Raw genomic sequence first — 57671 nt, forward strand, 5'->3', positions numbered from 1 at the left:
CGTCCAACCCTGCACCTTGGACAGCCCTCCCGGATCAGACTCGGGGGGGCCGCCGATCAGGATCAGAGCCATGCCCCGTATCGAGATACGTAAGGAGATTCCATGCTCATTCGCCATAAACTCTACAGTTTGTCCGCATTGTCGGTCGGCGCGTTGCTGATTCTGATGCTCGGCGTCTGGTGGTCTTGGACGGAGCTGAATAGGCTCGACGCAGCCAAGGAAATCGCGTACGAGCTGCACCAGCACCTGCTGCATACGCGTCTCGATCAGCAGGCGTTCCTGATCCAGCTCGACGAAACGCATCCCAAGCAGTTACGCCAGGAGGCCGCCCAGTTCGACGAACATCTCGCCGAGCTGCGCGACAGAATCGCAGGTACAGGTAAAGGTCTGGACGCCAGCGATCTCGATGCCTTAAAGGACGCCTTCGATGGGTATCTGAAGACATTCGAGCAACTGGTCGGAGAATATCGAACGATCGGCTTCGATCCGGAATCCGGCCTCTACGGCAGCCTTCGCGAGGCCGTGCACCAGGCGGAGAAGAGCGTCGACGCCCGCCAGCGCGACGACCTCCTAGCCGGGATCCTACAGCTGAGACGGCACGAGAAGGACTTCATGCTGAGATCCAACACCAAGTACGTCGACAAGTTCGAAAAGGACTACCGCAATCTGATCGATCTAGCCGGAAACGACCAGGAGCTGATCTCCACGCTGACGGGCTATCGTCAGGATTTCCTTGCGCTGGTCGAGGCGAAGGAGCGCGTCGGCCTGGCCCCCGATCAGGGCATCCGAGCCGAGCTCGCCGCCAGGATGCAGAAGACTTCCTCCCTGCTCGGCGGGCTCGCGGACCATCTCGAAAAGACGCTGAAGAAGGAAGGGAGCGCCATCGTTTGGAGACTGCTGGCACTCTCGCTCCTGGTCACGCTAGGCGTCGCCTCGCTCACATGGTGGATCGTGCGCAGCCTCGATCGCGGGCTGGGGCGGGCGATCGGTGTCATCAACGACATCGCGGAACACCACGACCTGACGCTGAAACTCGGCCTCGAAGGCAAGGACGAGCTGGCCCAGATGGGGCGCGGATTCGACTCCATGCTCGCCAGCATGCGTCAGGTCATCCAGCAATGCCGGGACGCGGTCGATCACCTCACTCAAATCACCGCCGAACTCTCGGCCAACGCCGACGAGACCTCTGAGGGAGGACGTCAACAGCTCGCGGAAGCAGACCAGCTGGCGACCGCCATCACCGAGATGGGCGCAACCATTGAGGAGATCGCGCGCAATACCGAGATGGCCGCCGAACGCACCCGCCGCACCAGCGAGAACACCCAACAGAGCCATCATCAGGTGGAGGAGACCATCCGGCGCATCCAATTGCTGTCGCAACGGCTGGAGGAATCCAACGCGGCAGCCTCGAAACTGGCGCAGAGCGCAACGACCATCGGCTCTGTACTCGACGTCATCCGGGGCATCGCCGAGCAGACCAACCTGCTGGCGCTCAACGCCGCCATCGAGGCCGCCCGCGCCGGCGAGCAGGGACGCGGCTTCGCCGTCGTCGCCGGCGAGGTCCGGACGCTGGCGATGCGCACCCAGACCGCCACCGAGGAGATCGCGGGCATCATTGCCAACCTGAACCAGACCACGGACAACATCGTCCAGCTCATCGACCACTGCCATACGGAAGGACAGGAAAGCGCGACTCAGGCCACCCAGGCTGGAACCTTTTTGGCCGAGATCGCCGCAGACGTGTCCTCGGTGCTCGACATGAGCACCCAGATCGCCGCTGCGATCGAGGAGCAGAGCCATGTCGCCTCGGAGGTGAACCGCAACGTGGTCGCCATTCGGGACGTCGCCGAGCGCTCGGCGGAGGCCGCCCACACCAACGCCGAGAGCACCAACATGGTCGCAAGCCAGTCCGAAGGTCTGTCCCAGGTCATCAGCCGGTTCCGGGTATGATGCGCCGTCCCGGGGCCGTCGGATGATCGGCGGCCCCGGGAGGCCTCTCATTCATTCCCGACGAACCATTCCATGCTGCAAGAAACCCACATCATCACGGCCGCGCACGTCATACAGCTCGCGGTCGCACCGGTCTTCCTCATCACCGGCATCAGCGGCATGCTGTCCGTCATGACGAGCCGGCTCGGACGCATCGTCGACCGAGGGCGCGTCGTCGAAGCCTCCGCCGCCGACGGGTCCATGGACGCCAAATGCGCCGAGGACGAACTCAGGCACCTCTCGCGCCGAGGGCGTTTCATCACCGTATCGATCGGCCTCTGCACCCTCACCGCACTGCTGGTTTCGGCCATCATCGCCATGCTGTTCATCGGATCCTTTCTCTCTTTCGACGTCTCCCTGTTCGTCGCCCTCTTCTTCGTGGTGGCCATGCTCGCCTTCATCGTGGCGCTGCTGTTCTTCCTGCGCGAGGTCTTCATCGCCATCGGTGGACTCGAATTCCGCCAACGCGGCTGACGGAACGCACCCAGAACGTCCCCCCCTATCACACGCGGAGCGGATCCACATGTTGAGCTATCTGCACGGCTTTCACGCCGGCAATCACGCGGACGTCCTCAAGCACGGCGTCCTCGCACTTCTGATCGAGACACTCACCGCCAAACCGAAACCCTTGGTCTATCTGGACTCTCACGCCGGGGCCGGTCTCTACGACCTGGACGGCGAGCAGGCCGCCAAGACCGGCGAATTCGCGAACGGCATCGGCCATCTCTGGCCCATGCGCCACGACCTTCCCGAACTCGCGGGCTATTTCGACAGTATCGCCGCGCTCAATCCGGACGGCGGTTACGTCCGCTACCCGGGCTCGCCCGAGCTGGTCCGTCGACTGCTGCGCCCGGACGACCGGCTGATCCTGATGGAATTGCATAAGGCCGAGGTGCACGGACTGCGCGCCGCGCTGGATGGGGATTCACGGGTCCACATCCATCATCGCGATGGATTCGAAGGGCTGCCGGCACTGCTACCGCCAAAGCCGGCGCGGGGACTGGCTCTGATCGATCCACCCTACGAGGTCAAGACAGACTACGCGGAGGTCGCCCGCTGTCTCGCTGCCGCCCATGCGCGTTGGCCGACGGGCGTCTACGCCATCTGGTACCCCAGACTGGGGCTCGACCGCGATCAATCGGAGACATTGCTGCGTGGACTCCTCGACAGCATCCCCCGTGTGCTGATCGCAGAACTCTCGGTTAGCCCCCAGACGCGGGACTTCGGCATGCATGGGTCGGGAATGGCCCTGGTGAATCCACCCTGGCGGTTCGAAGAGCGCCTCAAGACGCTGCTGCCGCGACTCGCGGCGGCACTGACGCTCGAAGGAACAGGTGGGGACAACTGGCGCGTCGCCTGGAGAGAGGCGACGGCCTGAGGAAGGGAGCGACGAGCACGCGACCGAGACGTCTCGGTTTTTCGTAGGCGCGAATGTATTCGCACCTACTTAAGCTTAGTCTTCGTCCTCCGAGACATGCTCGGAGTCGGGCGCATCCAGGCGCTCGATGCTCAGAAGATGCACGCGACGGCTGTCGGCGCGCATCACCGTGAAACAGAATCGACCGAGCTCGACCGATTCGCCACGTTTCGGCAGGTGCCCCAAGGCGTTGACCACCAGACCACCGATGGTATCGAAGCCCTCGTCCGAGAAATCGCTGCCGAAATACTCGTTGAAGTCCTCGATGGCGGTGCGGGCCTTGGCGCTATATTCGTTCTCGCCGCGCTGGAAGATACCCGACCCCTCATCGTAGTCGTGCTCGTCGTCGATCTCGCCGACGATCTGCTCCAACACGTCCTCAATGGTCACGAGTCCGGCTGCGCTGCCGTATTCGTCGACGACGATCGCCATGTGGTTGCGGCTGGCACGGAATTCCTTGAGCAGGACGTTGAGACGCTTGCTCTCGGGGACGAAGACGGCGGAGCGGAGCAGATCGCGAATGTTGAAGGCACGACGCCCCGAGTTGAGACAGAATGAGAGCAGGTCCTTGGCCAGAAGGATCCCGACCACCTCGCCCTTGTCGTCGCCAGTGACCGGAAAGCGTGAATGGGCGGATTTGACCGCGATCTGGAGAATCCGCTCCAGAGAGTCGTCCCTCTTCAGAGACACCATTTCAGCGCGCGGAATCATGATGTCACGGACGCGCAGATCGGATACCTGCAAGACGCCCTCGATCATGCTCAAGGCATCCGTGTCCAGAAGCTCCCGTTCCCGGGCGTCCTTCAGCAACTCCACGAGTTGCTCCTTGTCCTGTGGTTCGCCTCCAAGCAAATGGCCAAGTCGTTCGAGCCAATTGCGTGAACGCGAACCCTCGCTAGATCGATCGCTCGCCATGAGGTGTCAATGATCCTCCAGGTCAACCTGGTTTTCGTAGGGAGGCGCGAATCCTAACCCGCGCATGATGTCTGTTTCCAGCGTCTCCATCTCGTCCGCCTGCTCGTCGGTAATATGATCGTAATCAAGAAGATGCAAGACCCCATGCACCACCATGTGCGCCCAATGGGCGAGCGGTTCCTTGCCCTGTTCCAGGGCCTCGCGCCGCACCACATCGGCGCAGATCACCAGATCGCCGATGAGGTCGGCGATGGAAGCCTCGGAGGCCACGCCGGGAGGTAGCTCGAACGGAAAGGACAGCACGTTGGTCGCATAGTCGCGCCCCCGGTACTGCAGATTCAGCGCGGCGGCCTCGTCCGGATCCACCACCCGAATCGTCATGGCCGCACGCTCCCGACGCCCGACCAATGCGGCCTTGGCCCAGCGTTCGAACTGGGGCGGCAAGGGCAGATCCGGGCAGTCGGTCGCCACCTGCAGATCCAGATCCAACGACACGTCCACGAAGACGCTCATGCCTGCTCCTCCTGCCCGGCACCGCGTGGCGGCGGATTTTCGAAGGCGTCATAGGCATTGACGATGCGCTGAACCAGTGCATGACGCACCACGTCGCGCGCACTGAAGAAGGTGAAGCTGATGCCATTCACGTTCTGAAGGATATCGATCGCCTGACGCAGCCCCGATAGTTGGCCACGCGGCAGATCGACCTGGGTGATATCGCCGGTGATCACGGCGGTCGAACCGAAGCCGATGCGGGTCAGGAACATCTTCATCTGCTCGGGCGTGGTGTTCTGGGCCTCGTCGAGGATGATGAAGGAGTCGTTGAGTGTGCGTCCGCGCATATAGGCCAGCGGGGCGACCTCGATGACGTTGCGCTCGATCAGCTTGGTGACCTTCTCGAAGCCCAGCATCTCGAACAGTGCATCGTAGAGCGGACGCAGATAGGGATCGATCTTCTGCGCCAGATCGCCGGGCAGGAAACCGAGCCGCTCGCCGGCCTCGACCGCCGGACGCACCAGCAGCAGACGCCGCACCCGGTCCGACTCCAGAGCCTCGACCGCGCAGGCGACCGCGAGATAGGTCTTGCCGGTACCGGCTGGCCCCACCCCGAAGTTGATGTCATTGCGCACAATGGCGTGGAGATATTCCTGCTGATTCGCTCCGCGCGCGCGAATGAGCCCGCGCTTGGTCTTGATGACGACCTCGGGAAGACGCCCCTCGACCTCCTCCGCCAGCCCATCGGCTCCGGATTCCTGGAGCGCGAGATGGATCTTCTCCGGCGTCAGCACCTCGTTCGCCGTATCGGCGTAGAGGTCGCGCAGCAGGCGCTCGCCGAGCATGACCGAGGGGTGCTCGCCGACGAGACGGAAGGAGAGACCGCGATTGTTGATTTCGATGCCCAGCCGGCGTTCGAGCTGGCGCAGGTGTTGATCGAGTTGGCCGCAGAGGTTGGCGAGACGCGCGTTGTCCTCGGGCGCGAGCTGTAGGTCCAGCGTTTCAGGTTGAGTAGACAATGGGACTCAGGACGTCAGATGTCCGCGAAGTGAATTGGGAAGGGCCTCGCTGATACTGAGGTCCACGAAGGTGCCGATCAGATCCGAAGGGCCATCGAAGTTGACCACCCGGTTGTTCTCCGTTCGGCCGGAAAGCTGGGCGGGATCCTTGCGCGAAGGTCCCTCGACCAGCACGCGCTGCACCGTACCGACCATCTGCCGGCTGATGCGCTGCGCGTTGGTGCTGATCCGCTGCTGCAGACGCTCGAGACGCTCCTTCTTGACCGCCAGCGAAACGTCGTCCGAATAGTCGGCCGCCGGGGTGCCCGGACGTCGGCTATAGACGAAGCTGAAGCTGTGGTCGAAACCGATCTCGTCGACCAGAGCGAGCGTATCGGCAAAGTCTTCCTCGGTTTCGCCCGGAAAGCCGACGATGAAATCCGAGGAGATGCTGATGTCCGGACGGACCAGACGCAGACGGCGGATCTTGTCGGCATACTCAGCGGCCGTGTGACCACGCTTCATGGCAGCCAGAATGCGGTCCGAGCCGGACTGCACCGGCAGATGCAGGAAGCTTACCAACTCGGGCACCTCGGCGAAGACCTCGATCAGGTCGTCCGAGAACTCGACCGGATGACTGGTGGTGAAGCGGATGCGTTCGATGCCCTCGATCGCCGCGACATAGCGGATCAGCAGGGAGAGAGCGCCCGTTTCGCCTTCAGCATCCGCCATCTCACCACGATAGGCATTGACATTTTGTCCGAGGAGATTGACTTCGCGCACTCCCTGCTCGGCCAAACCGGCCACCTCGGCGATCACATCGTCGAGCGGACGGCTGATCTCCTCGCCACGCGTGAAGGGCACGATGCAGTAGGTACAGTATTTGGAGCAGCCCTCCATCACCGAAACGAACGCGGTCGGACCCTCGGCCTTGTGTGCCGGGAGACAGTCGAACTTCTCGATCTCGGGGAAAGAGACGTCGACCTGAGCGCGCCGCTCTGCCCGCAGGTCCTTGAGCATCTGTGGCAGACGGTGCAGGGTCTGGGGACCGAACACCAGATCCACGTAGGGCGCCCGATCGCGGATGGCCTCGCCCTCCTGGCTCGCCACGCAGCCGCCGACGCCGATGACCAGATCGGGGCGAGCGGCCTTCCAGGGACGCCAGCGTCCGAGCTGCGAGAAGACCTTCTCCTGCGCCTTTTCGCGCACCGAGCAGGTGTTGAGCAGCAGCACGTCGGCCTCTTCGGGCGTCTCGGTCAGCTCCAGTCCCATCGACTCGTGCAAGGCGTCCGCGATGCGGGCCGAGTCGTATTCGTTCATCTGGCAGCCAAAGGTTTGAATATAGAGCTTAGAGGGCATGAAAATCCGCCATCGGAGGCAGTGGGTCGAGGGCCTTCATACAGGCTTGGATGGGGGTAAGCAACGGGTCGTCAATCCCAAATCAGGATCGAGATTGGGGTAGCAAGGGCGCGTATCCTGCTAAAACAGCGGTTTAGTGTCAACCCTCCGCACCGGGGCGACGTACTGCCCATCTGCGTCCTCAATAGCGGGTGAAGGAGAAATCGCCAACCTCGTTTCGATATTCCTTGTACCAGTCGCCGTCGATGAAAATCCAGGTTTCCTCGCTTCGGGTCAGAGTCGGTGGCTTGGAATAGGTTCCCCCCCGGGGAAGCTTCAACGCCGGAATCTCATAGCTAAACTCCACGGCGACACGCGCCACCTTCCCTTCCATCTGGGCATCCAAGATCTTGAAATCCCACTGCTTGACCCGCCCCGACTGCCCGACATAATCGGTCACAGGCATCCGACGGCGGAAGTAGGGATCGAACAAGGCATAGGCCGTCTCGTAGTCGCCTTTGACCAAAGCGCCCCAGAAATCCGCAACACGCGCTTCGAGGCGCGCCTTGTCGGCTGCGGGTTTCTGGTCTGACGACTCCCGAATGGTCGAGTCGGCAGGCAGGTCATAGAGATAGAGGTCCGGTATGGCCAGGTCGTCGGTGCGGTAGCGCGAGCCAATCAGCCATAAATCAGGACCCGAGGCACGCAGATTGTCGACGAAGGGAAAGAGCACGTCCTCGAATCGGCCCGGGGCGTCCACTGGGACATCCTGCTCCAGCCAGGTCGAACCCGCATCGGCCGAGCGGTTGTAGTAGAGATCCCCGCGAAGATTGCGGTAATCGTTCCAGGCCACGACGACCTGACCATCCTGCCCCAACGCCATTTGGGGAAAGTTGTCCTGAGTGATGTCGAATGGATAGTGGCGCAAAGGCCGGATCGGCTCCCAGCTCACACCGCCATCCGATGAGCGGGTGAAATAGACGTGGTTCTTGCGCGGCTGGCTCGTCTGCTGGGCGCTGCGGGCGCTGAACGCCAGATAGACATGCGCGTCGCGCGCGATCAGGTAGAGATGCCAGACCCGTGTTGGTGGTGCTGAACTGAACGCCTCCATAGGGAGCCAGCATCTGCGGATCATTGAACAGGGGTCCGCTACCCTCGCTGGACAGGAAGACACCGGAGGCATCAAACGTCAACATATCGTTTGCACGACCGGATGCGGACACTTGCTTGATACCCTCGTCAATACAGGGCGAGGCGAGGTCTGCCGACTTGGTGAAATAATTGAGATTCACCACCCCCTGGGGATCCTTGTTGACCACCGACACGATAGTCGCCACCGTCGGGCTGCGTGTCATCACGGGAAACAGCATTGCATCCGCATGGCTCGGTCCGGGAACGACGGCGGCCAAGGCAACAAGACCTGTCGCGCCGATCGTTGTGACAGCCTCAAACCCTACCCTTAAGCTTGGTTTTTTCATAATTATGACCCTAAGGTGCGTCGCTCGGTAATGATGGGATCAGCGTGAAAAACGGCGCGCCATGGAGGACGCCATCGGAAGGAAGCTCTTTCAAGGCTAGTCGCAAATAACGGATCCGCAAGACGTTGACGGACTCGAACCCATATCCGCCAACCGAATGACGGCAACCGCACCGAGCCACCAGCAGAACATGCCACCGAAGACCAGGCCCGCCCGAGCGCAAGATGCGGATGCGTCCGGGTTGATCTCGATCAATGAATGCAATACCCAGTCGACACACCATCTAGTTGACGTTAAACTTTGCGCCAACAAGATATAGCGTCACCTTTTTTAGAGAGTCTCCATGGGCACCGGTCAACCAATCTTTCCAACATTGCCGACACGCGTCAGTAAACGCGACGGCTCCGAGGTCCGTTTCGACGCCTCCAAGATCGAATCCGCGATCCTGCGCGCCGGACAGGCAACGGGAGAATTTGGACAGATGGAGACCGGTCTGCTGACCGCTCAGATCGTCAAGGTGCTGGCGCATCGTTTCGGCGACGGACGCCTTCCCGAAATCGAGGACATCCAGGACGTCGTCGAGCAGACCCTGATCTCGGCCAACCATTTCGAGACTGCGCGCGCCTATATTGTCTATCGCGAGCAACGCAAGAAGCTGCGCACCGACACCCGCGTCCTGGTCGATGTCACCGCCTCCATCAGCGAATATCTGGACCGCTCGGACTGGCGCGTCGCCGCCAACGCCAACCAGGGCTACTCGCTCGGCGGGCTCATCCTCAACACCTCGGGCAAGATGATCGCCAACTATTGGTTGAGCCATGTCTACCCGCCCGAGATCGGTCAGACCCATCGCGAAGGCGATCTCCACATACACGACTTGGATATGCTTTCCGGCTATTGCGCCGGCTGGTCGCTGCGCAACCTACTCAACGAGGGGCTGAACGGCGTACCCGGGAAGGTCGAGGCCAGCGCGCCCAAGCACATGTCCTCGGCGATCGGCCAGATCGTCAATTTCCTCGGCACCTTGCAGAACGAATGGGCCGGCGCCCAGGCGTTCTCCAGCTTCGACACCTACATGGCGCCCTTCGTGCGCGTCGATGAACTGCCCTACAAGCAGGTCAAGCAGTACATCCAGGAACTGATCTACAACCTCAACGTGCCGTCACGCTGGGGAACCCAGACGCCCTTCACCAACCTGACCTTCGACTGGGTCTGCCCGGACGACCTCAAGGAGCAGGTGCCCGTGATCGGCGGCGAGGAGCAGCCCTTCACCTACGGCGACCTCCAGGCCGAGATGGACATGATCAATCGAGCCTATATCGAGGTCATGACCGAGGGCGACGCCAAGGGCCGGATCTTCACCTTTCCGATCCCGACCTACAACATCACCCCGGACTTCCCCTGGGAGAGCGAGAACGCCGAACTGCTGTTCGAGATGACCGCGAAGTACGGCCTGCCCTACTTCCAAAACTTCATCAACTCCGAGCTCACCCCCAACATGGTGCGCTCCATGTGCTGCCGTCTGCAGCTCGATCTGCGCGAGCTGCTCAAGCGCGGCAACGGACTCTTCGGCTCGGCCGAACAGACCGGATCGCTCGGCGTGGTCACCATCAACTGCGCTCGTCTCGGCTATACCCACAAGGGTGACGAGGCCGGACTGATGGCGCGGCTCGACGAGCTGCTCGACATCGCTCGCAACAGCCTGGAAATGAAGCGCAAGGTCATCAAGCGCCACATGGACGCGGGGCTCTTCCCCTATACCAAGCGTTATCTGGGCACACTGCGCAATCATTTCTCGACCATCGGCATCAACGGGGTCAACGAGATGGTCCGCAACTTCAGCGGCGACGCGGACGACATCACCACCCCGAACGGCCACGCGCTGGCCTGCCGACTGCTCGATCACGTCCGCGAACGCATGCTCGAATTCCAGGAAGCGACCGGCAACATGTACAACCTGGAGGCCACCCCGGCCGAGGGAACGACCTACCGCTTCGCCCGCGAGGACCAGAAGCGCTATCCGGACATCATCCAGGCCGGCACCCGGGAGACCCCCTACTACACCAACAGCTCGCAGCTACCAGTCGGCTACACCGACGACCCCTTCGAAGCGCTGGCCATGCAGGAGGATCTGCAGACCAAGTACACCGGCGGCACCGTGCTGCACCTCTACATGAGCGAGCAGATCTCATCCACGGATGCCTGCCGTCGTCTGGTGCGCCGCGCGCTGGAGAACTTCCGCCAGCCCTACATCACCATCACGCCGGTGTTCTCCATCTGCCCCAAACACGGCTACATCGCCGGCGAGCACCATTTCTGCCCGATCTGCGACAAGGAGCTGATCGCGCGCAAGCAGGCCGACACCACGACCACGGCCAACGAAGCACACGCCTGACCGACCATCGAGTCGCCAACCAAAACGCACCAACTAAGGAAATCACTGACATGAACGACGCACGCACCCAACTCAGCAACGAAGAGCGCACCCCCTGCGAGGTCTGGACCCGCGTCATGGGCTATCACCGCCCGGTCTCCGCCTTCAACAACGGCAAGCGCGCCGAGCATGCCGAACGCTGCTACTTCAACGAACAGCCCAAGGGTTCGGTGCAGCGCCGCGAGCAGTTGGCCGCCTAAGTCCCCTTTTCCCCCGCGATGCGTCGCCGTTTTCAACGGCTGTAGGCGACAGGAAATCATAGGAACATCGTCACGTTCCGATCCCGAATCGTCACTACCCAGGGATGGGCTATCGCGATGCGCTCAGGGGGCGAACCAGAAGATAGGGAAGCAGGCCGAACTCTAAAGACGGCCTACCCCCGAGCAAAGACAGACCCCGCGCTCATTCATAACCAGCCTCCACGAGGCAGGCAGTACCCGATCACATGAGCCACCCCGTCAGCCCCTCAACGCAGCAGACGCCCACACCCGACCTCGAAGCGCTATCGACAGCCGCGCACATCTCCAGCGCCGACCGTTTGCGCATCGGCGGATTCACCCGACTCACCACCATCGACTACCCCGGCGAACTGGCCGCCGTCGTCTTCTGCCAAGGCTGCGCCTGGCGCTGCCGCTACTGCCACAACACCGATCTGCTCGACGCCCGCGCCCCCGGACTCATCCACTGGACCGACATCCGCAGATTTCTCGAACAGCGCATCGGTCTGCTCGACGGCGTCGTCTTCAGCGGCGGCGAGCCCACCGCACAGAGCGCCCTCGGCGCGGCCATGCAAGAGACCCGCGCGCTCGGATTCAAGGTCGGACTCCATACCGGCGGCGCCTACCCAGATCGTCTCCGCGACCTGCTTCCGCTCATCGACTGGGTCGGCCTCGACATCAAGGCCCTGCCCCACGACTACCCAGCCATCACCGGCGTCGCCAACTCCGGCCAGCGCGCCTGGGAGAGCCTGGACCTCCTGCTCACCGCCCGCGTGCCGATGGAGGTCCGCACCACCCTGATGCCGAACTGGACACCCGAGCAGATCGCCGAACTTGCGCATGCGATCGCCGATGCGGGTGTGACGCAGTACTGCATTCAGGGGTGCGATACGGATCGAGCGTTGGATGAAACGCTGCAGGGGTCTTTGGTGGGGATGGACGAGCGGATCGGATTGATTGATAAAAACCGGTTCGCAAACTTCGCGATTCGCGGAGATTGAGAAAGCCCGCGTAGGGCGCAATAGCGATCGGCGTATTGCGCCGCATGCGGGGAGACCAGCGTCCTTTGGGGCACAGCCAAACTCACATGCTGCTCCGGCTCGGCTCGGTGACAGCACGGGATTCGTGGCCAAACAGTGACCTCGGCACCCACTTCCTTTCGGCGCAATACGCTGCGCTATTGCGCCCTACGCCGCTCGATCACAGACAGGTCTGGCAGGGCTATCGGATTGCGGATGGACGGATCGGCTTCCGCCCATGCGCAATCGGATCAGAAGAGATCGATCATGATCTGCTGTGCGGCCGCGACCGTGAGGGCGGAGCGGGAGGGAGTCTTGGCTGTGTCGTCATTGAGGATTTTCAGCTCGACCGGAGCGACGCCACGCCCCAGCATGCCAAGCTTTCGCGCGGCGGCCTTGGACAGGTCGATGGTTCGACCGCGAACGTAGGGACCACGATCGTTGACGGTCACCTCGACGGAGCGCCCATTGGTCTTATTGGTAACTATGAGACGGGTTCCGAATTTGAGGGTCTTGTGGGCCGCCGTCAGCGCATTCATGTTGAATCGCTCGCCACTGGCGGTTTGACGCCCGTTGAATCGTTCCCCGTAGTAGGAGGCAACGCCTTGAGCCACCATCGCGTTGGCCGGGGCGAACGGCAGCAGCGAGCAGAACAGCAAAAAGGGTGTGATCCAGATGCGTCGTTTGACCAAAACGCTTTCTCCACGTGTCATTTGGTGTTCAGGCGCCTAGCAAGGCCCCCTCGGATGTTGGCAAGGGCGGCATTCTAACCGGCAATGTGGACCTGAACCAGCCAAAACTCGCCGTCGCGGAGATGAAGATTCGTTCATACATATCGCGTCTAGCCCACTGGAATATCGATTATTCCGGTGTGCGAAGCGCGATGTGGACAGGAGGCACGCTCGGGCCAGGCCTCCCACTTGGGTCAATCCCCCGAACGGGTCAGTCGAACACCATTCGGAGACGCATCATCCTCACCATCGGATGGATTCACGGAAGGCACCTTGCTGTCGTCGGCGGGCTCGGGAAAGACGATGCGGACATTGAGCGAGGGACCACCGAGGAAGGCGTCACGCAAGGCCTGATCGCGTCCATAGACATCCGGGCGGAAATGCACGCCCGACGCGTCCGCGTAGGCCGTGAGGTAGTAGAGAAGGACGGGCAGCTCCTGGTCGAGATTGACGTAACGGGTGCGCTTGGCCCCGATGACGCGGTCGATCGCGGCACGATCCCAAGACGAGCCTTGTAGCACGAGTTCGGCCAGATGCTCCGGATTCTCGACGCGCACGCAGCCATGGCTGAGCGCGCGCCGCGAGCGTCCGAACAGCGACTTGCTCGGCGTGTCGTGGAGATAAACCGCATGACGGTTGGGAAACATGAACTTGACCCTTCCCAGCGCGTTCTTCGGACCCGGCTGCTGCACGACGCGATAGCGTTTGTAGTTGCTCGCATTCCCCCCGGAAACCTTGTGCCCAGTGCGACGGTCGACCAGCGTATAGCGGGCCGAGACCCGTCCCATGGCCTTCTGAATGGACACCGGCACGGTCCAGGTCGGATTGAAGACGAGGTGTTCCATGGAATCTCGGAACATGGGCGTCTGCGCATCGGGCGTGCCGACGACGACGCGGGTCGTCCAGAGGATCTCACCAGCACGAATCAGCCGTACCTGATAGTCGGCGACGTCGACGAAGAGATAATCCGCCGGCAGGTCCTGATAGAGCCAGCGCATGCGCTCCAGGTTGATACGCATCTGGTTCAGCTTCTGCTCGTCAAACGGGCTATTCAGCGCCGCGATCGTAGCCGGCCCCACAACACCGTCGTGCGATAGCCCCTGGCGACGCTGGAAATCCATCACGGCCTGACGCAGATCCGCGTCGAACCGAGTGGGATCGAGTGGATCGGCCAGGCTATCGGCGCCGAGCAGACGCAAACGCTCGCGCACCATGCCGACCCGGGGGTCGCGGTCCCCTTGGGCCAGGAGCCTTCCGCCGGGTAGCGACGAAAGATCCTTCAGATGCGCCTTGGCCAGATAGCTGGCGAGCGATTGCTTGAGATCGCGATACCAAAAGGGCTCTTGGATACGGGATGCCAGAAAGGTGCTCATGGACTCGGCGTCCAGGGCACCGGACATCTCGGCGATGAGCTTATCGGCAGACACCGGAGGTCGATCGTTCCATTTGGGATCTAGGATCACCGGGTCGACCTTGCCATAGCGGGTGTGATGGACGTAGCGCAGCAGCGCGTCGCTGAGCAGGATATCCATAGCGATCCGCTCGGATTCGCCCGATGCGGTCAACGCCCCGCCCGCGCTCATGGCCTTCAGCGTTTCGGCGTGGAAATCGCTCGGCGAGAAGCCATCGGACTCGGATGCCTCGATTAACGCCAGGAGGGCACGAACGCGCGCCGGATCGGTCCAGACGAAGGCATCGTCGCGCTGGGCGTAAAAATCGGCCAGAAGACGCCCGGAAAGCAAGGGAACACCGGACAGCGCGGCCGTGCGGCTGTCTTTCAGGGCACGCAGGGTGTTGGTTAGAAGATCATTCGAAGAGGCCAAAGCCGGCGTAAGCGCCAGGCAAAAGCAGACGAACCGCAGATAGACACGCACTTTCATCGGCCGCTCTCTGATGGGGAGTCAAACGATCGTCAGACTGTGGATTTTACCCGAGATGTGTTCACAACAGAATGGACCTCGACACATAACCGGCAACGGCGACTGGACGGCACCTGATCAGATCGCCTCTCCGACCAACTGAACACGCCCCTGCTCGTCGACGCTCTCCAGCCGGACCGCGAACCCCCAAAGCCGGCGGATATGGCGCAGCATCTCCTCGACCGAATCGCCCAACGGACGCCGGTTGTGGGTGAAATGGCGCAGCGTCATGGAACGATCGCCGCGCCGGTCGACGCTGAAGACTTGGATATTGGGCTCACGGGTACCGAGGTTGTACTGCTCGGCCAGTGCCTGGCGCAGTGCTCGATAGCCCTGTTCCTCATGAATCGCCGTCACATTCAGATGCTCCTCGCGATCGTCATCGCAGATGGCGAAAAGGTGAAAGTCGCGCATCAGTGTCGGCGAAAGAAATTGGGCGATGAAGCTCTCGTCCTTGAAGTTGCGCATGGCGAAGTCCAGCACCTTCTTCCAGTCGCCACCGGCGAAGTCCGGGAACCAGTAACGATCCTCTTCGGTCGGGCTCTCGCAGATACGACGGATATCGCGCATCATGGCAAAGCCGAGCGCATAAGGGTTGATGCCGTTGTAATAGGGCGCATCGAACGGCGGCTGCAGCACCACGCTGGTATGGGATTGCAGGAACTCCATCATGAACCCATCGCTGACGAGACCGTCGTCGTAGAGATGGTTCAGGAGTGTGTAGTGCCAGAACGTAGCCCAACCTTCATTCATCACCTGGGTTTGGCGTTGCGGATAGAAATACTGACCGATCTTGCGCACGATCCGCACCACCTCGCGCTGCCAGGGTTCGAGCAGCGGGGCGTTCTTCTCGATGAAATAGAGCAGGTTTTCCTGCGGCTCCTCGGGCCAGCGTATCTCGCCGCCCTCCTCGGCGGAGCCCTCCTGACGCGGCAGGGTCCGCCAGAGATCGTTGACCTGATACTGGAGATAGGTCTCGCGCTCGAGCTGCCGCCGCTGCTCCTCGGCCATGCTGAGCGGCGCCGGGCGCTTGTAGCGGTCGACGCCGTGGTTCATGAGCGCGTGACAGGAATCGAGCAACAGCTCGACCTCCTCATGCCCGTAACGCTCTTCGCACTGGGCGATATATTTCCGCGCGAACACCAGATAGTCGATGATGGCATCGGCGCTGGTCCAGGTACGAAACAGATAGTTGCCCTTGAAGAAGCTGTTGTGACCGTAACTGGCGTGGGCGATCACCAGGGCCTGCATCGGCAGGCTGTTCTCCTCCATCAGATAGGCGATGCAGGGGTCGGAGTTGATGACGATCTCGTAGGCGAGCCCCATCTGCCCGCGCCGATAGGTCTGCTCGGTGGCGACGAACTGCTTGCCGAACGACCAGTGCTGGTAATAGATGGGCAGCCCGACCGAGGAATAGGCGTCGATCATCTGCTCTGAGCTGATGACCTCGACTTGGTTGGCATAGGTATCCAGGCCATAGACGTTATGGGCACGTTCGGCGATCTCGCGGTCGAAACGCTCAAGCAGCGGGAACGACCACTCGGAGGAATCGGTGATGAGTCGCTTGGTCATACATCCTGCCTCTTGAAGAGCTCCCGGAACACGGGATAGATATCGTCGGTGCCGTCGATCTGCTGCATCGCGAAGTGGGCATGGGCCGCCATCACCTCCTGATAGGCATACCAGAGGCTCTGATGCTGACGCGGCGTAATCTCGACATAGGCGTAGTAGCGCATCAACGGCATGATCTGCTGCATCAGGATGTCGCGGCAGACCCCGGAATCCGAATCCCAGTTGTCGCCGTCCGATGCCTGTGCGGCGTAGATGTTCCAGACGCTCGGATCGTAGCGTTCACTCACAACCTCGTAGGCCAGATTCAGCGCGCTCGACACCACGGTCCCGCCCGTCTCGCGCGAATAGAAGAACTCCTGCTCGTCCACCTCCTGAGCGATGGTGTGATGGCGGATGAAGACGACCTCGATCTTGTCGTAATTTCGCTGCAGGAACAGATAGAGCAGGATGAAGAAACGCTTGGCCAAGTTCTTGCGGACCTGATCCATGGATCCAGAAACATCCATGATGCAGAGCATCACCGCCTTGCTGGTCGGCTCGGGCTGCTTGACGAAGCTCTGATAGCGCAGATCGAAGGTGTCGATGAAGGGCAGCGCGGCAATGCGGGTCTTGAGCCGGTCGATCTCCTCGCGCCGCTCGCGAACCTGGATATCGTCCTCGCCGATACCCGTGGCCAGCAGACCCTCGATCTCCTCCTCCAACTCGCGGATACGTGCCCGTGACGGCGCGCCGAGTGCCGTGCGACGCGCGATGGCGCCCTTGAGCGAGCGCACCACGTCGATGTTGGTCGGCGCGCCCTGGGTCGCGTAGCCGGCGCGAACCGTCTTGAACTCGGTGGTGCCGATCAGCTGGTTGCGCACCAGATTGGGCAGTTCCAGGTCATCGAAGAGCAGGTCGAGAAATTCCTCGCGCGACAACTCGAAGACGAAGTCGTCCTCGCCGGTGCCTCCCTTCCCCGCCTTGCCCTGACCGGAACCCTCGCCGCTTCCGCCCTCGGGACGGCGGATCTTGTCGCCGCGCATGAACTCCCTGTTCCCGGGGTGGACCATGTCGCGCACGCCACCCTTACCGTGGTGAAAGACCGGCTCGGAGATGTCACGGGAGGGAATGCCGACCTTCTCGCCCGAATCGATGTCGGTGATGCTCCGTTTGTTGACCGCATCGGCAACGGCCCGCTTGAGCTGGGTCTTGTAGCGCTTGAGGAAACGCTGGCGATTGACCGTGCTCTTGTTCCTGCCGTTCAGGCGCCGATCGATGAAATGTGACATAGGGGATGCGTTCTCTGCGTCTAGGCGGTTCGATCGCCCGAGGAGCCGCCGGCGATCGGCCGACAACACTCGGATCGATTCGCTGTCTCTGGGCACCCCGAGCCGGACGCTCTCGCACCCAGCCCGCGCGCCCGTGACGAATCACTGCGACTTTCTGACCCGCAGATACCACTCGGACAGAAGCCGAACCTGCTTGGGCGTATAGCCCTTGTCGGTCATGCGGTCGACGAACTGGTCGTGCTTCTTCTGCTCGTCCACCGACGCCTTGGCGTTGAAGGAAATGACCGGCAGCAGATCCTCCGTGTTGGAGAACATCTTCTTCTCGATCACCACGCGCAGCTTTTCGTAGCTGGTCCACTTCGGATTCGCTCCGCCGTTGTTAGCGCGGGCGCGCAGCACAAAGTTGACGATCTCGTTGCGGAAATCCTTGGGGTTGGAGATGCCGGCAGGCTTCTCGATCTTCTCCAGTTCCTCGTTGAGGGTGGAGCGGTTCATCATCTCACCGGTATCCGGATCCCGATATTCCTGATCCTGGATCCAGTAGTCGGCGTAGGTCACGTAGCGGTCGAAGATGTTCTGACCGTACTCGGCGTAGGATTCCAGATAGGCCGTCTGCAACTCCTTGCCGATGAACTCGGCGTAACGCGGAGAGAGATACTGCTTGAGGAATCCCAGATAACGCTCCTGGGTCTCGGGCGGGAGTTGCTCGCGGGCGATCTGGCGCTCCAGCACGTAGAGCAGATGCACCGGGTTGGCGGCGACCTCGGCGTGATCGAAGTTGAACACCTGCGAGAGGATCTTGAAGGCGAAGCGAGTCGAAATACCCGACATGCCCTCGTCGACGCCCGCGTAATCGTGGTATTCCTGAACCGACTTGGCCTTGGGGTCCGTGTCCTTGAGGTTCTCTCCGTTGTAGACGCGCATCTTGGAGAAGATGCTGGAGTTCTCGGGTTCCTTGAGGCGCGTCAGGGTCGAGAACTGGGCCATCATTTCGAGGGTCCCCGGTGCGCAGGGCGCCTCGGCGAGCGAGCTGTTTCGCAACAGCTTCTCGTAGATCTGCACCTCCTCGCTGACACGCAGGCAATAGGGCACCTTGACGATGAAGACGCGGTCGAGGAAGGCCTCGTTGTTCTTGTTGTTGCGAAAGCTCTGCCACTCCGACTCGTTGGAGTGCGCCAGGATAATGCCCTGGAACGGCAGGGCCGAGAGCCCCTCGGTGCCGTTGTAGTTCCCTTCCTGAGTCGCCGTCAGCAAGGGGTGCAGCACCTTGATCGGCGCCTTGAACATCTCGACGAACTCCATCAAGCCCTGATTGGCCCGGCAGAGCGCGCCCGAGTAGCTGTAGGCGTCCGCGTCATTCTGGGCGAAGCGCTCGAGCTGGCGGATATCGACCTTGCCGACCAGCGCGGAGATATCCTGATTGTTCTCGTCGCCCGGCTCGGTCTTGGCGATGGCGACCTGCTCCAAAATCGAGGGATAGAGCTTGACCACCTTGAAACGGGTGATATCGCCATTGAACTCCTGAAGCCGCTTCACGGCCCAGGGCGACATGATGGTGCGCAGAGAGCGGCGCGGAATCCCATAGTCCTCTTCGAGGATGGCGCCATCCTCCTCCGGCGAGAAGAGACTCAGCGGCGACTCGAAGACCGGCGAGCCGTGAATGGCATAGAAGGGTTTCTCCTGCATCAACTCCTTGAGCTTCTCGGCCAGGGAGGACTTGCCGCCACCCACCGGACCAAGCAGATAGAGAATCTGCTTTTTCTCTTCCAATCCCTGCGCAGCATGTCGCAGATAAGACACAAGGTGCTCGATCGACTCCTCCATACCGTAGAACTCGGAGAAGGCGGGATAACGACGCAACACCTTATTTTGAAAAATACGACTCAGACGGGGGTCGTCGCGCGTATCGATCGATACCGGCTCGCCGATCGCCATCAGCAGACGCTCGGCCGGACCCGCGTAGGCGCTCGGGTCCGCTTTGCAGAGTTCCAGATACTCGTGCAGGCTCATCACCTCCTCGCGGGAGGCCTCAAAACGTGCCTGATAGCGTTCGAAGATCGACATAGACGTTACCTCACTCGGAAGCTGATGATGCGTGCCCGATCCAGAGTCGATCACCTTGCGCACCCGCCAAATGTGGGGCGGCAGTGAGAGAGGATCAGACATGCAGATTTCCGCAAAAATCGCGCCACTTGAGCGCGCCCGGATGTAGCATCCTCGCCACCCATGACGGCCCCCCACAGATAAGGCAACCTCATGTTGGCGGAAAATCTCGCCCGCACCCTTGCGGTGCATCCAGCGTCGAAAGCCGCACCAGGACGATTCCTGGCGCCTGTCGAACCGGCCTCGGCGTGCCGATTCCACTAGGATCCTTTTTCTCGATACTGGTTCTAAGGCGCCCCGCAATGGAGCGACGACGAAACCAGAGCGAATCACTCATACACTGACATGGTGACCGACTGCCCAAGGTCCAAGGACGGATTCGGGTCCCCGACGAAAGATGTGACGACATCGAAGGGTTCGAGCGAGAACCGCGAACACGAAATACAGCCGCGAACCTTGTCTCGACGTCCAATCCTGTAACATTCGGTCATCCCCCGGCAGTACCGAGATTCCCCATGCCCGACTCCTATATCGAACGCATCCTCAAGGCCCGCGTCTACGACGTCGCCCACGAAACACCCCTGACTCGCGCCCCTCAGCTCTCCAGCCGTCTCGGCAACGAGGTCTTCCTCAAACGGGAGGACCTGCAACCGGTCTTTTCGTTCAAATTGCGCGGGGCCTACAACAAGCTCATTCATCTGGATCCGGAGGTGCGCGCCAAGGGCGTGATCGCCGCCAGCGCCGGCAACCACGCGCAGGGTGTCGCACTCGGCGCCAGCCGACTGGGCGTTCAGGCCACCATCGTCATGCCACGCACCACGCCGGCGATCAAGGTGCGCTCGGTGCGCGCCTTCGGTGGCAAGGCCGTGCTGCACGGGGACTCCTACGACGAGGCCTACGCCCACGCCATGACCCTGGTCGAAGAAAAAGGTCTGACCTTCCTGCATCCCTTCGACGACCCGGACGTGATCGCCGGCCAGGGCACCATCGGCATGGAGATCCTGCGCCAGCATCCCGAACCACCGCACGCCATCTTCGTACCCGTCGGTGGCGGCGGACTGATCTCCGGTATCGCGGCCTACGTCAAATGGATGTATCCGCAGGTCAAGATCATTGGAGTCGAACCGGCCGAGGCGCCGACGCTGCATGACGCCTTGGCGGCCGGCAAACGCGTCGAGCTACCACAGGTCGGGCTGTTCGCCGACGGGGTTGCGGTGCGACTGATCGGAGAGGAATGCTTCCGCGTCGCCCGCAAGCGGGTCGACGAGGTGGTTCTGGTGAGCACGGACGAGATCTGCGCCGCCATCAAGGACATCTTCGACGACACCCGCGGCATCGCCGAGCCCGCCGGGGCACTGGCGGTCGCTGGCCTAAAACGCTGGATCGAGACCAACGGCACCCAAGGCGCGCACTTGGTCGCCATCGAGAGCGGTGCCAACATCAATTTCGATCGACTGCGTCACGTCGCCGAACGCGCCGAATTGGGCGAACACCGTGAGGCACTGCTGGCCGTCGAGATCCCGGAACGCCCCGGGAGCTTCCTCGCCTTTTGCCGCACCCTGGGCAAACGCCAGATCACCGAGTTCAACTATCGCTATGCCGACGCACGCAGGGCGCAAGTGTTCGTGGGGGTCGAGCTGAGCCGAGGGAGCGAGGAGCGCGCCGAGCTGATCGCCCGCTTCCTGGAAAAGGACTTCAAGGTGGTCGATATGACCGACAACGAGACCGCGAAGCAGCACATCCGCTTCATGGTCGGCGGACACGCCCCCGACATCGACCAGGAGACGCTGGTGCGCTTCGAGTTTCCCGAGCGCCCCGGTGCCCTGCTGAACTTCCTGACCGCGCTCGGCAAGCGCTGGAATATCAGCCTCTTCCATTACCGCAACCACGGCGCAGCCTATGGCCGGGTACTCATGGGCGCCCAGATCCCGCCCGCCGAGCAGAACGATTTTCTCCGCTCGCTCGACGACCTCGGCTATCCCTACTGGGAAGAGACGGGCAATCCGGCCTACCGGATCTTCGCTGGCGCGGGCAATGGAAAGGACACCAAAAGCTGAAAGCTGGCGGCTGGCGGCTGGCCTTAAAACGCAAAACAGCGGCGCACCCCCAGGATGCACCGCCGTTCGAAAGGGACTGAACTGGACTCAGTTCAATCCGCACATGCCGCCGGAGCAGCAGGAACCGGAGGGACAGGCCGGCGCCATACCGCTACCGAGACTCGAACTCGAAATGACGTTGCCGCCGGTCGCCAAACGATGGACCGGGGCGTCCGCAGGCGTATCGCCCGTCTCCATGCCGACGCGAGCACAGAGCTCGCCCCAGGTGGAAAGGCTCTCGCTCATCCGATGGCTGACCTCGATCACGCGGTCGTTGCTGTCGCAGCGATAATCGTACGTGGGCATGTTCCGTCTCCAGCTATATCGATGATTTCTAATGATGCGCGCGATTATAGGCAAACCGATTCAGCGCGCAAAGCCTAGAGATCCGCGTGGTTTTATCGCGCCGCCGCCCACCGGACAGGCCCTCTGAGCGACGGACACGATCGACCCTTGAGCCCGTCAGCCGACCTCGGCCTTGAAACGTCTGCGCATGGCGTGCAGCGTCGGCTCGGTATAGCCGTTCGGGACCTCGCAACCCTTGAAGATCAGATCGCGGGCGGCCTGGAAGGCGATGCCGTCAAAGCCGGGGGCCATCGGCCGATAGAGCGGATCGCCGGCGTTCTGCGCGTCGACGACCGCCGCCATCCGATGCAAGGATTCCATCACCTGTTCCTCGTCGACGACCCCGTGTCTCAGCCAGTTGGCGATGTGCTGGCTGGAAATGCGCAGCGTAGCGCGGTCCTCCATCAGGCCCACGTTGGCGACGTCGGGCACCTTGGAGCAACCGACACCCTGATCGATCCAGCGCACCACGTAACCGAGGATACCCTGACAGTTGTTGTCCAACTCCTCCTGGATCTCCTCGGACGTCCAGGCACACTCCGGATCCAGCGGAATCTGGAGGATGTCGTCCAAGGTGGCGCGACGCCCCCCCTTGGCCAATTCGGTCTGAACCGCTGACACATCGACCTGGTGATAATGCAACGCGTGCAGGGTCGCCGCCGTCGGCGAAGGCACCCAGGCGCAGTTGGCCCCAGATCGGGGGTGGCCGATCTTGGCCTCCAGCATGGCGGCCATCTCGTCCGGCATGGTCCACATGCCCTTGCCGATCTGGGCGTGGCCGGGCAGCCCGCAGGCCAGACCCGTGTCCACGTTCCAGTCCTCGTAGGCGACCAGCCAGGTGGCACCCTTCATGGCACCCTTACGCAGCACCGGTCCGGCCTCCATGTCGGTGTGGATCTCGTCGCCGGTGCGGTCGAGGAAGCCGGTATTGATGAAGATGATCCGGTCTCGAGCGATGCGGATGCATTCTTTGAGATTGACCGTGGTGCGGCGCTCCTCGTCCATGATCCCGATCTTGAGCGTATTACGGGCCAGGCCGAGGGCATCCTCGATGCGTCCGAACAGGTCGACCGCGAACTGGACCTCCTCCGGACCGTGCATCTTGGGCTTGACGATATAGACGCTGCCCGAGCGCGAGTTGCGCCGCGCGCCGAATTCGGGATGGACGTCATGCAATGCGCAGAAGGCGGTGACCATGCCGTCGAGCATGCCCTCGGGGATCTCGTTGCCCTCGGCGTCGAGCACCGCATCGGTGGTCATGAGATGGCCCACGTTGCGCACCAGCATGAGCGAACGACCCGGCAGGGTGAGGCTACCGACCCCGATACGCGAATAGACCCGATCGGGCTCCAACGTACGCTCCAGCATGCGACCGCCCTTGCTGAAGGACGCCGTGAGATCGCCCTTCATCAGACCCAACCAGTTGCGATAGACCCCGACCTTGTCCTCGGTGTCGACGGCAGCGACCGAATCCTCGCAATCCTGGATACTGGTGATCGCGGACTCGACCTGGATGTCGGCGATGCCGGCCGCGCTGTCTTTTCCGATCGGATGCTCGCGGTCGATGCGCAGCTCGATATGCAGTTCGTTATTGACCAGCAGAACGGCGTCGAGCCGGTCCGGATTGCCACGATAGCCGACGAATTGCTCAGGCGCCTTGAGCATGGTCTCGCTGTTATCCGGAAGCTGCACCACCAGCTTGCCGTTGCCCAGACCGTAACCGCAGGCATCGGCATGGGAGCCTCGATTCAGCGGCACCACCTCGTCCAGGAAGGCCGCAGCGCGCGCCACCACGGCCGCCGCTCGACGTGGATTGAGCTCGGCAGTCCGCTCCAGCCCCTCATCCTCCGCAATGGCGTCGGTGCCGTAGAGTGCATCGTAGAGGCTGCCCCAGCGGGCATTGGCCGCGTTCAGCGCATAGCGGGCATTGCTGACCGGCACCACCAACTGGGGACCGGCGATTTGGGCGATCTCGGGATCCACGTTGCTCGTGGAAACCGAGAAATCCGGACCCTCGGGAACCAGATAGCCGATCTCGACCAGGAAGGCGCGATAGGCGTCGAGCGAGATCGGGCGTTCCGGATGTTCGCGGTGCCAGGCATCGATCTGGGCCTGAATCGCGTTGCGTCGCTCCAGCAGCGCGCGGTTGCGCGGCGCGAGTTCGCGAACCATGTCGCCGAAGGACGCCCAGAAGGTGTCCGGGTCCACTCCGGTCCCGGGTGCGATCTCATCCTTGACCAGATCGTAGAGGGCTTTTGCGACCTTCAGGCCGCCCACATCCAAGCGTTCAGTCATCGTCTCGACCTCCGTTTCCCCCGGACAGCGAGGGACTTGTCTCAGTGAGGTATGGCAGGATTGATCGTGCGGAATCGAAGCAATGTCAGGTCATGTCGGCACGGGCGCAACATTAGCCTGATTGATTACCTCAAGGCAAAGCATCGGAAAAAGGAAATAATAGAGGAAAACGCCAGTCGAGCGCGCTTGCCGCGCTGAAGAGTCGGCGCCGCTCGGCGACCATCATCCCCCAGCGCAACAGTCCGATCAGTATCAGCCTGGCCTTGATCCGCATAGAGAGTCGACTCGACAACCGGGCGAGCGAGACCCCGCCCCGGCGCCCAGCGTTCATCACGGGGGCGCCGGGAGCGGGACGGAACCTGACCGAGACGACTCCCCGAGTCGGATCAGGACTCGACCATCTGATCTAGACCATGACCGGGAGGCACCATGGGAACGACGTTCTCGGCCTTGTCAATCCAGATATCGACCAGCACGGGACCTGGCTCGGCGAGCGCACTGGCGATCCCCTCGCGCAGCGAGGACGGATCCTTGATGCGCAGGGTTTTGAGACGAGGATAGACGTATTTGAGTCCGGTGAGATTGGGGATTTGACGCCTGCAACCCTGATCCAGGTCGATGCAGTCCGGATCGCAGTCGATGTTGCGGGCCAGACAGGTCTCGTAATGATGGCCGCCGTCCATCATGTCCTCCCACTGACGCACCATGCCAAGGAAGCTGTTGTTGAGGACGAACATCTTGAGCGGGATGCGATTGGCAACGACCGTGCCCAGTTCCTGGATATTCATCTGAAAGCTGCCGTCGCCGTCGATCAACACCACCGGGCGGGTCGGGTCGGCGTACCAGGCCCCCACGGCGGCCGGCAAGCCGAACCCCATGGTGCCGAGCCCGCCCGAGCTGACCCACTGACGGGGACGCCGGAAGCGGTAATACTGGGCGGACCACATCTGATGCTGTCCGACCCCCGTGGCCACGACGGCGTCACCCTGCGTCAACTCGGAGATGATCTCGATCGCCTCCTGCGGTTTGATAAACTCCGAGCGCACATAGGGTTTGGGCATCTGCTGGCGCCAGGCCGCGACACGGGCCATCCAGTCCGGATGGGTCGCGGTACCTTGCGAGGCCAGGGCATGCGCCAGGAAGGCATCGAGCCCCGCCACCAGATAGAGATCGGTCGAGATGGTCTTGTCGATCTCGGACGGATCGATGTCGACGTGTGCGATACGCTTGCCATCCGCAAACCCGCGCACCGCCACCCGGTCGTCGAAACGCCCGCCGAGCGAGAGGATGAGATCCGCGTCGCGCAGTGCATAGTTGGCCGGGATGGTGCCGTGCATTCCCGGCATCCCGAGATTATGCGGCGCCTCGAACGCCATAGCGCCGAGCGCGTTGAAGGTGGTGGTGACGGGGACATCGAAACGCTCGGCGAAACGCCGCAGGGCCTCGGTCGCATTGGCATGGATCACGCCGCCACCCGCCTTGACGACCGGACGCTCGGCGCGTGCGATCGCCTCCAAAATGGCGTTGGCGCGCGCCGCATCGAACGGCACCTCCTCGCAATGACGGGAGCGCGACGCGTTCCTCTGTCCGGCGAGCGCCAGCTGGACGTCCTTGCAGATGTCCACCACCACGGGCCCCGGACGCCCATGGATCGCCAGGTCATAGGCCTCGCGCAACACCCATTCCAGGTCGCCCACGTCCTTAACCAGATAATTGTGCTTGGAGATGGGTCGCGTCATTCCGACGGTATCCACCTCTTGGAAGGCATCGGAGCCGATGGCCGCGCTCGGAACCTGGCCGGTGATGAAGAGGGTGGGCAGCGAATCCTTGTGGGCGTCGGCGATAGGCGTCGCCAGGTTGGTCGCGCCCGGGCCGGAGGTGACCAGAACGACACCAACTCGACCGCTCACCCTGGCATAGCCTTCGGCCGCGTGCCCCGCGCCGCCTTCCTGCCGACAGAACACGAATGTGGGAACGCGTTCGCCGCGACGCAGACGCTTGTTGATTTCGACGTGGATGGGGATCACAGCCCCACCGGTGTGCCCAAACAGGTAGTCGACGCCAAGGTCGGTGAGCACATCGAGAAAGAGGGCAGCCCCGGTTGGGGTCGGGCTTGTCATAGTGGTGATGATGAACGGCGAACTGTCGTGTTGAATCGAACCCCATCATAACGCGAAGACAGGGAGCCTAAGGAGACGAACCCTCCATGGCCCGCGCGGGGGTCGCAATCGATCGACCTAAATCCAGGAAGTAAAACCGCAACGCACACACAGAAGACAACGGCCTGCTTCACCCGGACAGCGAGCCTCGACATTGGGACAAGGCGTTGAAATCCCCTGCGCTCTTGGCGCGCGTTGCGGTTCAACGGACCGTCTGAAGATCCAGCTTCCCTAACGAAAACGCCGCCGAAACGGCGGCGTAGGGTTCAGTCCGATCGCGCCCGATCGGGCTAGAGGGTTAGATATAGAGGCAGATATCGCTCTCGCCGGCGAACTCGAAGAAGGCCGCAGCCCCCGCGTACTCGACACCGTCGATGAAATCGGCCGTATTCAGGTCGAACAGATCGACCGTCATCTGGCAGGCGATGAGCTTGACCTCCGCCTCCTGACACAGATCGCGCAGTTCATCGACACTGGCCACGCCCTTGCTCTGCATCTTCTTCTTCATCATGGAGGTCATCATGCCCTGCATGCCAGGCAGGGTCAGACCCAGCACGGGGAACCACTTATCCATCCCCATCGGCATGGGCATGCCCGGGTTGCCAAGCGGGGTGACCTCCAGGGCCAGCTTCTTCTTAAGCAGTTGCAGACCGTAGAAGGTGAAGAAAATCTGCACCTCATACCCCAACGCGGCTGCGGTCGAGGCCAGAATGAACGGGGGATAGGCCCAATCCAAAGAGCCCTTAGTGGCGATAATCGCCAGTTTTTTCTGTTCCATCGAGTCCTCCTCGCGGGCTCAGCGAGCTCGCGAAGTCATGTTTGATCGGAAAAAGAAAGATCGATTGCGCGAGGACTCTGGACGATCAGGACTTCTTGATGAGGAAGTGGAACTTGCCGCTGTCCTCCTTGGACTCGACGAGTTCGTTGCCGGTCTGCTTGGCGAAGGCGTCGAAATCCTTGACCGAGCCTGGATCGGTCGCGATCACGTGCAGCACCTGACTGCTCGCCATGGCGTTCAGGGTCTTCTTGGCGCGCAGGATCGGCAGCGGACAGTTGAGGCCGCTCGCGTCGAGTTCTTGGTCGAAATCTGCCATGAAATACCTCCGGTCGAGATCTGTTGTTTTAGAATATCAGTAGACACAATAATTGATTTTATAGGGTACAACCATAGAAAAAACAAGCTACACCCTGGGCGATCCTACAGCTATCTCGCACAGCGCAGCATCAGGCGGCATCCACGATCGGATAGCCATGGCGCGCCCAGGCAATGACGCCGCCACGCAAGTTCAAAACCCGACCGTAGCCTTGTTGCATCATGAAAGAGCACGCCTGATATGAGCGGGCACCACTGCGGCAATAAAGCACCACATCCCGATCCTTCGGCAATTCGTTCATCCGTACTGGAATCAGATGCATCGGCATCTGTAGGGCGCCGGGAATGACGCCCTGCGCCATCTCTGCCGGGGTGCGAATGTCCACCAGGAGCACATCCTCACCGTCCAGAAGCCGCTGGCGCAGCGGCTCTGATTCGATTTCGTTGACCACGCTGCCGTCCTACCATAAAACTAAGCAATTAAGTATATTAAGGACTTTTGAATACCAACTCAACGACCCTGTGGGCGCAACACCACCGAGACCACTGAGATGACCATGGAACTCCTCCCGATCTTTCTCGACCTCAATGGCAAGCCCTGTCTGGTGGTCGGTGGCGGCACCACGGCGGCCCGCAAGGTGGGTAGCCTGCTACGCTCAGGCGCAGCCATCACCCTCGTCTCACCGACGCTCTGCGAAACGCTTGCGTGCAAGGCCGAGGCAGGTGAGTTCCGCTATCTCGCACGCTGCTTCGAGCCGCAGGACCTGCCGGGCAACCGACTCATCATCGCAGCGACCGACGAGGACGAGACCAACCGCCACATCGCCCAGCTCGCCAACGCGCTCGACATCCCCGTCAACGTGGTCGACGACCCAGAGGCCTGCTCCTTTCTGCTGCCATCCATCGTCGACCGCTCGCCGGTCACGGTCGCCATCTCGACCGGCAAGGCGTCTCCCGTCCTGGCGCGCCTGCTGCGCACCCGACTGGAATCGCTGATCCCCGCCGGTTACGGCCGGCTCGCCGAGTTCAGCGGACGCTATCGCCATCGCGTGAAGACGCGCTTCACCGACCAACGCGACCGTCGCCGCTTCTGGGATCGCGTGTTGCAGGGGGCGGTCGCCGAACGCGTCTTCGCCGGCCAGTTCGAGGAGGCCGAGGCCATCATCGAGCAGGAGCTGGCACCGGACGCCCTGGACCAGGACATGGGTGAGGTCTATCTGGTCGGCGCCGGCCCGGGCGATCCGGACCTTCTGACCTTCCGCGCCCTGCGTCTGATGCAGCAGGCCGACGTAGTGGTCTACGACCGCCTGGTCGCCGCGCCGATTCTGGAGATGACCCGCCGCGACGCCCGCCGCATCTATGTCGGCAAGCAGCGCGACCATCATGCGATGCGTCAGGAGGAGATCAACCGGCTGCTCGCCGACCTGGCCAAGGACGGGTTCCGCGTGCTGCGGCTCAAGGGCGGCGACCCCTTCATCTTCGGGCGCGGCGGCGAGGAGATCGACACCCTGGCCGCCGAGGGCATCCCCTTCCAGGTCATCCCCGGCATCACCGCCGCCTCGGGCTGCGCCGCCTATGCGGGTATCCCGCTGACTCACCGCGATCATGCCCAGTCGGTCACCTTCGTGACGGGCCATCTCAAGGATGGCAGCATCGATCTCAACTGGTCGGCGCTCGCCCAGCCGAACCAGACGGTGGTTTTCTACATGGGACTGGTCGGATTGCCCATCATCGTCGAGCGACTCATGGCCCACGGCGTCCCCGCCGAGATGCCGATCGCTCTGGTCGAACAGGGCACGACCCATATGCAGCGGGTCCACACGGGGACGCTCGCGAACATCGGCGACATCGTCACCACCGCGCAACCGCAGCCACCGACACTGGTCATCGTGGGCGAGGTGGTCAAGCTGCGCGACAAGCTCAACTGGTTCAGCCCGCCGGACGAGCCGGTGCAGGGCGCTACCGCGCCGATCCTCTAAATCTCAGCCACACCGAGCGCCGAGGGTGTGGCATCGTTCTCCCGCCACAGGCGCTCGATCTCATCGCCCGGCATCGGTCGGGCGAAGCAATAGCCCTGGAGCACATCGCACTCCATCCGGGCCAGCATTTCAGCCTGCTCTAGCGTCTCGACTCCCTCGGCCACAACACCCATTCCGAGCGTCTTGCTCAGATTCACGATGGTCTTGACGATGGCCTCGGCACCCGCGTCCTCGACCGCTTCGTGGACGAACGATCGATCGATTTTGATGACGTCCACCGGCAGGCGCCGCAGATAGGACAGGCTCGAATGGCCGGTACCGAAATCGTCGATGGCCACCGTGACACCCATCGCCCGAAGCGCCGCCAGGATGGGCGAAGTCTGGCCTGGATTCGCCATGACACAGCTCTCGGTGACCTCGACCTCCAAGAGTGTCGGGGAAATCCCCTGCCGTTCGCACTCGATCCGGATCATGCCGGCCAGATCGTCATGCACCAGCTGGCGCACCGAGACATTGATGGCGATCTTCCGCCAGCCATGACCGGCACGATGCCAGCGTGCGATCTGAGCACAGGCCTCGGCCAGCACCCAGCCCCCGATCTGGCCGATGAGCCCGCAATCCTCGGCGACCGGCACGAACCGATCCGGCGGCACGAAGCCCTGCTCGCCGCGATTCCAACGCAACAATGCCTCGAACCCAAGAAAGGCATGATCCGAGGCGGTCACCTTGGGCTGGTAATAGAGCGATAGCTCCTGGCGCTCCATGGCCTCGCGCAAGGCCAGCTCCAACTCCAGACGTTGACTGGCCTGATCGGCGAAAATCGGCTGAAAGAAATGATAGGTGTTGCGGCCGGCCGCTTTGGCGGCATAGAGCGCCATATCGGCGTTCTTCATAAGGACATCCGGATCCGTGCCGTCGTCCGGATAGATGGCGATGCCGAGCGAGGAGCGCACGTGCATCCGGTTATTCGGAAGCTCGAAGGGGTGCGTAAAGGCATCCAGCAGTTCGTGCGCCAATACCACGGCATCCGCCGGCTGATGAAGGTCGGCCATCAGCACCACGAATTCGTCGCCGCCGAGCCTGACCAGGGTATCGCTGGCGCGCAGCCGAAACTTGAGACGTTCGGCGATCTCACACAAGAGCTGATCGCCCACGTGGTGCCCGAGGCTGTCGTTGACGGCCTTGAATTGATCCAGATCGAAGATGAGCACCCCAAATCGACTGCCATGACGCTGCGATCGAGCAATACCGTGCTCAAGCCGGTCCCGCAGCAGCTTACGATTGCCCAATCCGGTGAGTGGATCGTGCAGCGCCTGGTGCAGCAGCTGCTGGTCCTTGTGATAGTCCTGGGTGACGTCGCTGAAGACGGAAACGTAGTGCGTCGTCTGTCCCTCGGCGTCGCACACCACGTCGATGGCACGCCGCTCCAGGAAGACCTCTCCATCCTTGCGACGGCTCCACATCTCGCCATCCCAGCGCCCAGTCGAGCGCAAGCGCTGCCAAAGCTGGTCAAAAAAGTCCTCTCCGTGCCGATCTGAGCGCAACAGCTTGAAGGATCGTCCGATGACCTCGTCTGACGCGTAACCGGTAATGCGCGTGAAGGCGGGATTGACCTCAAGGATGTCCCCATCGACCCCCATGACCATGATGCCCTCGGCGGTATTCTGGATCACCGAGAAGGCGAGCCGCATGCGTGCCGTCCGCTCCTCGACCTCCGCCTCCAGCTCCAGGCTGTGCTCCAGAAGCCGCTGCTGGGCGGAAAGCAATTCCTGATTGAGCCGATCGACGACCGAGCGTTGCTCACGCATCTCACCGAGCAGCGCCTGATTCTCGATCAAACGCTGCTGGGCCATGACCAGGACATCGCGCGTGCGGGCATGGCTGAACAGCGACAGGGCCGTGAAGCCGATACCGAGCACGAAGACGACCGGACCCGAGCCCGGCGTATCCAAGATCATGATGGAGGCCGGCACCATCAAACAGAGGATGTAGAGACGCGCCGACCAGAGCACGGGTGCAAGCACTGCGGCACCGCCTCCCGCGAGACCGGCGATGATGGCGATGAGGGCGAGCCGCTCGACCGGCTCGGCGGACGGAAAGACCAGGATCGGCAGCGCCGCCCAAACCAAGCTGTTCAACACCAACGGCCACTCGAACATGCGCGCGCGGGTCCGGGTGCTCAAACCCTCCCGATATGACTCATGGACCAAAAGCAGCAGCATGCGCAGCGCGAAGACCGCGAGTCCCGCGACGAGCCAGAGCGGTTCGATCAGCGCGTGGGTGTGGAGCCAGTGGATGCCCGCCATCCCGAGCATAGAGATGGCCGTCATTGGGATGCCTGCTCGCCCCTGACGGAAGGCCTCGTCGATCAACGCCGAATGCAACTGCTCGACAGCCGCCGCACTGGATTCGGGGGCAAGCGCGCTGAAGCGCCCTCCACACGCCGGTGAAGAGCGAGTCGCACATCCATCGTCGCCGACCTCGTCACGAGCGACGGCGACACCATCGATTCGATTGGGATCCCCCATTGACCACCCCATCCTTGCTACCGAATACCCCGCACAACGCCGGGATGCATCGCCGTCGTCAACGACCGTAAGCCGCTAAAGGAGAACGGAAACCCAGACATCGCGGTCGTCGAACCCCGAGCACGAAACCCGTGAAAAAGCCGTAACGACATCCTCACACGGCGAGAAGGAGACGCCCGAAACAACACAGGGCGCAACGAGGCGTCTCTACACCTATTGTGCAGGCGCGTTCGGATCCATAGCAATAACCCTGCCCGAGCGGCCCCCGACACCCCGTCGCCGGAACATCGGCCCAAATGTGCTGTCTCCTGGTGGGCGATAATCTGCTCGCCTCATCCACGAACCGGGACGACCGACGGGGATCGAGCGAGAGCGCGAAGGCTGTACCGCGCCGGTTAGGACTCGACTAAACTAGTCGGGTCCCACGCCAGAAACACAAGAGCAACAGAGCGAGAACGGGCGATCCACCGAACGCGCACTTCGAGCAGAGGCGACAGCACCGCCCGGGCACCTATCGATCGGCGGCGAGCGCCGGACGGCCGATTCCAAATTCCCGAGCGTTCAGCCACCATCAAGTTCAATCGCCCGATTGAAATTCAATCACTACTAATAAGGAGAACTACATGGCCATCAGCCTGCAGAAAGGCGGCAACGTCAGCCTGACCAAGACCGATCCCGGCTTGACCAACGTCCTCGTCGGACTGGGTTGGGACGCACGCTCCACCGACGGCGCCGCATTCGACCTGGATGCCAGCGTCTTCCTGGTCGGCGAAGACGGCAAGGTGCTGTCGGACGGGCATTTCGTCTTCTACAACCAGAAGACCTCGCCCGACGGTGCCGTGGTCCATGCCGGCGACAACACCACCGGCGAGGGCGAGGGCGACGACGAGACCGTGAGCATCAACCTGCCCGGCGTCGAGGCCGGCGTGCAGCGCGTCGTCTTCGCCGTCACCATCCATGAGGCCGAGTCCCGCAAACAGAACTTCGGCATGGTCCGCAACGCCTTCATGCGCGTCCTGAACAAGGATTCCAACACCGAACTGGCCCGCTTCGACCTCTCGGAAGATTACTCTACCGAAACCGCCATGGTGTTCGGCGAGATCTACCGTCACGGCAGCGAATGGAAGTTCAAGGCCGTGGGCCAGGGCTTCGCCGGCGGTCTAGGCGCGCTGGCAAAGGATCACGGGGTCAACATCGGCTGATGTTCAGCGACCAGCCGCCAGCTTCCGGCCTCCAGCACAATGCTGGTCGCTGGCAGCTGGTCGCTGTCTCTGATCGCCCCCATTTAGCCGAGAGGTGAATGCCATGCCGAACTTCACGATCACCGGAGAAATCGATCCCTTTCTGCACGTCAGCATGCAGAAGGGCGAGCGGATCTACTGCGAATCCGGCGCCATGGTCATGATGGAAGAGGCGCTGCAGGTGAAGGGACAGATGCGCGGCGGCCTGGGACGCGCGCTGATGCGCCGACTCGCCACCGACGAATCGCTGTTCCAGCAAGAAATCGAAGCGGTCGGCGGCAACGGCGACTGTCTGCTCTCGCCCACCCTGCCGGGTGGCATCGAGCTGATTCAGATCACTCCAGGCTCACCCTTCACCCTGTCCGACGGCAGCTTCCTCGCCGCCGATCACGGCGTGGACGTGCGCTCGCGGATGAACAGCCTCGGCGGCGGTCTATTCGGCGGCACCGGCGGCTTCGTCATCATGGAGGCGGTCGGACAGGGCACCCTGGCCGTGTCCGGATTCGGCGCACTCTTCACGCTCGACATCACGCCTGATCGCGACACCGTCATCGACAACAGCCACGCGGTCGCCTGGTCGTCCAACCTCCAGTTCGAGGTCGGCATGCCCCGCACCGGGGGCGGATTCTTCGGCAACGTAGTCAATTCGGTGACCTCGGGCGAGGGGCTGGTGATCCGTTTCCGCGGCCAAGGCAAGGTTGTGGTCTGTTCGCGCAACCGGTCCATTTTCACTCCCCAGACACACTGACGGCGCACAGCACACAAGACGCCGACGACACCACATTTCGACGACACGAGGTATTTCAGAGATGGGCATCAGTCTTCAGAAGGGTCAAAAGATCTCGCTCGACAAAGAGGCCGGCGGCGGCCTGACCCGCATCGTCATGGGACTCGGCTGGGATGCCGCCCAGGCCAAGAAAGGAGGGTTCCTCGGAGGCATGTTCGGCGGGGGCGGCGACGACAGCATCGATCTCGACGCCTCCTGTCTCATGTTCGACGAGTCGGGCAACCTGCTCGACGCCGTCTGGTTCCGCCAGCTGCACAGCAAGGACGGCAGCATCACCCATACCGGCGACAACCGCACCGGCGAGGGCGAGGGTGACGACGAGCAGATCATCGTCGACCTGTCCAAGGTTCCGGCTGGGGTCAAGAGCCTGGTCTTCACCGTCAACAACTACACCGGGCAGGATTTCTCACAGGTCGCCAACGCCTTCTGCCGCATCGTCAACGGCGCCAACAACGCCGAGATCGCCCGCTACGACCTCAGCTGCCAGGGCACCCACAACGCCATGATCATGGCCAAGGTCTATCGCCATAACGGCGAGTGGAAGATGCACGCCATCGGCGAGGTCGGCCAGGGCCGCACCTTCGAGCAGATGCTGCCCCAGATCAAGCCGCATCTCTAAGAAGGTCTGCGGCACACCTCGCATGACCCCAGACGGGTTCAACGGAACGGCCCCCAATGCGCGCGCCCTGCTCGATCCGATTCGGCAGGGCGCCGCCGAATTCAATCCACCCTATCTGGCGCTGCACGGCCAGACGCATGGCGTTCAACGGTGCAAGGCGTCGATAGTCGCAACCGAGGGACGCATTCTGGAGGCGCCCGGCTACCGCCGCGTCGAGGTTCATTCGTGACGACACGCCATATCCAACTGGACACCGGACGGCTCTCCGTCCGGGTCCGCGAATCCGCCTTTGCGCTCGACGAACTCTGCGGTTTCGCCGCGCGCAACAACCTCAAGCGCGGCTTCCTCTTTCTGAGCAAGGTGCTCGGCAAGCACTGGCCGGCCCGCCCGAGCCAGATGCGACGTATCCACCGCCATCTCGCCGCCCAGCTCGCGCCCGCCATCGGACCCAGGGCCTTTATCGCCATGGCGGAAACCGCAACCGGGCTCGGCCAGGGCGTCTTCGAAGCCGCCTTGGAGCAGGATCCGCACACGCCCGGCCTCTTCGTCCACTCAACCCGCTACCGGGTCGAGGGGCGCCGTTTTCTGGAGTTTCTGGAACCCCACTGCCACGCGCCGGACCAGACGCTCTATCTGCCCCTGCGGCCCGAGCATCTCGACACCTTCGCTCAGGCGCGCGAACTGATCCTGATCGACGACGAAATCAGCACCGGGACCACCCTGTGCAATCTGGTCGAGGCCTATCGTTCCTTCAATCCGGCGATCGAACGGGTTCAGTTCGTCTGCATCACCGACTTCAGCGGGGCGGACAGCGCCGAGCGCTTCAGCGAACGTCTCGGCTTACCGGTGTCCTGTCGGTCTGCGCTGCACGCCGACTTCGACTTCCAGCCCGGACCGCCGCTGTCCGCCGAGATTCCGCCAACAGCAGTCGGGGCCAATCGGCGCGAGCCGGGCCAGATCGCCGATACACTGGGACGTTTCGGCATCGACCGGGCGCTCCAGGTTCCGACCGAGGTCCTGTCACAGACGACCGATGGACTGGAACCGGGCGCCCCCATTCTGGTCCTTGGAACCGGAGAGTTCATGCACGCGGCCTTTCGCATCGGACTGGAGCTGGAGGCGCACGGTTTCACCGTTTCGGTACAGGCGACCACCCGTTCGCCCATCCTCGTCGGGGCCGACGTGCAACGCTGCCTGATCTTCGGGGACAATTATGACGAGGGCATCGCCAACTATCTCTACAACGTCGATCCCGCCGACTATGCGCGCATCCTCGTCTGTCACGAGACGCCGAGTGAGGGACTCGATGAACTTATGGAGGCCCTGAATCCAAACGAACAGATGCGGTCCAACTGCATGACCTACCGTTACCCGGATGCCCCCGACTGAGGCAGGACATCCGGAATGGTCGCCCTCCCCGCCCGCCTGGCGTGACGCTTCACCCAGCGGTCACCGGGCACGGGCAGAATAGACAGCCATTCATTTTCGATAGCGAACGGAGACTCTCATGGCCATCAGCTTGAACAAAGGCGGCAACGTCAATCTGAGCAAGGAGGCGCCCAACCTGGTAAACGCCCTGGTGGGCCTGGGCTGGGACGCGCGCGCAACCGACGGACAGGCATTCGACCTGGACGCCAGCCTCTTCATGGTAAAAGAGGACGGCAAGGTCCCAAGCGACGCCCATTTCATCTTCTACAACCAGAAGACATCCCCGGACGGCTCGATCAACCATACGGGCGACAACCTGACCGGTGCCGGCGAAGGCGACGACGAATCCATCAAGGTCAATCTGCCCAAGGTCCCGCCAGAGATCCAGCGTCTGGTGATCGTGGTCACCATCCACGAGGCCGAGGCTCGCCACCAAAACTTCGGACAGGTCAGCAACGCCTTCGTGCGGGTCGTCAACGAGGACACCAATCAGGAGGTGGTCCGCTTCGACCTCTCCGAGGACTACTCCACCGAGACCGCCATGATCTTCGGCGAGCTCTATCGCCATAGCGGCGACTGGAAATTCCGCGCCGTCGGCCAAGGCTATGCCGGCGGACTGCGCGCGCTGGCGCTCCAGCACGGCGTCAACGTCGGCTGATCCCTACCCTCAGATAAACCGCAAAGGCGCGAAGAACGCAAAGACTTCGATTCCTGGGTAGGGCGCAATAGCGATCGCGTATTGCGCCGCAAGGACGTCGGCTCGGCGCCCGTTCGGTGCAATAGGCTTCGCTATTGCACCCGACAAGATCCAACCCTGTGCGCCTTTGCGGTTCGACTCCCCTTTGAAATCATCCACCGAGGTAATTGAGCGGATGAACTTGACACACGGACAACGGGCGAAGGTCGCCGATCTGGTACCGAACGGCCTACGTTTCACGCTCGGGGTCACGGTGAACGCGCCGGGCATGAGCATCGACATCGCCTGTTTCGGTCTAGACGCTAACGGCAAGCTGTCGGACGAGCGTTACATGACCTTTTTCAATCAACCGACCACACCCTGCGGCGGCGTCTCGCTCGCCACGCCCGCGGGCGACACGGCCGGCTTCGCGCTCGACCTCGCCCGATTGCCGCCGAGCATCGAGCGCCTAACCCTCACCGCCGCCATCGACGGCGCCGGCACCATGTCGCAAATCGCCAGCGGACATGTGCGCTTCCTCGACGGAGGCACCGAGGCCGGACGCTTTGCCTTCAGCGGCAGCGACTTCGCCAAGGAACGCGCGCTCATACTGCTGGAGATCTATCGCAAGGACGGCGTCTGGCGCACCTGCGCGCTCGGCCAGGGCTTCAACGGCGGGCTGGAGGCGCTGGTCACCCACTTCGGCGGCACCGTCGCCGAGACCCCGCCACCGCCTCCACCGGAGCCGCCCAAACCGCAGGCACCGCCAGTGGATTTGAGCAAGATCACACTCGAAAAGCGCGGCAACTCGGTGGCACTGGAGAAGGCCGCCAATGCAAGCCACGGCGAGATCCTCATCAATCTCAAATGGCGCAGCCTGCCACAGCCAAAGAAGAAGGGCCTGTTCGGCGGATTCGGCCCCCAGCGAACCGACCTGGACATCGGTTGCCTCTACGAACTGGCCGACGGCGACAAGAGCGCCGTCCAGGCACTTGGAAACACCTTCGGCAGCTACAACACCCCGCCCTACATCGCACTGGACGCCGACGATCGCACCGGCACCCGCTCGGAGGGCGAGAACCTCCGCATCAACGGCCAGCAATGGGACCGGATCCGCCGGGTTCTGGTCTATGCCTTCATCTACGAGGGCGCGCCCAACTGGGCCGAGTCGGACGCGCGCATCACGCTCAAGACCCCAGGACAGCCCGAGATCGAGGTCCGGCTCGACTCGCACCGCAACGACCGCCCCATGTGCGCCATCGCGCTTTTGGAGAATCAGGACGGAGCGGTCAAGGTCACCAAACTGGTCGACTATTATCGCGGCCATGTCGACATGGACCTGGCCCATCGCTGGGACCTCGAATGGGCGCGCGGGCGCAAAGACTGAACGGCGTGGCTCGCCCGGCCTATGTGGCCGGGGGACTCTGCTAGAATCCAACCTCTGAGCAAGACGAACGGGGCTCCCGCCCCTTCGAGACATGGAGGCGGATCAAAAGGTGCAGAATAGGGAACTCCAAGGCGCCAAAACGAACGAATTCGAGCGCGGCTGGACCAAGTTGGATGCGGACGATCCACGTCCGATGCAAGAACCGGCCCAAACGCCGTTGTCAATCCACTGAGAATCATCACACAGGTGCCACCATGGCCTTTCAAGACTTCCTGAACAACCTCAAGCAGAAAGCGGGCGACCTCAAGAACGAGGCGATGAAGTTCAAGAACAAGGACTTCCTCAACGCCGCCGTGAGCGGCTCGGTGCTCATCTCCATGGCCGACGGCAACATCTCCTCCGAGGAGAAGCAGAAGATGATGCGCTTCATCGAGAACTACGAGCCGCTCTCGGTCTTCTCGAGCAAGGAGCTGATCGAGTCCTTCCAGAACGCGGTCACCCAGATCGAGTTCGACAAGGACCTGGGAGAGGCCAAGGCCTACGACGCCATCCGCAAGATGAAGAACAACGACGCCGCCTCACGCCTCATCCTGCGTCTGATCATCTCGATCGCCGGCGCCGACGGCAATTTCGACGACGACGAGAAGCGCGTCGCGCGCAAGATCGCCATGGAGCTGGGTCTCAACCCGGCCGAGTTCGAACTGGCCTGAGCGTGCGGACACTGGTCTTCCTCGACCTGGACGACACACTGTTCCAGAGCCGCCCGAAATGCCCTCCCGACGAGGAACCGCACCCGGTCGCCTATCTGAAGGATGGCTCGGCCCATTCCTTCATGACCGAGGGACAGCGGGCATTCTGGCGGCTGCTGGACGGCAACGCGACCCTGATCCCGACCACCGCGCGGGATCTGGGCGCGTTGCGCCGCGTCGATCTGCCGTTCAACAGCTGGAGCATCATCGACTATGGCGGGATCATCCTCGATCCCCAGGGCGATCCGGATGCCCGCTGGATGGAACGGATGTCCTCGGTTTCGGGGGAGGCCATCGACGAGCTGAGCGGACTACGCGATACGGCAGAGTCCTTCGTCACCCGATCGGAGCTGTCGGTCCGCATTCGCGTCATCGAGGATTACGGGCTGCCCTTCTATCTGGTAGCCAAATACCGATCGGGTCGCAGCGCCGACCTGGATCGGCTTCAGCATGAGGTCATACAGCCTTGGGTGAACGCGCGCCAGGACCGCTACCGCCTGCACCGCAACGCCAACAATCTGGCCGTGTTGCCCACCAGGCTCGGCAAGGAGCACGCAGTTCGCTATCTGATCGAGCGTCTGAGCGAGTCGGGAGAGGCGGTCATGAGCATCGGTGTCGGAGACAGTCTGATCGACGGAGCCTTCATGGCTGCGTGCGACTACGCCATCACCCCGCGCGGTTCGCAGATCTTCGATGCAACGCTCGGCCGGTTCGCCCGCTGAGTTCGCACCCAACGGCCTCGCCATGATGTGCCTGAACGCGGCCATTTCGGGCCTGAGCAGTCGCCCCCCGATCGAGGACTGGCTTGCGCAGGGCGTTGGTCGACGCCCGCTTGCGCGCGATCCGCAGCCCGGACAGGAGCGCCACATCCCACTCGAGCTGGACCCATCGCGCCCCTATCAGGCCGTCTTGCTCAAACGAGGTCTTTCACATGCTTGAGGCATACCGTCTGCGCGGATCTCTCTATGTCCCGGTGACCCACAAGGATCTGCTGGATATCGCGAGCGGAACGCGCTGGTCCGAACTGCGCTCGGTCATCTTCTGCACCGAGGATGCCGTATCGGAAGAGGATCTGGAGCTTGGCCTCGACAATCTGCAGATCTGTCTGGACCAGATGTCGGCCGACTCCAAGGCACTGCGCTTCGTGCGTGCGCGCAACCCCGAGATTCTCGCCAGATTGCTGGCGCTGCCGGGCGTGGAGAAGCTGAACGGCTTCGTCCTCCCCAAGGTCGAACTCGGGAACATCGACGACTACATGGGTCTGCTCGCCGATACCCAGCATCGCTGCATGCCGACCCTTGAAACGCGCGACGTCTTCGACGCCGGACGCATGATGGCGTTGCGCGATCACCTGCTGGAGCAGGACTATCAGAGCCGCATCCTGGCGCTACGCATCGGCGGTAACGACCTGCTGTCCATTCTCGGCATCCGCCGTCCGCGCGACCGCACCATCTACCGCACCCCGCTTGGGCACACCATCGCCCAGCTGGTGACCATCTTCAAACCCTATGGATTCCAGCTCACCGCGCCGGTCTTCGAGCATATCGACCACCCGGAACTGTTGAACGAGGAACTGAGCGAGGACATCGCCCACGGTCTGTGCGGCAAAACGGCCATCCATCCGGTCCAGATCCCGGTGATCGAGGCCGCTTTCCGCATCTCGCCCAACGACCTGGAGGCAGCCCACCGCATCCTGACGGGAGATCGAGCCGTCTTCAAATTCGGCGGATCCATGTGCGAGGTGGCGACCCACAGCTCCTGGGCCCAACACATCGTGGCACGCACCTCGATCGACTCCTGAGCGGCCGACACGCAGCCTCCCATGATCCAGGTGCTGATCGTCGATGATGACCCAGACATCCGGGAGATCGTCTCCGAGGAAGCGCGACAGCAAGGCTGGAGCCTGATCGAGGCGGGCAGCGAGGCCGAGCTACGCTCCAGCCTGGAATCGGTCACACCCGACATCATCCTGCTCGACATCCGCCTCCCGGACCAGGATGGCCTCACCATCGCCCGCCAGCTCCGCGCAACCTCGGCGATTCCCATCATCATGCTCACCGGAATGGGCTCGGACGTCGACCGCATTCTCGGCCTGGAAATGGGCGCCGACGACTATGTCGTGAAACCCTTCAACCCGCGCGAGCTCACCGCCCGCATCAAGGCCGTCCTGCGGCGCACCTCCGGCGAGCTGGCCAGTACGCCTCACAGCCCTGCCCCGAACCACGACTACCGCCGCTTCGCTGGCTGGACACTGGACCTCTCCGCGCGAATCCTCACCGATTCCACAGGCAATCCCGTCTCGCTGACCAACGCCGAATACCTTCTGCTCGAAGCACTGGTCGAATCCCCCAAGCGCGTACTCACCCGAGAGCAACTGCTGGAGCGCACCCACAACGACGATGCGGAGGTCTTCGACCGAACGATCGACGTGCTCATCCTCAGACTCCGACGCAAGATCGAACCTAACCCCCACGCCCCCAGACTCATCCGCACCGAACGCGGTGCCGGGTACGTCTTCGACGCCGTCGTCGAAAAACGCTGAAGACAGCGAGATCGGACCGAGGGACGCGGAGTGGACTCAATACGGCGGTCCCCCGACCGAGCGATCGGCGACGGGACGGCAATGCACCGTCGCCTCGATTTCACGAGACGTCGCTTTTCTCACCCTGGGCGATCGCCAGCTTGCGCCGCATCGCCTCCACCTCGGCCTCGTGGATTTCGTTCAGGATCGCGTCGAGATCGACCGTCTGATGCTGACCTTTGAAATGCCCCGTGAGCGTCACATCCGGCGTCAGATGGCCATGTTCATACAGGTGCCAAATTTCCTGGGCGTAGCTGGTCGTGAGCAGCTCGGGCGCAAACTGTCCGAAATAGGCGGCCAGATTGTTGACATCGCGCGCCAACATCCAGGAGGCATGATTGTTCGCCGCCGCATCCACCGCCTGAGGAAGATCGATGATCACCGGACCCTGCGGATCGACGAGCACATTGAATTCGGACAGGTCGCCATGCACCAGTCCGATACACAGCATCTTCACCACGTCGGCGATCAGTGAGGCATGATAGACGCGCGCCTGATCGGGGCTTAGATCCACGTCATCCAGACGGGGCGCGGCGTCGCCCTCGTCATCGGTGATCAACTGCATCAGCAATACGCCGTCGATAAAGTGGTAAGGCTGCGGCACGCGCACCCCGGCTGCGGCCAGACGGTAGAGCGCGTCGACCTCGGTGTTCTGCCACACGTCTTCCTGCTCCTGGCGTCCGTACCTAGAGCCCTTTGCCATCGCCCGCGCCTGGCGGCTATTGCGCACCTGACGCCCTTCCCGATACAACGCCTGCTTGTGAAAACCGCGCTGTTTCGCTTCTTTATAGACCTTGGCACAACGCACGACCCCTTCGGATCGCACCACATAGACCGCCGCCTCCTTGCCGCTCTTGAGCGCATAGAGGACTTCGTCGACCAGGCCTTCCTGGATCAAGGGCTCGAGACGTTTGGGGACTTTCATGGCTACCTTATTTGGAGGGAGGGCGCGCGGGTCGCCGGACCGGGAATCATCCAACGCGGATCACGGCGGACGCGATACGGCACGTGAACGACATAAACGGCTTATGCGCACTATGGTCCCACGACGGCAGTCATATCACCATACTGTTCCAATCATCCAGGGCCGGCGAAACACGGGACATCGGGCGGGTACATAACGCAAAAACGATGTGCAATGCCCGTTAGGCGCATCCTCCGCAGCGCCAAAAGCGGCGGCTTCGAGACGCCTGGCCAACCTCAAGCGGAGAGCAGACGCGCAACGGTCCTCGCGAGCAGATCGAGCGGCACTGGCTTTTTCAGCAGCACCTCGGCGACCTCCAAGCGGTCATGGTCCTGACCCGAGGTATAGAGCACCCTCAGCCCCGGTCTCTGTTCCCGTGCCTTGTCCGCAAGCGCGAAACCGTCCCAGGGCGCCGGCAAACCGATATCCGTGTAGAGCAGACGGATGGAGGAATCGCCCCTCAGCACGTCCAACGCCTCGGCACCATTCCCTGCAATCCGCACAGAGTAGCCCAGCGATTCGAGCTGAGTAGCGGTCAGATCGAGCAAAGCCGGGTCGTCATCGACGACGAGCAGTGTCTCCCCATTGCCCTGGGGGCAGTCCGCAACGGCGCCTTCCTCCTGCAACGTGCCCGAGTCCGCTACTGCCGATTCGGCGCAAACCGGCAGCCGGATACCCACACGAGCGCCCTGCCCCGGCTCGCTCTCGATCGTGACGCCACCGCCAGACTGACTGACGAATCCATAGACCATACTGAGTCCCAAACCGCTGCCCTTGCCGCCGGATTTGGTGGTGAAGAAGGGCTCGAAGACACGATCGATGAGGTCTTGCGGGATGCCGCAGCCGGTGTCTTCGACACGGATCTCGACCTCGGCATCGCTGAGCCGCGCCGTCTCGATGCGAATCTGCCCCTGCCCGCCCATCGCATCCCGCGCATTGATCGCCAGGTTCATCAGGGCGTTTTCAAGCTGTCCGGGGTCGATGCGAACCAGCGGCAGCGCGACAGCCAGTTCGCTGTGCAGCACGATCCCGTCGCCGAGGCTGTATTCGAGCAGGTCCAGCATGCCGGTCACCAGTGCGTTGACGTCGACCAACTGCGGATCCAAACGCTGGCGGCGCGAAAAGGCGAGCAATCGCTCGACCTGTCGGGCTGCGCGATCCGAAGCGCCCATCGCCTTCTTCCAGCGTGCATAGAGTTCCGGCCGATCCTTGAGCCCCTCTTCGAGATAGGTCAAGTTGCCCTGCAGCGCGGCGAGAATGTTATTGAAGTCGTGCGCGATACCGCCGGTGAGCTGTCCGACCGCCTCCATCTTCTGCGCCTGACGCAACTGGCGCTCCATGGCGCGCCGCTCGCTGACATCGATATGGATGGTGACGAAGCCGCCGGTCGGCACCGGATTGCTGCGCAGCTCGACCAGACGTCCGTCCGGACAGCGAACCTCGTATTCGCGGGTGAGCGAGCGGCGCTCGCTGACGAGCTCGGCCAGCGCAACCTCCTCGCCCAACGGTGTGAAGGCCCGCGTGCCACGCGCGGCCAACCGCGCGTGGATGTGCGCGAGCGAGACACCGTATTCCAGCGCGGCATCCGACAGTCCATAGAGTTCGAGATAACGCGGATTCCAGGCGATCAGGCGCTCCTGGGCGTCGAAGACGGTGAAACCGTCGTTCATGTTGTCGAAGGTCGCGAGCAGCAGGTTCGACTTCTCGGTGAGCTGACGATCCAGCGTCTCCATACGGAAAGACTGCTCCTTGAAGACGTTGAAGACGCGCGCCAGGTCGCCGATCTCGTCGTCCCGGTCCATCGCCGGGACGCGGGCCTGACGCTCCCCTTCGGCCAGCCGCTGCATGGCCTGGGTCACCGCACGCAGATTGAGGCTGATATCGCGCACCACCAGACGATAGGAGAGCAGGGTCGCGATCAGAATGGCGGCGACGCTGACCGCGACGAACAACAGTGTGTTGGCGAGTACAGTCTCGCCCATCACCGCCGCGACCTGTGCGATGTTCGCGTTGGCCGAGCGGACCAAGGCATCCACCCGCGATTTGAGCTGGCTGGCGATCCGTCGATTTGCGACCTCCAACCGCTCGGCCTCGGCGATCGCCGCCAATTCGCCCGAGCGCAGCGCGAAGACACCCGCCGGCTCCAACTGTCCCGCGAGATCGGCGATCGCGGCCCTCAGCTCGTCGCGAAGGCCGGAGGGAATCCTGGGCACCAGGCCGACGAGACGGTCGCGAATACGCTCGAAGGTGCGCCGGGACTGGCGGACCTGATCCAGACTCGACGCCTCGGTCGCGATCAGCAACTCGCCAAAGGCGAAGCCGGCCAAACGCTCCGCATCCAGCAAGGCACCTTGGGCGAGCGCAGCGCGCCGAAACAGCGGTTCCGGCGCGCTCGGCTCGCGGTCGACGACATCCGTGACCGCCAGGATCGAGGGTCCGAGAATCTGCTGCACACGCTCGCGCAACTGGATCAGACGCTCGCGCTGACCGATCGCTGCGCGCCCCAGATCCGCTTGACGTTCGATCAGGGCCGCGATCTGACGCAGGTTGTCGGCCAGTGCCCGGGTCAGCCGGGAGAAACTCGCTGCATCGGAATCCTTGCCCGGATGGAGCCGGTTCAGGTGCTCGGCCTCGCTGGCGAGGGATTGCAGATCCTGCTCAATCAGGTCCATCTGGCGTCGCCGCGCATCCGCATCCTTGAGCACCATGAGCGCGGGCGTGCGGTCCTGCAGTCGTTCGCCGATACGCGCGAGCAGCAGGGCCGCCTCGGAGGCCGGCAGCTCCCGATCGGCAACGGTGGCGACCTGACTGCGGATCTGCGTCAGGGCAACCAGCGCGACGGCGCTCGCGATGGCGATGGCCAGCATCGCCAGGCCGAGAATGAGCAACAGGCGGGACTTGATGCCGGAGCGACGATGGCTCGGGGCGGTGTCCGGCCTCATGGGCGCGGTTCGGGCATAGGCCGTCTCGTGGCCGTTTTCCGTGTCATCGCGGCGCTCCACTCGGGAGGGCGTTCTCCAGTCCCATCGCCTGACGGTAATAGCGACGTTGCGCCTGGCGTCCGAGCCGGTCGGTGAGCGACTCCCAGTCTTCCGCCGCTGCCGCCAGACCCGCCTCCGGCGAGATCTCTCCGGCCATCACCCGATCGAGCTGGTCTTCGAGCGCGGCGATGTAGGCGCGATAGCCGGGCAAGCGCAGATCCCTGGCGATGGTGTTGGCGGTCAGGCTCATTCGCAGTACCCGCAGATAATCGTCCGCCTGCTGCTCGCCCAGCAGTTTGCGCCAGGGTTGCGGGTCGGCGAGCTGCGAGGGACGGTAGGGATTGATTCCGGAGGTACCGTCGAGTACGTCCTCGGTGCTGTGCTCGGGGCTGGCGAGCCAGGCGAGGTAGTCCCAGGCTTGGTCTATGTTTGTGCTGGAGGCCGGGACGACACCGATCCAACCACCGAAGGCGAGGAAGGTGACGGAGCGCGGCGCGGGCAGCCTGTCCCAGCTGCGGGTCGCCGGATTCCACACCTCCTCGCTGCCTGGAAGCGCAAAGAAACCGACCTGACCGGCGACCGCAGATGCCGCGCCACCCTGCAGCGCCCCCGCCAAAACACCGGTGTCCGCCCAGTCGATGTCCATCGACGCCTGCCCAGCTGCGAAGCGGGTCCGCACGGCTTCGCTGTCGAGCGAGGCGACATCCGCCGGTCCGGCGTGACGGAGCGCGAGAAATTCGGTCAGCGCCCTGACCCAGCCGGGGTTGCCGATGGCCGGCGTCATGGTCTCGGGATCGAAAAACATGGCGCCCGGATGGTCGGGGTGATTGGTGTAGGCGGCGGCGTGGCTGAAAAGGTACCAGATGCGCTGTCCGCCTCGGGCGTAGGCCTCCAGCGTTCCGGCCAGCGGCTGGCCGTCCGAGCCGGAACGGCCGCTGAAGAAGGCGGCGATCTCCCGGTACTGCGACCAGGTGCTTGGCGGTGCCAAGTCGCGACCGTAGGCGGCCGCAAAGGCGGTGCGGGCCTCGGGATCCGCGAAGAGATCGCGCCGATAGGCGCCCAGATGCAGGTCGCCGTCGATGGTCAGCGCCATGACGCGATTGCGCCAGCGCATCAGGGCATCGCGGTAGACCGGATAGATGTCTTGGACGACCGGACCTTCGAGGATGCGATCCGGCACCGGGGCGAGATAGGGCGCAAAGTCCGGCAGCCAGGCCGAGGGGATGAGCAGTACATCGTAGGGCATCTGGGCCGTGACGAAGCCCAGCATGATCCGCTCGTAGAGCTCGGAGAAGGACGTGCGCGAGAGTCGGATCGAAACGCCGGTCGCCGCCTGGAAGCTCGCGGCATGACGGGCCGCCGGACCGCCGATGGCGCTGGTATCGCGGGTCAGCACCGCCAAGGGGGCGCCTGCGGCCGGCACCACAGCGCCTACTATGACAATTGTTACAAACAGAGTCGTGAATCTGTTCATCGTCCATTCATCTGGCGGGTTTCAGATACCCCCCAACAAGAGCGGCGCTGATCTCGTCTGGAGTTGGCGCCCAGCCTAGCGGGCCAGGGCACGGCCTGTCCACGGTGGCGAAGCCCGGAAGGATCGCGCCGCAGAGCGGCACAGGGCCGCCGCACGACGTCCTTGACGACAACGATAACGAACGAGGATCACGATGAATCACACCAGAATCGGACTCACCGCCCTCGCGGCTGCAATGCTGCCCCTCTCCACGATCGCCATCGCGAGCGATTGGCGCTCTGGCGACACGCTGACCGGCGACTGGGGCGGCACGCGCACCCAGCTCAAGGCCGAGGGCATCGACGTCTTCGCCTACTACAACGCCATCGTGTCCGCCAACGTCAGCGGCGGCAACGAGGACGCGAACGCCTATGCGGGTGACCTCTTCGCCGGCGTGACGCTGGATCTGGGCAAGCTGTTCGGTGCGGACGGCTGGACCTTCAACCTGAGCGGCATCGACCGTCACGGCGAGAGCATCGACCCCGAGGTCGTGGGTATCTACAGCGTCATGCAGCTGGTCGGCGGCCAGACCTGGTTCCTCTACAACCTCAGCCTGGAGAAGACCTGGGACGAGGGTCGCCATGCGCTCAAGTTCGGCCGCATCACCGCGACCGACGACTTCGCCGGATCGCCCTTCTACGGCTACTACCTGTCCAACAGTATCGACGGTCAGATCCGCGCCGTGCTCTTCGACGGGGTCATGACCTCCTATCCCTACGGCGTCTGGGGTGCGCGCTACAAATACGCGCCGACCGACGACTTCCGCGTCAAGATCGGCGCCTATCAGCTCACCGAGCGCATGTGGGACCCGGACCTGCACGGCACCGACTTCACCTTCCGCGACAGCGACGGGATTTCGGTCATGGTCCAGCTGGAAAGGGACTGGCGGATGGGCACCAAGCCCGGCCACTTCGGCCTCGGGCTCAACAACGTCTCCTTCGACATGCCCAACTTCAACGCCGACGACACCACGGACACCTTCATTCGCTACTACGCTCAACTGGACCAACAGGTGACGCAGGAGCGCGAGGGCTCGGATCAGGGGCTCTATCTCTTCGGCACACTCGCCTACACCAACCAGCAGGAGCCCGCGCTGGTGCCCTTCCAAACCAGCTTCGGCGCCCAGTACGTCGGCCCCTTCGCGGGACGCAATCAGGACCGTCTCATCTTCGGGACCACCTACGGCACGCTGAGCGACGACTACGCCGACGAGCAGGAGGCGCTCGGCACGGGGCGGCCCGATTACGAGTGGATGTTCGAGCTCGGCTATCGCATCCAGCTCACCAAGTTCGCCTACGTCCAGCCGGACATCCAATACGTCGTCCAACCCGGCGGTACCGGCGACATCCCGGATGCGACCGTGATCGGCATGCAGTTCGGCGTGTCGCTTTAGAAAGCCACCAGCCGCCAGCTTCCAGCGACCAGCCAGACGTGCTGGAGGCTGGCGGCTGGAAGCTGGCCGCTCAATAGCTAGAGGAGGCTCAACATGCTCTCATTGGACGCATCGGCCGTTCGCCTTGGGGCGAGTGCCGAGAACAAGACGGACGCCATCCGCCAGGTCGGCCAGATCCTGATCGATTCCGGCTATATCGAACCCGGCTATGTCGACAGCCTGCTGGCGCGCGAGAAGGTCGCCAACACCTTCCTCGGCAACGGCATCGCCATCCCGCATGGAGTACCCAAGGACCGTGGACTGATCAAGCGCACCGGCGTCGCGGTGCTCCAGGTACCGGACGGCGTGGACTGGAATCCGGGCGACCGGGTCTATCTGGTGGTCGGGATCGCCGCCAAATCGGACGAGCACCTGCAGATCCTGACCAACCTCACCGACGTGCTCGGCGATCCGACCGAAGCCGAGCGTCTGGCGCATACGCACAACCCGGTCGACATCGAGCGACGACTCTCCTCGGGCGCCGAGCCGACGTCGCCAACGACCACCAAGCCACTCCCCGACGACCTGCCCAACCACTTCGACATCGCCATCGACAGCCCGCACGGTCTGCATGCGCGCCCGGCGACGGCCCTGGTGGACATCGCCAAGGAATTCGACGCCACCATCCGCGTACGACACGGCGATCGGGCGGGCGATGCCAAAAGCCTGATCGCACTCCTGAACCTGGGGATCGGGTCGGGCGCGACGATCCGTGTCATGGCCGAGGGTCCGGATGCGGATGCAGCGCTCACGGCACTGCGCGAGGCCATCGAGGCCGGCTTGGAGGAAGAGGAAGACGCACCAGTCGCGGGCGGAGAGATGGCACCGATCGACTGGGAGGGTCGGAGCATCGCCGGTGTCGCGGCCTCGCCCGGCCTCGCCGCCGGTCCTGCTTGGCAATATCAGCGCGGCAAGATCGTGGTCGCGGCGACAGCACGCGATCCGTCCGCCGAGCTGACCCGGCTGGACCGCGCCATCGAAGGGGCCAAACGAGAGCTGGCCGAGCTGTACGAAGAGGTCAAGTCCCGCTACGGCGCGGGCAAGGCCGCCATCTTCCGGGCGCATGCCGAGTTCCTGGAGGACCAAGGAATCATCGAGGCCGCCAAGACGCGCATTCGGGACGCGTCACGCAGCGCCGGGTACGCCTGGGAACAGAGCTATGGCCAGCAGGCCAAGGACCTGGCCGCGCAAAAGGACGCCCTGCTCGCCGCCCGCGCGGTCGATCTGCGCGACGTCGGCCGGCGCGTCCTGCGTCTGCTCGCCGAGCGGATCGAGGACGCTCCCAAGCTGCCGGACACCCCGGTGATCCTGGTCGCGGACGATCTCAGCCCGTCCGACACCGCGAAACTCGACCCCGCCCTGGCGCTCGGCATCTGCACCGCCTCGGGCGGACCCACCTCGCATACGGCCATCATCGCCCGCTCGCTCGGCATCCCGGCCCTGGTCGGTGCCGGCGACTCGGTGCTGGAGATCGCCGACGGCACCGACATCGTGCTCGACGGCAACAGCGGGACGCTGGTGCTTACGCCAACGGATGCCGATCGGGCCACTGCCGAGCGTGTCCAGGCCGACATGGCCAACCAGCGCGAAGAAGAGCGCCGCGCCTGCTATCAGCCCGCCATCATGACCGATGGGGCGCGGGTCGAGGTGGTTGCCAACATCGCCGCGCCCGAGGAGGCGGCCAGGGCGGTCGAGGCCGGTGGCGAGGGCGTGGGCCTGCTGCGCACCGAGTTCCTCTTCCTGGGCCGCGATCAGGCCCCGACCGAGGAGGAGCAGACGGACGCCTACACGACCATGGTCGAGGCCCTGAACGGCCTGCCCATCATCATCCGCACCCTGGACATCGGCGGCGACAAATCGGTGCCCTATATGTCGATGCCGGTCGAGGAGAACCCCTTCCTCGGCGAGCGCGGCATCCGGCTCTGTCTCAACCGGCCCGAACTGTTCCGCACCCAGCTGCGCGCCATCTTCCGCGCCTCCAAGAAGGGTCCGGTCCGCATCATGTTTCCCATGATCTCGACCCTGGAGGAGCTCAAGCGCGCCAAGGCGCTGACCGAAGAGGTGCGCCAGGAGATCGGTGCCGATCCGGTCGAGATCGGCATCATGATCGAGGTGCCCTCTGCGGTCATGATGGCCGAGGAACTGGCCGCCGAGGCGGACTTCTTCTCGGTCGGCTCGAACGATCTGACCCAATACTGTCTGGCCATCGACCGCATGCACCCCATGCTCTCGCGCCAGGCGGACGGTCTGCACCCTGCCGTGCTGCGCATGATCGACCAGACCGTGAAGGCCGCCGAGAAGGCCGGGAAATGGGTCGGGGTCTGCGGCGGCATCGCCGGCGATCCGCGCGGCGTCGTCATCCTCACCGGACTCGGGGTCAAGGAGCTGTCGGTCAGCATCCCCAGCATCGCGGCAGTCAAGGCACAGATTCGCGGGCTCTCGATGGAGAAGGCGAACGACCTGGCCAAGCGGGCACTCGCCTGCTCCAATGCCGCCGCCGTGCGGCGGCTGCGCTGAGGAAATGACGAACATGAGCCATCCAATCCGTATCGCCACACTGAGCCTCAATCCGGCCATCGACCAGACCGCCCGGATCGCCAACTTCGCCGCCGGGCGGGTCAACCGGGTCGAGCGGGAGCAATCCGACGCCGGAGGCAAGGGGGTCAATGTCGCCTCCTTCCTGGCCGACGCCGGCATCCAGGTCGCCGCGACCGGACTCTTCGGCAGCGCCAACATCGAGCCCTTCGTCGAACTGTTCGCGCGCAAGGGCATCGACGACCGTTGCGTCCGCCTGGAGGGTCGGACCCGAGTCAACGTCAAGATCACCGACCCGGCGCTCGATCAGGTCACGGACATCAACTTTCCGGGGCTTTCGCCGACGGCGGCCGACCTCGTCCGGCTGACCGAGACGCTCGACCAGCTGCTCGCCAAGATCGACTGGCTGGTGCTCTCCGGCAGCGTCCCGGCCGGGATTCCGAATGCCATCTATGCCGAGCTGATCGACCAACTTCAGGCGCGCGGCAAACAGGTGCTGCTGGACGCGAGCGGCGCGCCCTTTGCCGAAGCGGTCAGCCACGGACCTGACATCATCAAGCCAAATATCGACGAGCTGGCCGAACTGGTCGGGCGCTCACTGGACGGACCGGACGCCGTGCTGGACGCGGCCAGATCGCTGATCGACACAGGTGTCCGGCTGGTGGCCGTGTCGATGGGTCCGGACGGCGCGATCTTCGTCGAGGGCGACGCAGCGGTTCATGCCATCCCGCCGTCGATCCAAGTCAAGAGCACCGTCGGCGCGGGAGATGCCATGGTCGCCGGCATCCTGACGGGCACCGCGCGCGGATTGGACCTCGCGGACCGGGCCCGGCTGGGGACCGCCTTCTCGCTCGGCGCGCTCGGCCAGGTGGGCCCCCACCTGCCGCCCATGTCGGTCATCGAAGAGCTCGCGACCCGAGTCGAGATCAAGAGGTTGAAATAGGAACCGCAAAGACGCGAAGGACGCGAGGTCTTCGAATGCCGGGTAGAACGCAATAGCGACAGCGTATTGCGCCGCATGACAGACCGCGCCACCCCTATTCGGTGCAATACGCTTCGCTATTGCACCCTACGAGGAACAGGCATCGATTCAGCCTTCATGTCCTTCGCGCCTCAGCGGTTCGAACCCTTTCCGGAGAACAGCATGGCCAAGCTCATTGCAGTGACATCCTGCCCAACGGGCATCGCCCACAGCCTCATGGCTGCGGAGGCGATCAAGCGCACCGCCGATCTCATGGGGCACGAGATGCAGGTCGAGGTCCATGGCGCCGAGGGCACGACCAATCGACTGGATTCAGAGACCATCGCCGCCGCCGATGCGGTGCTCCTCGCGGCCGACATCCATGTCGAGACCGAACCCTTCGAGGGCAAGCCGATGCTCACGGTCTCGACCGGTCGCGCCATCCGCGAGACCCAGGCGGTGATCGAGGAACTGATTGCCCTGGCGCCTGGATTGGCGGTCGCCAAACCCGCTCAGTCCGACCCTTCGCCCGCCGATTCGGACACGACATCCGGCGGTCGGCGCATCGTCGCCATCACCGCCTGCCCAACCGGCATCGCCCACACCTTCATGGCCGCAGACGCGCTCAAAAAGGCGGCGGGCGCGGCGGGCGACAGCATCAGCGTCGAGACCCAGGGCTCGGTCGGGGCCAAGAACCAACTCAGCGACGAAGACATCGCGGCAGCCGATCTGGTCATCATCGCCGCCGACACCCACGTCGACCCCTCACGCTTCGCCGGCAAACCGCTCTACTCGACCTCGGTCGGCGCCGCGGTCAAGGGTGCCGCCGACGTCATCGCCAAGGCCAAGACGGAGGCGAGCGTAGCCGGAGGAACGGCGCCTGCGGGCGGCACAACGGACAAACCCGCCAAGCAGAAGATCGACGGCCCCTACAAGCACCTACTGACCGGCGTCTCCTACATGTTGCCGATCGTGGTCGCGGGCGGACTCTGCATCGCCCTGTCCTTCGTCTTCGGCATCGATGCCTTCAAGGAAGAAGGCACCCTGGCTGCGGCCCTGATGGCGATCGGCGGCGGCGCGGCCTTCAAGCTGATGATCCCGATCCTCTCCGGCTATATCGCCTATTCGATCGCCGACCGGCCGGGGCTCACGCCCGGCCTCATCGGCGGCATGCTCGCTGTGAACCTGGAGGCGGGCTTTCTCGGCGGCATCATCTCCGGCTTTCTCGCCGGCTACATCGCACTCGTCATCCGCGACCGGATCAATCTGCCCAAGAATTTCGAGGGTCTCAAGCCGGTGCTGGTGATCCCGCTGCTCTCGACCCTGGCGGTCGGTCTGCTGATGATCTATGTGGTCGGCGCACCGGTGAAGTTGATCATGGATACCATGACCACCTTCCTGCAGGGCATGGGCTCGACCAACGCGGTCATCCTCGGACTCATCCTGGGCGGCATGATGGCGGTCGACATGGGCGGGCCGGTCAACAAGGCCGCCTACACCTTCGCCGTCGGGCTGCTCACCAGCGACACCTACATGCCCATGGCCGCCGTCATGGCCGCCGGCATGACCCCGCCCCTGGGCATCGCCATCGCCACCCTGATCGGCGGCAACCGCTTCACCCAGGCCGAGCGCGAGGCCGGCAAGGCCGCCGGTGTGCTGGGGCTCTCCTTCATCACCGAGGGCGCCATCCCGTTCGCGGCCAAGGATCCGCTACGGGTCATCCCCGCCGCGATCCTCGGCTCGGCCGCCGCCGGCGCCATCTCCATGTACTTCGGGGTCGGATTGCACGCACCGCACGGCGGGATCTTCGTGCTCGCTATCCCCAATGCCGTGAGCCCTCTCGGCTGGTACTCGGTGGCCATCCTGACCGGCACGCTCATCACCACCCTTGCGCTGCTCGTCCTCAAACCGTCGCTGGAAGAGCCCAAGACCAGCAGCGGCTTGAGCAGTGCCGCCAGTCGGTGAGGGTTGCGCCAAGGGTGAATCAGGCCGCTTCGAAGGGGCGGTAATAGGGATGATCGGCGGCGGCCAGCATCTCGCGGTCGCCGGCCGAGTCACCGTAGGCGTAAAGCTCGACGTCGGACAGATCGCCGAGCAGCGCCTCAAGCCGGCGTACCTTCTCCGGACCGCGACAGTTGGGCCCTTCCAGACCGCCATCGAACGCCGACTGATCGCGCGAAGGGGCGGTGCAGAGCAGGTCTTGAAAGCCCAGATGCTCGGCGATCCCCTCCAGATAGAGATCGAGCGAGGCGCTGACCATCACCAGATGGTGTCCCTGGTCGTGATGCCAGCGAATACGCTCCAGCGCCGCTGGACGTATCAGCGACTCGATGCGGCGCGCATGCTCGCGGCCCACCGCGCTCAGACGCGACACGGAGGCATCTCGAAACAGCTTGGCGACGATCAGCTCCTTGAAGCGATCGCGGGTCGAGAGCCGCAGCCAGACCTTGACGCCTTCGACGGCGAGCACCGCGAAGGCCAGTGCGACGCGACGCCGACCGAAGGCCAGAGAGAGAAAGGGAACGAAGGTATCCCGGGTCGTGATGGTGCCATCGAAATCGAAGGCGGCGACCACGGGCTTGGCTGAATCGGCCATGGCGTGAAATCGAGTCTATTGAGTGGGATTGAAACCAGCCGCCAGCTGAAAAGCCGTAACGGGCCGCTGAAAGCTGGCGTGCCTCTCCGTGCCGGGTAAGGCACCGGGGCATTGAGCCGCCCCGGTGCCCTCGGGCACGCGCGGTCTATGCCGCCTCGTCCTCCTTAACGGGGAAGAGCAGCGAGGCGGCCACACCGACACCCAGCGTGCCGAGCACGATCAATAGACTGGCGGCCGGGCTGATATGGATACCGGTGTCGCCGATCGCATGATTCCAGGACTGGATCACCATCTTGCCGGCGATAAAGAAGAGCAGCGCGATGACCGCCTTTTCCAGATGGACCAAATAGCGCGTCAGCGCCGCCAGCACGAAGTAGAGACTCCGCAGACCCAGAATGGCGAAGATCATGGCCGCGTAAACCAGCAAGGGCTCCTGGGTCACGGCAATGACCGCTGGAACCGAATCGAACGAAAAGGCCAGATCGGAGGTCTCGATGGCGGCCAGGCAGAGGAAGGCCGGGGTGACATACATCAAGCCCTTGCGGGTGACCGACTCCATAGCGGCACCGCTGTCGACCAGTTCGCGATGTTTGACGAAGAAACGCTCGTGATAGAGCTTGGGGAAGATAGGCATGAGCTTGCCGGTCAGACGTACGCTCCAGTGATTGGAGTAGTCCTCAATCTCCTCATCGTCACCACCAGCCTTGAGCATCTGCACGGCACTCCAGGCGACCAGGGCAGCGAAGAGAAAGCCGACCCAGGGACTGGCCATGAACAGACTGGTCCCGACCATCACGAAGATGGCGCGGAAGACCAGGGCACCGATGATGCCCCAATAGAGGATGCGGTGCTGCAGACCCGACTTGATGCCGAACGAGGCGAAGATGGCCATGAAGACCATCAGGTTGTCCACCGAGAGGCTCTTTTCGAGCGCATAACCGGCGAGATAGAGATCCGCCCATTCCTTGCTGAAGCGCAGCCACAGATAGCCGTAGAAGCTCAAGGCGAGACAGATCCAGAAGACCGACCACTTGGCGGCGTCGGCGACACTGATCTCCTTGACCTTTTTATGGGCGAAGAGATCGAGATAAATGGACAGCCCGATGGCTGTCAGGAAGATCACGATGGCTTCCAAGGGAAACCCGAAGTGCTGCATGAGAGGCTCCTGACTGAGCTTAGATAAGGGAAAGATCGCCCCCTGGGCGCCGGGCAAGCGACTTTCGATGAATCGGCGGAAAAAGACAAGATCGGCGAGCGGTTGGTTCCGTCACGGCTTGGCCGCATAGGCCGTGTCGAAGATGGCCTCCAGCCCCGCATGGGTTCCGCGCAGTTGGTCCACCACGTCGCGCGCCCAGTCGAAATAGGCACGTCGGCGCTCCAGGTCCCAGCCGCTTGGCGGGCTGTTGGCCATATCCCAGAGATTGCAGATCTTGTCGGCCAGTTTCACCAAACGGGCTGCCTCACTCAGTCCCTTGGCGTGTTCGATCTGCAGTTGTTTGCGCTCGGCCTTGGAAAGCGACCGATCGTCGGTGACCTCCATGACGACGGAACGGATCTCGGCTCCGAAACAGGCGTCCAGCTCCTCCGGAGTCGTCTGGGTATCCTCGACCGTGTCGTGCAACAGCGCCGCGCAGAGCACGACCGGGTCCAGGACCCCCGCCTCTGCCGACAGCAGACGCATGAGCCCGATGGGGTGATTGATATAGGGTGAGGCCTCGCGATCCTTGCGTCTCTGATCCCGATGCTTGTGCGCAGCGAAGCTCAGCGCCTCGGCCACGCGAGTAAAGTCAGCTCGGTCCATGCATCCTCCTCTGTGTGTAGGGAACGATCATTCAGCGCCCAGCACCAGACAGCGAACGGAACAGCGCCTGATGCCCCGCGTCCAGATAATCCACCAAGACCGCCTGGCAGGCGGCCCGCATCTCCTGTCGGCGCGTCAACAGATGCCCGACCAGAGCACCCATGGCCAACAGGGTTTCGGTGCCTGCGGCACCCTCGTCCCGCATACGCCTGGCCGTATCGGTCAGGAATTCGACCTGAACGGACAGATCCTGGTAGACACCGAGTCCGTCGAGCACCCGCTTGAGCGATTTGATCAGCCGACGGGTCTCGCTCTCGGGAAAGAGGGGCGCAAAGAACTCGATCAGATAGCGCAGCTTCTTGCAGCTCTTGCGCAGCTCATGCAGCTGTTCGGGCAGCGAATCGTCTCGGATGCCGCGCGCCTCGCGGCGCACGCGCTTGGCCAGACGCCAGACCCGCTCGCCGGCCAGGGCGCCGATCTCGCGATCGGCGTTCGGCGCCTCGATCGCATCCGGGCTCTCATCGGCCAGAAAGGCACGCCAATCCAGAATCAATCGCTGAAAGGCATCCGAATCGAATGCCGCGACCAAACGCCCGCGCTCGGCCTCGTAGCGGTTCATCAGATAGCGGCGCAGGGGCTCCAAAGCCTCACGCATTTCAGGCGGCAGGCTCGCCTCGTCATCCTCGAATCCATGCAGATAGACATCAAGGTCGCGGGTCGGCCCGGTCACCTGTTGCAGCCAGGCGAAACGCGACTTGAAATCCGCCGTGACCGCTTCATCAAAGACCCCTTTGATCTGGCCGAGCGCCGAGCGCGTACGGCGCGTCGCCACCCTCAGGTCATGCAGACATTCTGGATCCTGGTTATCACGCGCCCCATCGAGATTGTCGATCAGGATCTCGAACTGACCCGCGAGAATCCGCCTGGTAGCGACATCGGCACGCTCGTCATGCCCAAATACCAGTCCGATCCCACTGGATTTACTCATCTTCTGGCCTTTTCGTCAGCGAGCGGAGATGGCCGAAGGGTACGCG

The 57671-nt window shown here is 63.1% G+C and carries 48 protein-coding genes; 23 read left to right on the plus strand and 25 right to left on the minus strand.

Annotation, left to right across the window (positions count from 1 at the left end; translation table 11 throughout):
- The first annotated feature begins 102 nt into the window (after window positions 1–102).
- The 3 genes from THIDRDRAFT_RS26110 to THIDRDRAFT_RS03960 all read left to right on the plus strand — a co-directional run bounded on the left by THIDRDRAFT_RS26110 (window position 103) and on the right by THIDRDRAFT_RS03960 (window position 3367).
- Window positions 103–1950, plus strand: coding sequence for a methyl-accepting chemotaxis protein (locus THIDRDRAFT_RS26110; protein WP_007039513.1), 1848 nt, complete (start codon window positions 103–105; stop codon window positions 1948–1950).
- Between the two features lie 72 nt (window positions 1951–2022).
- Complete coding sequence (locus THIDRDRAFT_RS03955; RefSeq protein ID WP_007039514.1) at window positions 2023–2463, plus strand: DUF2721 domain-containing protein; 441 nt, start codon at window positions 2023–2025, stop codon at window positions 2461–2463.
- 49 nt (window positions 2464–2512) lie between these two features.
- A complete protein-coding gene (locus THIDRDRAFT_RS03960) occupies window positions 2513–3367 on the plus strand; it encodes a 23S rRNA (adenine(2030)-N(6))-methyltransferase RlmJ (RefSeq protein ID WP_007039515.1) in 855 nt (284 codons plus the stop codon).
- Between the two features lie 75 nt (window positions 3368–3442).
- Here THIDRDRAFT_RS03960 and THIDRDRAFT_RS03965 read toward each other — a convergent pair whose 3' ends face one another.
- The 5 genes from THIDRDRAFT_RS03965 to THIDRDRAFT_RS03985 all read right to left on the minus strand — a co-directional run bounded on the left by THIDRDRAFT_RS03965 (window position 3443) and on the right by THIDRDRAFT_RS03985 (window position 8284).
- Window positions 3443–4321, minus strand: a complete 879-nt coding sequence (locus tag THIDRDRAFT_RS03965; protein ID WP_040843851.1) for a CorC family transporter — start codon at window positions 4319–4321, stop codon at window positions 3443–3445.
- Between the two features lie 6 nt (window positions 4322–4327).
- A complete protein-coding gene (gene ybeY, locus THIDRDRAFT_RS03970; protein ID WP_007039517.1) occupies window positions 4328–4834 on the minus strand; it encodes an rRNA maturation RNase YbeY in 507 nt (168 codons plus the stop codon).
- Window positions 4831–5832: a PhoH family protein gene (locus tag THIDRDRAFT_RS03975; protein ID WP_007039518.1), complete on the minus strand. Its 1002-nt coding sequence runs from the start codon at window positions 5830–5832 to the stop codon at window positions 4831–4833. Before THIDRDRAFT_RS03975 ends, ybeY begins: the two co-directional genes overlap by 4 nt.
- Before the next feature lie 6 nt (window positions 5833–5838).
- A complete protein-coding gene (gene miaB / locus THIDRDRAFT_RS03980) occupies window positions 5839–7170 on the minus strand; it encodes a tRNA (N6-isopentenyl adenosine(37)-C2)-methylthiotransferase MiaB (protein ID WP_007039519.1) in 1332 nt (443 codons plus the stop codon).
- Window positions 7171–7351: 181 nt separating this feature from the next.
- Window positions 7352–8284, minus strand: coding sequence for a beta propeller repeat protein (locus THIDRDRAFT_RS03985; RefSeq protein ID WP_007039520.1), 933 nt, complete (start codon window positions 8282–8284; stop codon window positions 7352–7354).
- A 686-nt stretch (window positions 8285–8970) separates the two neighbouring features.
- Here THIDRDRAFT_RS03985 and THIDRDRAFT_RS03990 point away from each other — a divergent pair.
- From THIDRDRAFT_RS03990 to THIDRDRAFT_RS04000, 3 genes are all read left to right on the plus strand, one after another.
- Window positions 8971–11022 carry a ribonucleoside triphosphate reductase gene (locus THIDRDRAFT_RS03990; protein ID WP_007039521.1) on the plus strand — a complete coding sequence of 684 codons (2052 nt, stop codon included), beginning with the start codon at window positions 8971–8973 and terminating at the stop codon, window positions 11020–11022.
- Between the two features lie 50 nt (window positions 11023–11072).
- A complete protein-coding gene (gene nrdD, locus THIDRDRAFT_RS27070) occupies window positions 11073–11261 on the plus strand; it encodes an anaerobic ribonucleoside-triphosphate reductase (protein ID WP_007039522.1) in 189 nt (62 codons plus the stop codon).
- Between the two features lie 245 nt (window positions 11262–11506).
- Window positions 11507–12280, plus strand: a complete 774-nt coding sequence (locus THIDRDRAFT_RS04000; RefSeq protein ID WP_007039523.1) for an anaerobic ribonucleoside-triphosphate reductase activating protein — start codon at window positions 11507–11509, stop codon at window positions 12278–12280.
- 269 nt (window positions 12281–12549) lie between these two features.
- On the opposite strand, the gene THIDRDRAFT_RS04005 is transcribed toward THIDRDRAFT_RS04000, so the two are convergent.
- The 5 genes from THIDRDRAFT_RS04005 to THIDRDRAFT_RS04025 form a co-directional block, all read right to left on the minus strand.
- On the minus strand, window positions 12550–13011 hold the full coding sequence (locus THIDRDRAFT_RS04005) for a septal ring lytic transglycosylase RlpA family protein (protein ID WP_083827429.1): 462 nt from the start codon (window positions 13009–13011) through the stop codon (window positions 12550–12552).
- A 212-nt stretch (window positions 13012–13223) separates the two neighbouring features.
- Window positions 13224–14909 carry a L,D-transpeptidase family protein gene (locus tag THIDRDRAFT_RS04010; protein WP_007039525.1) on the minus strand — a complete coding sequence of 562 codons (1686 nt, stop codon included), beginning with the start codon at window positions 14907–14909 and terminating at the stop codon, window positions 13224–13226.
- Between the two features lie 117 nt (window positions 14910–15026).
- Entirely contained in the window at window positions 15027–16520 is a 1494-nt protein-coding gene (locus tag THIDRDRAFT_RS04015; RefSeq protein WP_007039526.1) for a SpoVR family protein, read from the minus strand.
- On the minus strand, window positions 16517–17788 hold the full coding sequence (locus THIDRDRAFT_RS04020; protein WP_007039527.1) for a YeaH/YhbH family protein: 1272 nt from the start codon (window positions 17786–17788) through the stop codon (window positions 16517–16519). Before THIDRDRAFT_RS04020 ends, THIDRDRAFT_RS04015 begins: the two co-directional genes overlap by 4 nt.
- 141 nt (window positions 17789–17929) lie before the next feature.
- Window positions 17930–19852 carry a PrkA family serine protein kinase gene (locus THIDRDRAFT_RS04025; RefSeq protein WP_007039528.1) on the minus strand — a complete coding sequence of 641 codons (1923 nt, stop codon included), beginning with the start codon at window positions 19850–19852 and terminating at the stop codon, window positions 17930–17932.
- 554 nt (window positions 19853–20406) lie between these two features.
- Here THIDRDRAFT_RS04025 and ilvA point away from each other — a divergent pair.
- A complete protein-coding gene (gene ilvA, locus THIDRDRAFT_RS04030; RefSeq protein ID WP_007039529.1) occupies window positions 20407–21948 on the plus strand; it encodes a threonine ammonia-lyase, biosynthetic in 1542 nt (513 codons plus the stop codon).
- A gap of 87 nt (window positions 21949–22035) precedes the next feature.
- Here the strand turns inward: ilvA and THIDRDRAFT_RS04035 are convergent, their stop codons facing one another.
- The 7 genes from THIDRDRAFT_RS04035 to THIDRDRAFT_RS04060 all read right to left on the minus strand — a co-directional run bounded on the left by THIDRDRAFT_RS04035 (window position 22036) and on the right by THIDRDRAFT_RS04060 (window position 28331).
- Window positions 22036–22293, minus strand: coding sequence for an FmdB family zinc ribbon protein (locus THIDRDRAFT_RS04035; protein ID WP_007039530.1), 258 nt, complete (start codon window positions 22291–22293; stop codon window positions 22036–22038).
- A 156-nt stretch (window positions 22294–22449) separates the two neighbouring features.
- The gene (locus THIDRDRAFT_RS04040) at window positions 22450–24627 is read right to left on the minus strand and encodes a malate synthase G (protein WP_007039531.1); all 2178 of its coding nucleotides are present in this window, start codon (window positions 24625–24627) and stop codon (window positions 22450–22452) included.
- 130 nt (window positions 24628–24757) lie between these two features.
- A complete protein-coding gene (locus THIDRDRAFT_RS25460) occupies window positions 24758–24958 on the minus strand; it encodes a hypothetical protein (RefSeq protein ID WP_139058611.1) in 201 nt (66 codons plus the stop codon).
- Window positions 24959–25013: 55 nt separating this feature from the next.
- Window positions 25014–26747 carry a biosynthetic-type acetolactate synthase large subunit gene (gene ilvB / locus THIDRDRAFT_RS04045; RefSeq protein ID WP_007039532.1) on the minus strand — a complete coding sequence of 578 codons (1734 nt, stop codon included), beginning with the start codon at window positions 26745–26747 and terminating at the stop codon, window positions 25014–25016.
- Between the two features lie 337 nt (window positions 26748–27084).
- Window positions 27085–27564: a sulfur carrier protein DsrE2 gene (gene dsrE2 / locus THIDRDRAFT_RS04050; RefSeq protein ID WP_007039533.1), complete on the minus strand. Its 480-nt coding sequence runs from the start codon at window positions 27562–27564 to the stop codon at window positions 27085–27087.
- 85 nt (window positions 27565–27649) lie between these two features.
- On the minus strand, window positions 27650–27880 hold the full coding sequence (locus THIDRDRAFT_RS04055; RefSeq protein ID WP_007039534.1) for a sulfurtransferase TusA family protein: 231 nt from the start codon (window positions 27878–27880) through the stop codon (window positions 27650–27652).
- 130 nt (window positions 27881–28010) lie between these two features.
- Window positions 28011–28331, minus strand: a complete 321-nt coding sequence (locus THIDRDRAFT_RS04060; protein ID WP_007039535.1) for a rhd_2599 family sulfurtransferase — start codon at window positions 28329–28331, stop codon at window positions 28011–28013.
- 105 nt (window positions 28332–28436) lie between these two features.
- Between THIDRDRAFT_RS04060 and cysG the strand changes: the two genes are divergently transcribed.
- On the plus strand, window positions 28437–29858 hold the full coding sequence (cysG, locus tag THIDRDRAFT_RS04065; RefSeq protein ID WP_040843901.1) for a siroheme synthase CysG: 1422 nt from the start codon (window positions 28437–28439) through the stop codon (window positions 29856–29858).
- Here the strand turns inward: cysG and THIDRDRAFT_RS04070 are convergent.
- A complete protein-coding gene (locus THIDRDRAFT_RS04070; protein ID WP_007039537.1) occupies window positions 29855–32386 on the minus strand; it encodes a putative bifunctional diguanylate cyclase/phosphodiesterase in 2532 nt (843 codons plus the stop codon). The two genes, cysG and THIDRDRAFT_RS04070, sit on opposite strands and share 4 nt — an antisense overlap.
- A gap of 623 nt (window positions 32387–33009) precedes the next feature.
- Between THIDRDRAFT_RS04070 and THIDRDRAFT_RS04075 the strand changes: the two genes are divergently transcribed.
- The 11 genes from THIDRDRAFT_RS04075 to THIDRDRAFT_RS04130 all read left to right on the plus strand — a co-directional run bounded on the left by THIDRDRAFT_RS04075 (window position 33010) and on the right by THIDRDRAFT_RS04130 (window position 41815).
- Window positions 33010–33588 carry a TerD family protein gene (locus tag THIDRDRAFT_RS04075; protein ID WP_007039538.1) on the plus strand — a complete coding sequence of 193 codons (579 nt, stop codon included), beginning with the start codon at window positions 33010–33012 and terminating at the stop codon, window positions 33586–33588.
- Between the two features lie 103 nt (window positions 33589–33691).
- The gene (locus THIDRDRAFT_RS04080; RefSeq protein WP_007039539.1) at window positions 33692–34375 is read left to right on the plus strand and encodes a TIGR00266 family protein; all 684 of its coding nucleotides are present in this window, start codon (window positions 33692–33694) and stop codon (window positions 34373–34375) included.
- Between the two features lie 61 nt (window positions 34376–34436).
- Window positions 34437–35033: a TerD family protein gene (locus THIDRDRAFT_RS04085; RefSeq protein WP_007039540.1), complete on the plus strand. Its 597-nt coding sequence runs from the start codon at window positions 34437–34439 to the stop codon at window positions 35031–35033.
- Between the two features lie 22 nt (window positions 35034–35055).
- Entirely contained in the window at window positions 35056–35262 is a 207-nt protein-coding gene (locus THIDRDRAFT_RS04090; protein ID WP_007039541.1) for a hypothetical protein, read from the plus strand.
- Complete coding sequence (locus THIDRDRAFT_RS04095) at window positions 35259–36422, plus strand: phosphoribosyltransferase domain-containing protein (protein WP_007039542.1); 1164 nt, start codon at window positions 35259–35261, stop codon at window positions 36420–36422. The genes THIDRDRAFT_RS04090 and THIDRDRAFT_RS04095 overlap by 4 nt, the downstream gene beginning before the upstream one ends.
- A gap of 118 nt (window positions 36423–36540) precedes the next feature.
- Window positions 36541–37119 carry a TerD family protein gene (locus tag THIDRDRAFT_RS04100; protein WP_007039543.1) on the plus strand — a complete coding sequence of 193 codons (579 nt, stop codon included), beginning with the start codon at window positions 36541–36543 and terminating at the stop codon, window positions 37117–37119.
- 214 nt (window positions 37120–37333) lie between these two features.
- On the plus strand, window positions 37334–38524 hold the full coding sequence (locus THIDRDRAFT_RS04105) for a TerD family protein (RefSeq protein WP_007039544.1): 1191 nt from the start codon (window positions 37334–37336) through the stop codon (window positions 38522–38524).
- Between the two features lie 254 nt (window positions 38525–38778).
- Window positions 38779–39234 (plus strand): tellurite resistance TerB family protein, encoded by a 456-nt coding sequence (locus tag THIDRDRAFT_RS04110; RefSeq protein WP_007039545.1) that lies wholly within the window; start codon window positions 38779–38781, stop codon window positions 39232–39234.
- A gap of 2 nt (window positions 39235–39236) precedes the next feature.
- A complete protein-coding gene (locus tag THIDRDRAFT_RS04115; protein ID WP_007039546.1) occupies window positions 39237–39995 on the plus strand; it encodes an HAD family hydrolase in 759 nt (252 codons plus the stop codon).
- 209 nt (window positions 39996–40204) lie between these two features.
- Window positions 40205–41074 (plus strand): HpcH/HpaI aldolase/citrate lyase family protein, encoded by an 870-nt coding sequence (locus tag THIDRDRAFT_RS04125; RefSeq protein ID WP_007039548.1) that lies wholly within the window; start codon window positions 40205–40207, stop codon window positions 41072–41074.
- 21 nt (window positions 41075–41095) lie between these two features.
- Window positions 41096–41815 (plus strand): response regulator, encoded by a 720-nt coding sequence (locus THIDRDRAFT_RS04130; protein ID WP_007039549.1) that lies wholly within the window; start codon window positions 41096–41098, stop codon window positions 41813–41815.
- A gap of 100 nt (window positions 41816–41915) precedes the next feature.
- Here THIDRDRAFT_RS04130 and THIDRDRAFT_RS04135 read toward each other — a convergent pair whose 3' ends face one another.
- From THIDRDRAFT_RS04135 to THIDRDRAFT_RS04145, 3 genes are all read right to left on the minus strand, one after another.
- Window positions 41916–42779: a PA4780 family RIO1-like protein kinase gene (locus tag THIDRDRAFT_RS04135; protein WP_007039550.1), complete on the minus strand. Its 864-nt coding sequence runs from the start codon at window positions 42777–42779 to the stop codon at window positions 41916–41918.
- 275 nt (window positions 42780–43054) lie between these two features.
- A complete protein-coding gene (locus THIDRDRAFT_RS04140) occupies window positions 43055–45820 on the minus strand; it encodes a PAS-domain containing protein (protein WP_007039551.1) in 2766 nt (921 codons plus the stop codon).
- The gene (locus THIDRDRAFT_RS04145; RefSeq protein WP_040843856.1) at window positions 45804–47273 is read right to left on the minus strand and encodes an extracellular solute-binding protein; all 1470 of its coding nucleotides are present in this window, start codon (window positions 47271–47273) and stop codon (window positions 45804–45806) included. Before THIDRDRAFT_RS04145 ends, THIDRDRAFT_RS04140 begins: the two co-directional genes overlap by 17 nt.
- A 193-nt stretch (window positions 47274–47466) precedes the next feature.
- Between THIDRDRAFT_RS04145 and THIDRDRAFT_RS04150 the strand changes: the two genes are divergently transcribed.
- The 4 genes from THIDRDRAFT_RS04150 (at window position 47467) to THIDRDRAFT_RS04165 (ending at window position 54205) form a co-directional block, all read left to right on the plus strand.
- Window positions 47467–48705, plus strand: a complete 1239-nt coding sequence (locus THIDRDRAFT_RS04150; protein ID WP_007039553.1) for a carbohydrate porin — start codon at window positions 47467–47469, stop codon at window positions 48703–48705.
- A gap of 93 nt (window positions 48706–48798) precedes the next feature.
- A complete protein-coding gene (gene ptsP / locus THIDRDRAFT_RS04155; RefSeq protein WP_007039554.1) occupies window positions 48799–51261 on the plus strand; it encodes a phosphoenolpyruvate--protein phosphotransferase in 2463 nt (820 codons plus the stop codon).
- A 13-nt stretch (window positions 51262–51274) separates the two neighbouring features.
- Complete coding sequence (pfkB, locus tag THIDRDRAFT_RS04160; RefSeq protein WP_007039555.1) at window positions 51275–52222, plus strand: 1-phosphofructokinase; 948 nt, start codon at window positions 51275–51277, stop codon at window positions 52220–52222.
- A gap of 201 nt (window positions 52223–52423) precedes the next feature.
- Window positions 52424–54205, plus strand: coding sequence for a PTS fructose-like transporter subunit IIB (locus THIDRDRAFT_RS04165; RefSeq protein ID WP_007039556.1), 1782 nt, complete (start codon window positions 52424–52426; stop codon window positions 54203–54205).
- A gap of 19 nt (window positions 54206–54224) precedes the next feature.
- Here THIDRDRAFT_RS04165 and THIDRDRAFT_RS04170 read toward each other — a convergent pair whose 3' ends face one another.
- The 4 genes from THIDRDRAFT_RS04170 to THIDRDRAFT_RS04185 all read right to left on the minus strand — a co-directional run bounded on the left by THIDRDRAFT_RS04170 (window position 54225) and on the right by THIDRDRAFT_RS04185 (window position 57625).
- Entirely contained in the window at window positions 54225–54836 is a 612-nt protein-coding gene (locus THIDRDRAFT_RS04170) for an HAD-IB family hydrolase (protein WP_007039557.1), read from the minus strand.
- Window positions 54837–54981: 145 nt separating this feature from the next.
- Window positions 54982–55992 carry a TerC/Alx family metal homeostasis membrane protein gene (locus THIDRDRAFT_RS04175; protein ID WP_007039558.1) on the minus strand — a complete coding sequence of 337 codons (1011 nt, stop codon included), beginning with the start codon at window positions 55990–55992 and terminating at the stop codon, window positions 54982–54984.
- Window positions 55993–56103: 111 nt separating this feature from the next.
- Complete coding sequence (locus tag THIDRDRAFT_RS04180) at window positions 56104–56637, minus strand: HD domain-containing protein (protein WP_007039559.1); 534 nt, start codon at window positions 56635–56637, stop codon at window positions 56104–56106.
- A gap of 31 nt (window positions 56638–56668) precedes the next feature.
- Window positions 56669–57625 carry a CHAD domain-containing protein gene (locus THIDRDRAFT_RS04185; protein ID WP_007039560.1) on the minus strand — a complete coding sequence of 319 codons (957 nt, stop codon included), beginning with the start codon at window positions 57623–57625 and terminating at the stop codon, window positions 56669–56671.
- Window positions 57626–57671 lie beyond the last annotated feature (46 nt).

Source organism: Thiorhodococcus drewsii AZ1, from assembly GCF_000224065.1.
GTDB lineage: Bacteria > Pseudomonadota > Gammaproteobacteria > Chromatiales > Chromatiaceae > Imhoffiella > Imhoffiella drewsii.

Coding starts and splice junctions, on each gene's coding strand:
- THIDRDRAFT_RS26110 (WP_007039513.1), top strand. CDS start 103: ATGCTCATTCGCCATAAACTCTACAGTTTGTCCGCATTGTCGGTCGGC.
- THIDRDRAFT_RS03955 (WP_007039514.1), top strand. CDS start 2,023: ATGCTGCAAGAAACCCACATCATCACGGCCGCGCACGTCATACAGCTC.
- THIDRDRAFT_RS03960 (WP_007039515.1), top strand. CDS start 2,513: ATGTTGAGCTATCTGCACGGCTTTCACGCCGGCAATCACGCGGACGTC.
- THIDRDRAFT_RS03965 (WP_040843851.1), bottom strand. CDS start 4,321: ATGGCGAGCGATCGATCTAGCGAGGGTTCGCGTTCACGCAATTGGCTC.
- ybeY (WP_007039517.1), bottom strand. CDS start 4,834: ATGAGCGTCTTCGTGGACGTGTCGTTGGATCTGGATCTGCAGGTGGCG.
- miaB (WP_007039519.1), bottom strand. CDS start 7,170: ATGCCCTCTAAGCTCTATATTCAAACCTTTGGCTGCCAGATGAACGAA.
- THIDRDRAFT_RS03985 (WP_007039520.1), bottom strand. CDS start 8,284: ATGATCCGCAGATGCTGGCTCCCTATGGAGGCGTTCAGTTCAGCACCA.
- THIDRDRAFT_RS03990 (WP_007039521.1), top strand. CDS start 8,971: ATGGGCACCGGTCAACCAATCTTTCCAACATTGCCGACACGCGTCAGT.
- nrdD (WP_007039522.1), top strand. CDS start 11,073: ATGAACGACGCACGCACCCAACTCAGCAACGAAGAGCGCACCCCCTGC.
- THIDRDRAFT_RS04000 (WP_007039523.1), top strand. CDS start 11,507: ATGAGCCACCCCGTCAGCCCCTCAACGCAGCAGACGCCCACACCCGAC.
- THIDRDRAFT_RS04005 (WP_083827429.1), bottom strand. CDS start 13,011: ATGACACGTGGAGAAAGCGTTTTGGTCAAACGACGCATCTGGATCACA.
- THIDRDRAFT_RS04010 (WP_007039525.1), bottom strand. CDS start 14,909: ATGAAAGTGCGTGTCTATCTGCGGTTCGTCTGCTTTTGCCTGGCGCTT.
- THIDRDRAFT_RS04015 (WP_007039526.1), bottom strand. CDS start 16,520: ATGACCAAGCGACTCATCACCGATTCCTCCGAGTGGTCGTTCCCGCTG.
- THIDRDRAFT_RS04020 (WP_007039527.1), bottom strand. CDS start 17,788: ATGTCACATTTCATCGATCGGCGCCTGAACGGCAGGAACAAGAGCACG.
- THIDRDRAFT_RS04025 (WP_007039528.1), bottom strand. CDS start 19,852: ATGTCGATCTTCGAACGCTATCAGGCACGTTTTGAGGCCTCCCGCGAG.
- ilvA (WP_007039529.1), top strand. CDS start 20,407: ATGCCCGACTCCTATATCGAACGCATCCTCAAGGCCCGCGTCTACGAC.
- THIDRDRAFT_RS04035 (WP_007039530.1), bottom strand. CDS start 22,293: ATGCCCACGTACGATTATCGCTGCGACAGCAACGACCGCGTGATCGAG.
- THIDRDRAFT_RS04040 (WP_007039531.1), bottom strand. CDS start 24,627: ATGACTGAACGCTTGGATGTGGGCGGCCTGAAGGTCGCAAAAGCCCTC.
- THIDRDRAFT_RS25460 (WP_139058611.1), bottom strand. CDS start 24,958: ATGAACGCTGGGCGCCGGGGCGGGGTCTCGCTCGCCCGGTTGTCGAGT.
- ilvB (WP_007039532.1), bottom strand. CDS start 26,747: ATGACAAGCCCGACCCCAACCGGGGCTGCCCTCTTTCTCGATGTGCTC.
- dsrE2 (WP_007039533.1), bottom strand. CDS start 27,564: ATGGAACAGAAAAAACTGGCGATTATCGCCACTAAGGGCTCTTTGGAT.
- THIDRDRAFT_RS04055 (WP_007039534.1), bottom strand. CDS start 27,880: ATGGCAGATTTCGACCAAGAACTCGACGCGAGCGGCCTCAACTGTCCG.
- cysG (WP_040843901.1), top strand. CDS start 28,437: ATGGAACTCCTCCCGATCTTTCTCGACCTCAATGGCAAGCCCTGTCTG.
- THIDRDRAFT_RS04070 (WP_007039537.1), bottom strand. CDS start 32,386: ATGGGGGATCCCAATCGAATCGATGGTGTCGCCGTCGCTCGTGACGAG.
- THIDRDRAFT_RS04075 (WP_007039538.1), top strand. CDS start 33,010: ATGGCCATCAGCCTGCAGAAAGGCGGCAACGTCAGCCTGACCAAGACC.
- THIDRDRAFT_RS04080 (WP_007039539.1), top strand. CDS start 33,692: ATGCCGAACTTCACGATCACCGGAGAAATCGATCCCTTTCTGCACGTC.
- THIDRDRAFT_RS04085 (WP_007039540.1), top strand. CDS start 34,437: ATGGGCATCAGTCTTCAGAAGGGTCAAAAGATCTCGCTCGACAAAGAG.
- THIDRDRAFT_RS04090 (WP_007039541.1), top strand. CDS start 35,056: ATGACCCCAGACGGGTTCAACGGAACGGCCCCCAATGCGCGCGCCCTG.
- THIDRDRAFT_RS04100 (WP_007039543.1), top strand. CDS start 36,541: ATGGCCATCAGCTTGAACAAAGGCGGCAACGTCAATCTGAGCAAGGAG.
- THIDRDRAFT_RS04105 (WP_007039544.1), top strand. CDS start 37,334: ATGAACTTGACACACGGACAACGGGCGAAGGTCGCCGATCTGGTACCG.
- THIDRDRAFT_RS04110 (WP_007039545.1), top strand. CDS start 38,779: ATGGCCTTTCAAGACTTCCTGAACAACCTCAAGCAGAAAGCGGGCGAC.
- THIDRDRAFT_RS04125 (WP_007039548.1), top strand. CDS start 40,205: ATGCTTGAGGCATACCGTCTGCGCGGATCTCTCTATGTCCCGGTGACC.
- THIDRDRAFT_RS04130 (WP_007039549.1), top strand. CDS start 41,096: ATGATCCAGGTGCTGATCGTCGATGATGACCCAGACATCCGGGAGATC.
- THIDRDRAFT_RS04135 (WP_007039550.1), bottom strand. CDS start 42,779: ATGAAAGTCCCCAAACGTCTCGAGCCCTTGATCCAGGAAGGCCTGGTC.
- THIDRDRAFT_RS04145 (WP_040843856.1), bottom strand. CDS start 47,273: ATGAACAGATTCACGACTCTGTTTGTAACAATTGTCATAGTAGGCGCT.
- THIDRDRAFT_RS04150 (WP_007039553.1), top strand. CDS start 47,467: ATGAATCACACCAGAATCGGACTCACCGCCCTCGCGGCTGCAATGCTG.
- ptsP (WP_007039554.1), top strand. CDS start 48,799: ATGCTCTCATTGGACGCATCGGCCGTTCGCCTTGGGGCGAGTGCCGAG.
- pfkB (WP_007039555.1), top strand. CDS start 51,275: ATGAGCCATCCAATCCGTATCGCCACACTGAGCCTCAATCCGGCCATC.
- THIDRDRAFT_RS04165 (WP_007039556.1), top strand. CDS start 52,424: ATGGCCAAGCTCATTGCAGTGACATCCTGCCCAACGGGCATCGCCCAC.
- THIDRDRAFT_RS04170 (WP_007039557.1), bottom strand. CDS start 54,836: ATGGCCGATTCAGCCAAGCCCGTGGTCGCCGCCTTCGATTTCGATGGC.
- THIDRDRAFT_RS04175 (WP_007039558.1), bottom strand. CDS start 55,992: ATGCAGCACTTCGGGTTTCCCTTGGAAGCCATCGTGATCTTCCTGACA.
- THIDRDRAFT_RS04180 (WP_007039559.1), bottom strand. CDS start 56,637: ATGGACCGAGCTGACTTTACTCGCGTGGCCGAGGCGCTGAGCTTCGCT.
- THIDRDRAFT_RS04185 (WP_007039560.1), bottom strand. CDS start 57,625: ATGAGTAAATCCAGTGGGATCGGACTGGTATTTGGGCATGACGAGCGT.